The organism is Mycobacterium sp. DL440 (assembly GCF_011745145.1).
Taxonomy (GTDB): domain Bacteria; phylum Actinomycetota; class Actinomycetes; order Mycobacteriales; family Mycobacteriaceae; genus Mycobacterium.
Map to the genome: position 1 here is coordinate 3,008,340 of NZ_CP050191.1, position 57,671 is coordinate 3,066,010.

Here is a 57,671-nt window from a genome sequence, read left to right on the forward strand (position 1 = left end):
TCGATCATGTCGATCGCGAAGCGCCCGATGGTCTCCACCAGCGCCTCGGCGTCGCGCTGCACCTCGTCGGAGACGATGTGCACTGTGTGCCCGTCGAGCAAGGCTGCCAACGGCTGCCAGGCCGCATCGAACGTGAACGACCACGCGTGGGCCACCCGCAAGGGACGGCCGAGTCGGTTGGCCGCCGGCTGCAGTACCTGGTGGGCGTGATCGGCGCAGTAGGCCAGCAGCGCCTGATGGGTTCCGATGACGCCCTTGGGCTTTCCGGTCGTGCCTGAGGTGAACACGATGTAGGCGCCCTGCCCGGGGTACACCGGCGCGGGCCGGTAGTCGACGTCCGGTTCGGAATCGACAGCTGCCAGCAGGGCCTCGTCGACGACGAGCGAGTGCAGGCCTGCGCCGATCTGGCGCAGAATCTCGGCCACCCGTTCGTCGGGCATGGCCGGGTCCAGCGGCACGATCATCGCGCCCGCCTTGAGCACTGCGAGCATCGCCACCACGTAGTCGGGCCCACGGCGCAATCGGATCGGCACCGGAGTCTCGGCGGAAACACCGCGCCGGATCAGCTCGGCGGCCAGGAGATCGGCGGCGTCGTCGAGTTCGCGATAGCTGAGCTCTCCCCCTTCCCAACTCACGGCAACCGAACCGAGCCGCTCCTCGGCGGTCTCGCCGAACGTGGTGTGAAAGCCGGCGTGGAATCCGTCGTACGCCTGAGCAATCTGCGGCGCACCGACGGGTTGTGACTCGTCGTCGAGGGTGACCGCGACCTCGCGCAGCGGACGCTCCCAGCAGTGCAACAGCCGCTGCACCACGCTCAGCACCCGAAGTCCCAGCATCTGCGGATCGAGCTGTCCCAGTGCCCCGTCAAGGGTTTCGACGAGCACCGTGAGCCGGCCGTGGGTGGGATGTGCGGCGATGGTGACCGGGAAGTGCGACAGGCTCTCCAAGGCGGAGGGCCGCAACACCGCACCGCCGAGAGCGAACTCGTCACTGCCGACCAGCCCGCCGGGTGGGAAGTTCTCGTAGACGAGCAGTGTGTCGTACAGCTCGCCGATCCCGCCGAGCGAACGCAACTCGGTATGGCTGAGGTAGCTGTGCTCGCGCAGCTCTGCGGCTTCGCGCTGTAGCGCCAGGCACTGATTCCCAACGGGCAGCTTGGGATCGACCCTGACCCGCAGCGGCACGGTGTTGATGAACAGGCCCACCATCGACTCGACGCCGGCCAGTTCGTCAGGGCGGCCCGACACGGTGACGCCGTACACCACATCGGTGCGGTCGGTGAAGACCGAAAGAATTGTCGCCCAAGCCATCTGGAACAACGTGTTGACCGTGACGCCGCGTCGCCGGGCGGCCTCGAAGATCTCGGCGGATTGCTGTTCGTCGAGGGTCACCTCGGTGCGTGCGGGCAGACCCGGCTCGGCCGCCTGTCCGGACAACACCGGCGACAACAACGTCGGGGCGTCCATGCCGTACAGATGTGCCTGCCACCGCGCCCGGCTGGCCGCCTGATCGCGCCCGGCCAGCCAGCCGATGTAATCGCGATAGGGACGCACCGCCGAGGGCAGTGCAGCCGCGTCGCCATTGGCCCCGTAGAGCGCGATCAACTCACCGACGAAGACCGGAAGCGACCAGCCGTCGATCGCGATGTGATGAGCAACAATCACCAGACGCCAACGCTGCCCGGGCTTTTCGATGAGCAGAAACCGGATCAGCGGTCCGCGGCCGAGGTCGAAGCGCCGGGAACGCTCCGCGGATTCCAGGGTGAGCGCCTGCTCGTCATCAGCGTGCACATGCCGCCACGGCAATTCGACGGCCGACGGGATCACCGCCACCGGGCGGCTCAGGTTTCCCTGGAAGAAGCTGGCCCGCAGGTTGGGATGGCGCACCAGCATCGCCTCGGCACAGGCCCGCAGCAGCTCGGCGTCCAGCGCCCCGTCGATGTCGGCGGCCATCGCGATGACATAGGGGTCGGCCCCGTCGTCGCCTTCGGTCAGGCCGGTCAGCGAGTACAACCCCTGTTGCAGCGGGCTCAATGCCAGGACGTCCTCGACGCCGGGCGGCGTTCCGGTGGTCGTCACGTCGAGATCCCCTGGTCCTGGCCCCATCCCGCGGTCAGCGCGGCCAGCTCGTCGGGCGAGAGGCCCGATGCGGACATCGGCTCATGGTGGACGTCAGCGACCACAGTGCCGTCAGCGTCGTCACCCGCACTATCGATCGCGGCGGCCAGATCGGCCAGACCGGGATGTTCGAACACCATGCGTGCCGTCATCCCCACACCGGCGTCCCTGGCCCGCGCCGCGAGCTGGACCGCCAAGATGCTGTCGCCGCCGAGGGTGAAGAAGTCGTCGTACCGGCCCACCTGGGTGACACCCAGCAAGGTCACCAGCATCGCTGCCAGCGTCTCCTCGGTCGGCGTGGCCGGCGGCTCCGCGGGTGCCGCCGAGGTGACCCGGGGCCGGGTCAGCCTGGCGGGTTCGATGGCATCGACCACGGCGAGCACAGCACCGGCGAACTCCTCGGGCAGCGCGGCGCGCGCGGCGTCCAGGAAGTCCTGGGTGTCAGCCACTTCCGGCGCGAGCACCAGGTAGCCGGCCAGCGTCGTCGTGTCGCGGCCTTCCCAGTATCGCGTCGCCGCAAGGGCTACCCCTTCGAGCGCTTCCAGGGCGGCCTGCACGCGCGGCTCGCCGGTGGTGATGGGCTCCAGCCGACCATCGGTGGTCCAGCGGGCGCGGTCCCCGGTGCGGTACACCTGCCCGTCGCCGAACGGGTTGGGCACGAAGCGATCTGCGGCGACGCCACGGGCTGCCCGGGCTGCCTCGTCAACCGCACCGCCGGCGTAGTAGACCTCACCGGTGACACCGATGGCCACCGGTTGATGCCATTCATCGAGCACATACACCCGAGTGGCGCCCTCGGTCTGCGGCAGACCGGCTGGCGCTACCGCCTTGCGGCTCCAGTCCCCGACCAGCAGATCGCGCTCTACCGGATCGACTACCGCGATGTCGCGCACCGTCTGGTCGGCGTCGGTGACGAATGCCTCGACGATGAGCTTCAGCCACGTCACGAGACGCTGCGCGGTGGCCGCCTCGTAGAGCTCGGTGCGATAGATGACCGTGCCCCGATATCCGGCGCCGGCTTCGGCGAAGAAGTTGAGCGACAGGTCGGCGTGGGCCACGTCGAAGGTGGGTTCCAGTGCAGTGAAACGGGTTTCGCCGTCGGCACCGGTGTCGATGACCTGACTTGCCGGCAGGTCCTCACGCACGTGCACCACCACGCCGAACAGCGGGTTACGGGCCAGCGAACGCACCGGACTCACCGCGTCCACCACCCGGTCGAACGGCAGGTCCTGATGCTTGTAGGCGGCCAACGCCATGCCCCGCGCCCGGTTCAACACTTCACGCAGTGTCGGGTTCTGCGACAGGTCGTTGCGCAGCACCACGATGTTGATGAAGAACCCGATCAGCGTATCGAGTTCGGGCGCGGTACGCCCGGCCACCGGGGTGCCCAGCGCGATGTCGGTGCCCTGCCCGGCCTTGTTCAGGGCGATCGCGACGGCCGCCTGCAACACCATGAATTCGGTCACCCCGAGTTCACGGCTCAGCTCGACGAGCTTGGTCCGGATGGCCGTATCGATCGTGAAATCGAGCGCCTTGCCCTCTCCGGTCGGCACCGGCGGCCTCGGGAAGTCCGGCTGCAGGCCGTTCTCGACGTCGGGATCCCCCGACAGCCCGGCCAGTTGCCGTTTCCAGTAGGTGCGTTGTTCCTCGACGCGCTCGTCGTCGCCCGAGAGCACCTCTGCCTGCCAGGCCGCGAAGTCGGCGTACTGCACCGGCAGCGGCGCCCATTCAGGTGCCTGTCCGGCCCGGCGGGCGTGGTAGGCGGTCAGCAGGTCGGTGAACAGCACCGTGCCCGACCAGTGGTCGGCGGCGATGTGGTGCACCACGAGCGAGAGCACGTGCGAATCCGGAGTGGACAGCATCGCGGCCCGGACGGGCCACTCGTTCTCCAGGTCGAAGCAGTATCGCCGTTCGGCGTCGAGTTCGCCCTGCACCCAATCCTCGCCGGCGCCGTCGGTGCGACGCACGGTGACCGGAGTGACCGCGTGGACCACCTGATAAGGCACACCGTCGATTTCGCAGTAGGTGGTGCGCAAGATCTCGTGCCGGGCGACCACATCGCTGACCGCCGAGGCCAATGCCTCGACATCGCAGGGTCCGGTCAGCCGTGCGGCGAAGGGCACGTTGTTCACCGGGTTGGGTCCGTCGATGCGGAACTGGAACCACTGCCGGTGCTGGGCAGCCGACATCTGCGACGGGCCTTCGTGTGGGACGGGCACGATGGCCGGCAAGCCGGCACCGAGGCCCGAGGCGCGCAGTTCATCGACCTTGGCGGCCAGGCCCGCCACCGTGGCGTGCTCGAAGACATCGGCCACGCCGAGCTCGACACCGCAGCGAGTCCGAACCGCGGCAACGAGTTTGGTGGCCAGGAGCGAGTGACCGCCCAGATCGAAGAACGAATCGTCGGCGCCGACCCCGTCGCGCTCGAGCAGTTCGCCGAACAACGCGACGATCTCATGTTCGGTTTCGGTGTCCGGCGCACGGAATTCGGTGGCCGAGCGGATCTCCGGCTCGGGCAGTGCCCGGCGATCGATCTTGCCGTGCGCGGTGATCGGGATCTCGGCCAGCTCGACGAACGCGGCAGGGATCATGTACTCGGGCAGCGCAGCCGTCACCCGGGCCCGGATACGGTCGATCTCGACCTGCGCGGCATCGACCGCCGGTGTGATGTAGGCGACCAGGCTCTTGCCGAGCGACGGCAGGTCGCTGACCACCACCACGGCCTGCCCCACCGACGGGTCGACAGAGATCGCCGCCGAGACCTCGCCGAGTTCGATGCGGAAGCCACGGACCTTGACCTGCTCGTCGGCGCGGCCGACGAATTCGATGTCACCGTCGACGTTGCGCCGAGCCAGGTCACCCGACCGGTACATCCGTCCGCCGGGATTGAACGGATCGGCGACGAACCGCTCCGCTGTGAGGCGTGGGCGGTCGTGGTAGCCGTACGCGACATGTGTTCCGCCGATGTAGATCTCACCGATCACCCCGACCGGCACCGGCTGCAACGCATCGTCGAGCAGATGGATCGTGGTGTTGATCTTCGGTGTACCGATCGGCACTATCCGGGCGCCCTGTTTGCCCTCCACCTTGTAACGCGTGCAGTTGAGCACCGTCTCGGTGGGGCCGTAGAAGTTGTGCAGCAGCGAGTCGAACGTGGCGAGGAACTTGTCGGCGATCTCCCCCGGCAGCGCCTCGCCACCGATCGGCACACGCTGCAGCGTGCGCCACTCGTTGACCCCTGGCAGCGACAGGAACAGACCGAGCAGCGACGGGACGAAGTGCATCGAGGTGATGCCCTCGTCGCGCAGCAGATCGGTGAGATAACCGATGTCGCCCAGACCGCCCGGCTTCGGGATCACCAGGCGCGCACCGGCGGCGAGCATGCCGAAGATCTCGCCGATCGACACGTCGAAGCTCTGCGAGGCAACCTGCAGCAGGCGCTCGTCCTCGGTGACCTGGTAATCGCCGCCGAACCAGACGAAGTACTCCGCGATCGGCCGGTGCGGCACCGGCACGCCTTTGGGCAGGCCCGTGGATCCCGACGTGTAGATCAGATATGCGGTGTTGTCCGGGCGTAGCGGCCGGATCCGTTCGGCGTCGGTGGGATCAGTGGCCGGATAGTTCTCCAGGCCGTCGACCGGCTCGCGCAGAATAATCTTCGGGTCGGAGTCGGACAGAATGTAGGTGAGCCGGTCCTCGGGATAGGTCGGGTCGACCGGTAGGTACACGGCGCCGGCCTTGACGATGCCCAGTGCGGTGATGACGAGCTCGGGCGATTTCTCCAGCAGCACGGCGACGCGGTCCTCGGTGCCGATGCCCTGCTCGATCAGCCGGTGCGCCACTCGGTTCGCCGATTCGTTGATCTCACGGTAGCTGTAGTGCCGGCCCTCGTAAACCACCGCGATGGCATCGGGGGTACGGGCGGCCTGCTCGGTGACCAGTGCGGCCAATGTGGTTCCCGGCGTGTCGAACTGCTCGCCGGTGGACACTGCGCGCATCCACTCGGCGTCCTCGGCGGTGAACAGCTCCAGCCGAGACAGCGGGCGGTCGGGCTCGGCGAGCGCGCTGTCGAGGAGCACGGCGAAGTGCCGCAGCATCTGCGCGGCCAGCTCCGCATCCATCACCTCGGTGAGATGTTCGGCCTCCACCACCGCACCCGCGGCGTCCAGTTCGACCATGAAACCCAATGGCAGCTGGGTATGTTGGCCGCGCAGGTCCGCACGTTCACACGTCACACCGTCCGGGCGGAACCCACCACCGTCGGACTCGCGGAACCCGAAGCTCACCCGCGTCATCCGCTCGGCGCCGTGGCGCCGGTCCGGGTTGAGTTCGGCCACCACCCGGTCGAGGTTGACGCGCTGATGCGCGAAGGCGCCGATGGCGGTCTCCCGGGTGGCCGCGACCAGGTCGCGGAACCCGAGTGTGCCCTGGGGCCGAAGCCGCATCGCCACCGTGTTGCCGTAATAGCCGATGGTTTCGTCGGTGTCGCGGTTCAGCACCGGGGTGGCGACCAGGAAATCGTCGGTGTGGGTGTAGCGGTAGACGAGCGCGCCGAACGCCGCGAGCAGCACCATGTACGGGGTGGCGCCGGTCTCGCGGGCCAGGGCCGATACCTGGTGGACGGTCTGGGCGGACAACCGGACTGCGCTGCGCTGGGACCGAAAACCGCTGGGCACCACCGAACCCGCGGGGCCGGGCAACTCCAGCGGCTCCGGCGGATCGGCCAACGCTTCGCGCCAGTACGCCAGATCCGCATCACCGTCCGGAGCCTCGGATACCGTCACCTGCGGTGTCTCGGGGAGCTGCTCCCCCACGTAGGCCCGAGTCAGGTCGGTGAAGAACACCCGCCACGAGCCGTCATCCCAGGCGATGTGATGCGCCACAAACAACATCACATGCTGACCTGGACCGGTCTTGATCAGCGTGATCCGCAACGGTGAGTCACTGCCCAGGTCGAAGGCTGTGCCGAACTCTCGCTGCGCCAACACCTCGAGGCGCAGCTTGCGCGCCCGCTCGGACTTGTCGGACAGGTCGTGCACCGCCCATCCCGGGGCCAGGTCATCGTGCACCGTCGCGGTGGGCTCGCCGTTCTCGTCGGCGTGGTAGGTGGTGCGCAAGCTCGGGTGCCGCCCCGCCACCGCATTGACGGCGTCGTGCAACCGCTCGGCATCGATCACCCCGTCGAGTCGGTAGGACAGGCAGATGTTGAGCAGTACCCCACTCGGATCGAATCCCTGCACGAACCACATCCGGCGCTGCCCGTCCGACAGCACGGTGGGATCGAACGGCGCACCGTCGGTGCCTGTGGCCGATTGTCCGGATTCCCCCGATGCTGACGCCAGGCCCCGCTCGGCAAGCCGGCGCCGCATCAGCTCCAGACGCGCATCGGAGGTGCGGGGGGCTGCCGGATCGGCACTAACCATGTCAGTCACGCGAAAATGCTTCCTTTTCAGGTCTTTCCAAATGCTCGATCAATTCGGCGGCGGTGGCGCCACCGAGGATGGTGGCCAGCGGCACTGCGCGGCCGGTGGCCTTCTTGAGCTTCTTGCGCAGGTCGATCGCCAACAGGGAGTCGACGCCAAGATCCAGCAGCGACGTGTCGAGATCAAGTCCTGTGATGTCGTCGAGCTTCAGCACGGCCCCCAACGCGATCCGCATCGCATCGGTGGCATCGACCGTCTCGGCGGCGTCGTATTGCGGAGCCTCGGCGATGTCGACCACCGGGCCGGCTTGGGCCGCCGCGCCGAGGAAGGTCTGTAGCCGCACCGCGTCGGCCGTGAATACCAACGGATCGGCCGGGTAATCACGCAGCCCGGCCTCCACCGCAAGGTCGGGCGCCATGGCCCGCAGACCGGACCGCTCGACCCGGCTGATCTCACCGGAATCGATGATGCCGTCTCCCGGCCACAGTCCCCACCGCACCGAGGTGCAGTGCCGGCCCTGTGCGCGCAACTGCCCACCGAGGGCATCGAGCAGCCGGTTGGCCGCCGAGTAGGCGGCATGACCATATCCACCCCACAGGCCGGAAACCGAGGAGCACAACATAATTCGGGCATCCGGGCGCATCGGCCAGGCCGCCGTCAAATTGGCCAGCCCGCTCACCTTGGCCGCGAAGGTACCCCGCACCGCCGCACCGGTCAGCTCGTCGCCCGCGGCAATCGTCGCGGACGCGGCCGCGTGGATCACCAACGATGCCGGGCCGACCGCCAGTTCGGCGACGGTCGCGGCGATCTGTGCCGGGTCGGTGAGATCGCACCGGGGAGCGACGATCTCGGTGCCGTGAGTGCTCAGTGCGGCCACCTGCTCGTCGTCGAGTCCGCTGCGGCTCAGCAGCACGATGCGCCGGGCCCCCTGCTCGGCCAGGTGGCGGGCATAGTGCAGGCCCACCGCCCCAGCCCCGCCGGTGATGACCACCTCGTCGAACACGCCCGATTCGGCGCTCCAGGACCGGGCGTCGGAAGTGTCATCGCGCATCCCACGGTGCCACACCGCGAGTCCGGAACCGTTGTCCCGCACGGCGATGCCATCCGCATCGGTCAGCATGGCGGTGATCGCTGTCACCGCGGCGGCGAGGTCGAGGGTTGACGGGGCCAGGTCCAGGTGGCGGAAGGTCTGGTCCGGGTGTTCGTAGCCCAGGCTGCGGTGCACGGCGGCCAGCGCGGCCGCCTCGGGCCGCGGACACTGCGGTTCGCCGCCGATTTGTTCACCACCGGCAGTGACCAGCCACACGTCGCGGGTCTCGGGCGTGATTGCCCGGACATAACCGAGCAGACCCTCGTCCGCGCGGCGGCTCAAATTTTCCGCCGCGGTCACGATGTCGAGCTCATCGGACACCGGCGCCACCACGATCAGCAGGTCCGCGTCGGCGGGGTCGACGGCGGTGGTTGCGGTGATCTCGTCGACCGCGCGGCTCAGTGCGGCCGCCGGTCCCTGTCCAGCGGCCAGGTCGAGCACTGCGACGCGGCGCTGTCCGGGCGGCGTGTCGCAGCGGGCCCGCTCCTCCCAATGCTCAACGGCCACGGTCAGTCCGGCGACCGGTGGCAGTGGTTGCGGTGTCGCCCAGAGGTGTTCGGCTCGCATCGGCGCGAACGGGAAGTCGCGCAACGGGGTCGGTGTGTGGTTGAGGAGGTCGTCCCAGCGGTAGCCGGAGTCGGCCATCGCCACGGAAACGATGTTGGTGCTGAGCCGGTCGGTGATCGATTCGTCGCGCCGGCCCGATCCCACCATCACCGCCGGACCGCCGGTGAGTTCAGCAGCGTCGTCGAGCAGATCACCCATGGCGAACAGCAGCGCCGGATGTGCGGAAAGTTCGACGAAGATTCGGGCTCCCCGCCGCGCCGCCATCTCGATGGCCCGGTCGAAGCGCACGGTGCTGCGCAGGTTGGCGTACCAGTAGTCGGCGAATCCGGTGCCGGCCTCGACGACATCCGCAGTGGCCGATCCGATGAATTGCACTGGCGACTCACTGAATCGCGCTGTGGGAAGAAGCGATTCGAGCTCGCCGCGCGACCCGTCCAGCGCGGTGGTGTGCGCCGGGAACCACATCTCGATTTCCTTGGCGAACGATCCGCGGGCGGTGACGGTGGCCACCGCCGCGGCCACCGCGTCGGTCTCCCCCGACACCGCGACCGATGAGCGGGAGTTCACCACCGACAGTTCCAGCCATCCCGGGGTTTCGGCGATCACGTTCGACGCTTCGTCGGGGGTGATGCCGAGTACCGCGACGCGGTAGGGCCCGGTCAACCGGTCCAACACGGTCGCGCGGGCGATCACCACCGCCACGGCGTCGGACAGGGTGATGGTGCCCGCCACGTACGCCGCCCCGATCTCGCCGAGGCTGTGACCGACGGTGAGATCGGGTAGCACACCACAGGACCTCCAGACCCGGGCCAGCGCCACACCATGGACGAACTGTGCGCCCTGGATCTGCACCTGGGAGAAATCGTTGGTGACTACGCCCGAATCCCGCTCGGCCAGCAGGTAATCCAGCGGGGACGCGGCGCCGGCGGCCTGGAACTCCGCGGCGCATTGGTCGACCTCGGCCCGATAGGCCGGCAGCCGCTCGTAGGCCTGCACACCCATCGACGGCCACTGGCTGCCCTGGCCGGGAAACACGAAGGCGATGCGGGCACCCGAACCGGATGCCTGCGCCCCACCTTGCGCGCGGGTGACCAGCGGATGATCGACACCCTCGGCCAACGCACGCAGGCCGGCGGCAAGTTCATCGCGGTCGGCGGCCCGCACCACGGCGCGGTGGCGGCGCAGGCGCCGGGTGGACCCCAGGGTGGCGGCGACGTCGGCCGCGCTCACCTCGGGACGCGAGTCCAGATAGCGCAGGATGGCCGCGGCGTCGGTGCCGATCAGTTCCTCGGCGTGCGCGCTGAGCAGGACCGGTGTCCGAGCGTCGGGAAGTGCGTTGCCTCCGCGCTCAGGAGGCACGATTCGCTCGCGAACGTCGCTCATGCCGCGGCCCCGGGAACGTCAGGCACCGCGACGATCGCGTGCGCATTGGTGCCGCTCATCCCGAAGGCCGACACCGCACCGATGCGTTGACCGTTGACGGCCGGCCACCGGGAAAGCTTGGTGGCCAGCCGCAAACCCTGGCTGTCCCAGTCGATCTCCCGACTGGCCTCATCGACGTGCAGGGTGGCCGGAATGGAACCATGATCGGCAGCCAGGATGACTTTGGCCAGGCCAAGCCCACCCGCGGCGGCCTGGGAGTGCCCGACGTTGGATTTCACTGAACCCAACAGCGCGCCGGACCCGGGCTCCGTGGCCCCGTATGTCTTGGCCAGCGAACGCAATTCGGTCCGGTCGCCGAGCCGGGTTCCAGTGCCGTGCCCCTCGATCATGCCGACATCCTCCGGGCGCACGGCGGCCTGCTCGATCGCCTTGGCGAACAAGCGCTGCTGCGCGGCACCACTGGGTGCGGTCAGGCCGGTGGTTCGGCCGTCCTGGTTCACCGCGGTCGCGCGGACCTCGGCCAGGATGCGGCGGCCGTCCCGTACGGCCGCTGCTTTGCGCTGCAGGACGAACATCGCCGCCCCTTCAGCCCAGACCGTGCCACTGGCGTGCGCGCTGTAGGGACGGCAGTGTCCGTCGTCGGACAGCGCGTGCTGCTTGGAGAATTCCACGAAGTACCCCGGTGTACCCATCACGCACACACCGCCGGTCAGTGCCATGTCGCAGTCCCCCGCCCGCACCGCGGCCACTGCGGTGTGGAACGCCGTCAACGCCGACGAGCACGAGGTGTCGATGGTCAGTGCCGGGCCGCACAGATCCAGCGTGTAGGCGATCCGGCCGGCGATGACGCCCAGCGAGGTGCCGGTGATCAGATGACCGCTGTGGTGGGAGAACTCGGAGAGGGCCGGCCCGTACTCCAGGCCCGACGCACCGACGTAGCAGCCCACGTCGTGGCCGGCAAGGTCGTCGGGGTTGATGCCGCTGTTCTCCAGCGCGCGCCATGCGATCCGCAGTCCGATGCGCTGCTGCGGATCCATCGCCACCGCCTCGCGCGGGGAGATCCCGAAGAACGCGGGATCGAATGTCGCTGCGCTGGAGAGGAATCCGCCCAGGTCGTGAATACGTTTGAACCCGTCGCGGCGCGAACCGTCGAACAGTTCGCGCACCGACCAACCGCGGTCGGCGGGAAATCGGCCAAGCCCTTCACGCTGCTCGGTCAACAGCGACCAGTAGTCGTCGGCGTTGTCGATCCCGCCGGGAGCCTCCAGCGCCATCCCCACGATCACCACCGGATCAGCGCTGTCAGGGCCGGGAAGCTGGCGGCTAGAGCTCATTCACCAGCTCCGCCACATCCTCGAGCTGGGAGTTGAGATAGAAATGCCCGCCGTCGAACATTGAACATGTGAAGGCCCCGGCGGTGTGAGATTCCCACCGCCTCAACATGTCCTCATTGATGCGGTGGTCGCTTTCTCCGCCCAGTGCGTAGATGTCCGCGGAGATCGCCACCTCGGCGTCACACGAGTACCGGTTGAACGCCGCGTAGTCGGCCCGCACTGCCATCAGCAGCAGTTCGACGAAATCCTCGTCGGCGAGCAGTGCCTCATCGGTGCCGCCGAGATCGACCATCTCGGCGAGGATCTCGGACTCGGCCATTGGCAGCGCGGGGGCGGCCGCCACCGCCGACGGCGCTTCGCTGGCCGACACCCACAGGGCGTCGACCGCCACGCCGCTGCGTTCCGCGATCCGCGCGAATTCGAAGGCCACCACCGCACCCATACAATGTCCGAACAGCCGTAGCGATCCGACGCCGGCCCAGTCAGCCGCATCGAACAGGTCTCTGGCGAGATCGCCCACCGTGGGCGCGGCCGGATGCGACAACCGGTCGCCGCGCTGCGGGTATTGCATGACGTAAGCGTCGGACCCGGCCGCGGCCAGCGCCATCCCGAATCCTCGGTAGGCCAGTGCCGCTCCGCCGGCGTGCGGGAATACCAGTGTGGCTGTTGTACTTTCGGACCCTGAGTAGCGCTTCACCCAGGGTTTGACGTTGATCTGGGTATCCGGCCCGGTCACGATGGCACGGCGGTGTCGAGAGCAGCCACCGCATCCCGATGCCGCACAGCGAGGGCGAAGCCGTTCATCCCCCGCTCGAGGTTGCGCCGCGGCGCATCATCGGCGACCAGAACAACCGCGCCCGCGGTCAGTGCCACCAGCATCATGAGGATCGGAGCCGCAGCGCCCGCAGCCGAGAACGCGCCGATGCGGTCATCGCCGGTGACGCCGAGCCGGGCGCTGAGTTCCACGACCGCGTCGTGAGCGGCGGCGTGAGTCACCACCGCGTATCCGGCCTCGTCGAGCGCCCCCAGGAAGGCGGGATCACGCGGCTCGGAGCGCGCCGGCGAGACGCCGCAGGTGCGCTCTCCGATCCTCAGCGCCTCGGAGACGGTGAGCGCAGGCAGCCAGTTGGGCGGTCCGTCGCCGGTGAACAGCGCCATCCGCACGCCTGTGTGGTCCAGAACCGGCTCAGCCGGATCGGCGGTGTCGACCGGCACACAGACGCCGCCTGCCGCCAGGATCCCCAGCGTGGCGATCACCGTATCCAGACCGGTGGGACCGACGACAGCGACCCGGTCGCCGACGCGCACACCGGCCACTGCAAGCGCACCGGACACCGCCAGCGCCTGCTCACGCAATTGCCCGTAGGTCCAGCGCGTGGTCGGTCCGAACACCGCGATGTCGTTCGGTGCGACCTGCGCATGCGCGAAGAACCCCTGGTGCAGCGGTTGGGTCGCCACTGCATGCATGGTCTGCGTAGTCGTGCGACTCACGGCGTCCACAACGACCTCCTGACGATTAGCAAAGCCTGCCCTAACTGAAGTAACTCTAACCTTAGTTGCCGAACGCGGGTTCTGGGGACGTGCGTGCCAACTCGGAGGCCACATCCGCGCTGTCCATGCCTGTGACCTCCAGATACAGCTCTGACACCAGCTGCAGACGGTCCGAGCCCGCCTCCCGGCCCGCCAACAGCGCGGCCATCTTCGCGACCGTTCGTGCCGCGAAGACGTCGGCGACCATGACGGTCGAGGTGTCCAGCCAGTCCCGGATCCGGGCCACCAGCTGCGTACCCAGTACCGAGTCCCCGCCGAGGGCGAAGAAATCGTCGTCGACCCCGACACCGGACTGCTTGAGAACGTCCCCGACGATCGCGCACAGGGCCGTTTCCAGCGGGCCCGACGGCGCCCGATAGCCCCTGGTCTCCGGAGCACCGAGTGCGGTGAGCATCCGGACCGCCGCGGTGCGGTCGGTCTTGCCGCGGGCGTAGGGAATCTCGTCAGCGACCACGAGAACCTGCGGGATCATGTGCGCGGGCACCCACTCCGCCATGGCGGTCGCGACCGCGCCGGCGTCGAGACCCGCCCGGTCCGCACGGACCACTGCACCGAGCAGATCGTGGCCGCCGTCGACCGGCACCAGCACCGCAACGGCCGCGTCCACTCCCGGAACGCGGCACAACGCGCCCTCGACCTCACCCAGCTCGATGCGGAAGCCGCTCACCTTGATCCGGTGATCGGCCCGCCCGACGAATTCCAGCGTGCCGTCGGGCCAGGTCCGAACCAAGTCCCCGGTGCGGTACCAGCGGCGCCCGTCGTGCTCGACGAACCGTTCGGCGGTCAGGTCGGGCCGGCCCCGGTACCCGCGGGCGATGCCCCGACCGCCGACCCAGAGCTCACCCGGGACCCAATCGGCGCAATCCTCGCCCCGCGTGTCGACCACGCGGCAGCAGTTGTTGGTCAGCGGGACGCCGAATGGCACCGAGGTCCAGTGCGGCGGCAGTGCATCCTCGTCGAATCCGACTTCGAAGATGGTGTTGTGGGTCGCGGTCTCAGTGGCCCCGCCCAGGCCGGCGAAGCGCACGCGCGGCGACGCGGTACGCAACGCGCGCACCAGGTCCGGACGCACCCAATCGCCGCCGGTGGGTACCACCCGCAGCGAGGAAAGCGAACCGCCATCCCTGGCAGTGCTGGATGCGCCGGCTGCGCCACCGGCGGCGACGAGCATCTCCAGCCAGCCGGTCAGGAAGTGCAGGACGCTGACCTGATGCTCGTCGATCAGCTTGACCCAGACGTCCGGATCGCGGCGCTGCTCCTCGTCGACGACCACCATCGACCCACCCGAGCGCAAGGTCCCGTAGACATCGATCACCGACAGATCGCACTCCAGGTGCGACAGCGCCAGGCACCGGTCAGCCGGACCGATCTCGAAATGGTCGTTGATGAACTCGATGGTGTTCATCGCCGCGTCGTGGGTGATCTCGACACCCTTGGGCTCGCCGGTGGAGCCGGACGTGAACAACACGTACGCCAGATCGTCCGGGGTGGCCGCGACCGGCTCGAAATGTACTGGATCACCGATGATCTCGGCGTCAGCAACGGTCAAGTGCGGCAGGTCGGGATGTTCCGACCCCGAACCACAGATCAGGGCGAAGTCCACCCCGCCGGTGTGCAGGATGCGCGCGGCCCGATCGGCGGGCTGATCCACCCCGACCGGCAGGTACGCGGCGCCGACCATCGAGATGGCCAGCAGCGCGATGACCTGCTCGACGCTCTTGGGGCCCAGCACCGCGACCACCTCGCCGCGGCACACGCCGCGGGTTTGCAGGGCAGCCGCCACGGCCAGCACCTTGTCCCGCAGCTCGCCGTAGGTGAGATCGCCGGCGCTACAGAACACGGCGGGCGCCTCCGGGCTGGAGGCTGCGTTGGCCAGGAACCCGGAATGCAGCACGTCGCCACTGGGCGTCGACTTCGACGCGTTCAGCCCAGCCCGCACCCGGCGTTGCCGCTCGGAGGCCGCGGGCGGGTCGGGCGCATCCCAGGCCGCGTCGTCGGTGGCCAGGCGGCGCAGTTCGGCCAGGTGGTAGGCGAACATGGCCTCGGCCACTCCCGGCCGGAACGCCTCGACCCGGACGTCCCAGTTGATCATCAGACCTTCGGCGAGCGGGGTCGCCTGAGCATCGATAAGCACCTGCGGCCCCTGCGAAATGGTCCACACCGGCGCTCCGAAGTGGTCGGTGACGTCACCGGCGAACAGGTCGCCCAGGCCCAGCGCGCTCGTGTAGACGATGGTGGCCAGGGTTTGGCTGCCGCGGTGGCGGCTCACGTCGCGCAGTACGTCAAGTCCCGACACCGAGGAATGGGCGGCAGTCGCGTGCAGCGTCTCCTGCACCACCCTGGCCCGTTTCATGGCCGTATCGGCTCCGGCCAGGTCGATGTCGAGCAACAGCGAGGACGTGAAGTCACCAACCAGCTTGTCCACATCGGGGTGATACGGCTCCCTGCCGAACATCGGCAGGTTGAGCAGGAACCTGGACTGCGTCGACCAGTGCGCCAGCGCGTTGGCGTAGGACGCCCCGACCGCCATGGCAGCAGTGATGCCGCGTCGCTGCGCCGCCGCGAACAACGCGTCGCGGGTCGGCACGTCGAGGGTTTCCCAGAGCCGGATGCTGCGGTGCGGGTTGTGCTGATCGGACAGCGGAACCAGTGGCAGCGCAGGCGCATCCGGCAGATCGGGCACCCGCTCGGCCCACCACTTCACGTCCTCTTGCGACGGCGGCGGCACCGACGCCGTCAGCCGGGCCCGGTATTCGCGGTATGTGTAGCCGAGGTCGGGCAGGTCGGCGCCGCGGTAGAACGCGGCCAGATCAGCCATGAAATTGCGGTAACTCACCGCATCCCCACACTGCATGTCCATATCAACATGGAGACGCGTGCATCCATCAGGCAGCAGAGACAGGCTCAGCTGCAGCACCTCATCGTGCAGCATCTGATGAGACTTGGATTCCCTGGTCAACTCCAACTGCGCTTGTGCCGCAGCCTCATCCAGGTCGCGCAGGTCGTAGACGGTGACCGGTAGCGGCCGGTCGCCGATGCGCTGGGTGCCGTCGGGCAGGATCTCGACCCGCAGCATCGGGTGGCGTGCAGCCAGTTTGTCCGCCGCCGTCTGCAGACGCTGCGGATCGACACCGGCGCCGTCGAATTCGACGTACAGATGGGCACCGACGCCACCCAGCTGCTGGTCCTGGTTGCGGCCCACCCAGAAGGCGTGCTGGATCGGGGCCAGCGGGAAAGTGTCACTTTCCTCACCGGCGATGTCCGGGACGGACGCTTCGGCGGGTGTATCAGGAGCGTGCTCGGCGACCAGATCGATCCAGGCCGCGACGGTGGGATTGGCTGCCAGCGCCGAGAATCCGACGTTGATGCCCTGCTTACGCCAGCGGCCGGACAGCGACATCATGCGGATCGAATCGAGCCCGGAGGCAATCAGGTCGGCGTCCGGATCGACAGCGTCGGGGCTGACCCCCAGGAGTTCGGCGACCTCGTCGCGGACCGTCTGGGAGCTCGTCGCCACCACGCTTCATCCTCCAAACAATTAGTAAAGGCTGCCCTAACTTTGTGGAGGTTACCCTATATTCGATCTGCTGACATACCCACCCGACGGGAGCCGAGAACACCGATGACCACCGGTTTTGACCGCGAACAGGACGAATTGGCAAACGGATTCACCCCGTTCCCCGAGGACCGTGCCGAGGTATACCGCGAGGCCGGGTACTGGCAGGGCAAAACTCTGGACAGCATCCTGCGCGATGGCGCCGAACGCTGGCCGGACAAGCCGGCCGTCGTCGACGCCACCGGCAGTCACACGTTCGCCGAGCTGGACGCACTCGCCGACCGCATCGGCGCCGCGCTGACCGCCCGGGGGATCAACCCGGGCGACCGCTTCCTGGTGCAGCTGCCGAACACCCGCGAGTTCGCGGTCGCCACGTTCGGCCTGCTGCGCGCCGGAGCGGTCCCCGTCCTGTGCCTGCCCGGTCACCGGTCGGCCGAACTGGGCCATTTCGCCGAGGTCAGCGGCGCCGTCGGGCTGGTGATCCCCGACGTCATCGCCGGATTCGACCACCGCGAACTGGCCGCCCAAGTCGCCTCCGAACACCCGCGGCTGAGTCACATCCTCGTCGTCGGCGACCCCGGCAGCTTCCAATCCTGGTCGACCCTCAACGATTTCGACGATCCAGGGCCGCCGAGCATCACCGTCGACACCAGCGACCCGGCCGTACTGCTGGTGTCCGGCGGAACCACCGGGCTGCCGAAGCTCATCCCCCGCACCCATGACGACTACCTCTACAACGCCACCGCCAGCGCTGCCCTGTGCCAGCTGACCGGCGACGACGTGTACCTGGTGACGCTGCCGGCGGCACACAACTTCCCGTTGGCCTGCCCTGGGCTACTCGGGGCACTGAGCGTCGGGGCCACCACCGTGTTCACCGAGGATCCGAGCCCGGAGTCGGCCTTTGCCGCCATCGACAAGCACCAAGTGACTGTCACCGCCCTGGTGCCGGCACTGGCCAAGTTGTGGGCACAAGCCTGCGAGTGGGAGCCGTTGGCGCCCAAAACACTACGGCTGTTGCAGGTGGGTGGCGCCAAGCTGGCCGCCCCCGATGCTGCCCTGGTGCGCGGCGCCCTGGCACCGGGCCTGCAACAGGTATTCGGCATGGCCGAAGGGCTGTTGAACTACACCCGCATCGGCGATCCCGCCGATGTGCTCGACAACACTCAGGGCCGACCGCTGTCCCCCGACGACGAGATCCGCATTGTCGACGAGGACGGTGCTGACGTGCCGCCCGGCGCTGAAGGTGAGCTGCTCGTGCGAGGGCCGTACACCATCAACGGCTATTTCAACGCCGAGGCTGCCAACGAGCGCTCGTTCAGTCCCGACGGCTTCTATCGCAGCGGTGACCGGGTCCGCCGGTTGAGCGACGGTCCACGGGCCGGCTACATCGAGGTGACCGGCCGGATCAAGGACGTCATCGTGCGGGGCGGGGAAAATGTCTCCGCCCTGGACTTGGAGGAGCATCTGCTCACCCACCCGTCAATCTGGTCGGCGGCAGCGGTGGCCCTTCCCGACGAGTTTCTCGGTGAGAAGATTTGCGCCGTAGCGGTTTTCGACGGCCCTCCGGTGAGCCTGGCCGAACTGCACGCCCACCTGGACGAGCGTGGTGTGGCGGCGCACTCCCGGCCTGACATCCTGGTGCCGATGCCGTCGCTGCCGACCACCCCGGTCGGCAAGATCGACAAGAAGGCGATACTGCGTCAGCTCACCGAGTGACTGCGCGGGCTGCCATCGCCGCCGGCACCCGAGAGCCACACTGGTGTGACTCTCGGGCGACGACTTCAGGCCCGCGGCACCAGATGCGGGGCCAGCGTCGTCAGCTTCTCGCAGGTTTCCTCGAACTCCCGGTCCGGGGTGGAGTCGCCGATGATGCCGGCGCCGGCCCGTAGCCAGGTCTTGCCGTCGGCTTCGTAGGCTGCGCGAAGCGTCAGCGCCGCATCCATACCGCCGTCAGCCGAGAAGGTCACCACGGCACCGGAATACAGACCCCGCGGGGCCTGGTCCAGACGCAGGATCGCTTCAACGCTTTCCGCCTTGGGAATGCCCGAGGCGGTCACCGCCGGGAACAGGGTCTCGAGTGCGTCCATGCGGTCCATGGAGCGGTGCAACTGACCGCTGACCGTGGATCCGAGGTGCTGGACGCTGCCCCGCTCACGCACGGTCATGAAGTCGCGCACGACAGCTGTCCCCGGCTCAGCCACCTCGTTGATCTCCTGCATCGAGGTCCGAACCGAAATAGCGTGCTCGACAATTTCTTTCGGATTGGACTCCAAGTCCTCGCGGGCCGCGCGATCATTGTCGGAACCGCGGCCCAGGGCCCGGGTACCGGCCAGGGGTTCGGTGAGCACGGTGCCGTCCGACCGCACCGCGGCCACGAGCTCCGGGCTGTAGCCCAGTGCCCGGATCCCGCTCAGATGCAACAGGAACGACCGGGCCGGGGTGTTGTTGCGGCGGCCGACGCGATAGCTGGCCGGAAAATCGAGCGCGAAGGGGACGTCGAGCCGACGCGACAGGATCACCTTCTGGTAGCGGCCGTCGGCGATCTCCTGAATCGCGGTGGCGACCCGGTCCCGATAGCCCGACGAGTCCTCCCGCACGTTCACGGCTGCAGCCGCCGGTACCTCGGTTACCCCGTCGGCCAGCAGCGCCCGGACCGCGTCAACCTGGCGCGTATCGGCATCGATCAAGCTGATGCTGTCCTCGGTGATGACGAATTGACTACGGGGCCAAAGAATTCGGGCCAACGGAGTGCCCGGAGCCAGGCGCTGCTCCAGGCCGAACCGGTACGTGCCGAACTCGAAGGCCACCCAGCCGAACAACCGGCCGGTCTCCAGCAGGAGTCGGTCGACGGTCTCGCCGAGCGCGACGCCCGGCCGTCCGGTCCACACCTGGCGCTGCACCACACCGTCCTGCACCACGCGAAGCTCGTCGGAGTCCAGTTCGATGACGGCGCGGGTGCCGATCGCCAGGGTCAACTCGCCGTCGCGCTCGTAGACGACGTAGTCCTCACCGTCACGTTCGGGAAGCGCCCTGGCCAACTCGGCCACCAGGTCCACCGGATTCACGTCGGGAGGCAGTACAAACTCGATCGACGTGGCTTTTTCGGAAGTACTCTCGATACCGACCTTCGTCACGAGAACTAAATGTAGCCTAACCTTCGTGCGCCAGGCTGCCTACAAGGCTCCCGTCGGTGTGATCCCGGTTATGCCAGCAAGGTGCGCACCACCCCGTCGGCCAGCAGCCGCCCGCGATCAGTGAGCATCACGCGATCGTCTGCCAACCTGATCAACCCGTCGGCCACCAGCCCGGCCACCCGTGCCCGCTCCGTCGCCGACAGATCCCCCAAGGGCAACCCGCGGCTCAGCCGCAGCCGCAGCATCACTTCCTCCATATGCCGGTCGCGGTCGTCGAGCTTCTCGAAATCCGCTATCGGCAAATGGTTTTCAGCCAATGCCTGTGCATAGGAATTGGGATGCTTGACATTCCACCACCGAGTGTCACCAAGGAAGCCGTGGGCTCCCGGCCCGGCGCCCCACCACTCACCACCGTCCCAGTAGCCGAGGTTGTGCCGGCACTCCCCGCCGTCGGTACTCCAGTTCGACACCTCGTACCAGTGCAGGCCGGCCGCAGACAACCGGCTGTCCAGTAGTTCGTAGCGCCGCGCGAGCACGTCGTCGTCCGGCCGGCTGATCTCGCCGCGGCGCACCCGGCGAGCCAGGGCGGTGCCGTCCTCGACGATCAGCGAGTACGCGGACACGTGGTCGACGCCGGCGCCCAGCGCTACGTCGATCGAGCGGCACAGATCGTCATCGGTCTCCCCCGGCGTGCCGTAGATCAGGTCGATGTTGACGTGCTCGAACCCGGCGGCCCTGGCCTCCAACGCCGCCGCAGGCGCGCGGCCCGGAGAGTGCGTGCGATCCAGCACGGCCAGCACCTGCGGCGCCGCCGACTGCATGCCGAGTGAGATCCGGGTGTAGCCGGCCTCACGCAGCGTCGCGAACATCTCCGGAGAGGTGGATTCCGGATTGGCCTCGGTCGTCACCTCGGCGCCGGCGGCCAGGTCGAAATTGTCCCGAACCGCACCCAGCACCGCAGCCAGGCCCGGGCCGCCGAGCAGAGAAGGCGTGCCGCCACCGACGAACACCGTCTGCACCGGTACAGCCCCGACCGTGGCGGCGGCCAGGGCCAGTTCGATGCGCAGCGCGGCCAGCCAGCCATCTGGGTTGGCACCCCCCAGCTCAGCCGGCGTATACGTGTTGAAGTCGCAATATCCGCACCGGGTCGCACAGAACGGCACGTGGATGTAGATGCCGAAGGCACGCCCGGGCACGCGGGCCAACCGGGGTTGGCTGACGGGTGCGGTGCGGGTGCTCATGGTTTCATTTTCCCAGACTGTCCAGCGACGACTTTTGCTCACCCTGAACGCAAATATGGCCCGGTTAGGGCAGGTGGCGACAATCGTGGCAGAATGTCGGGCGTGACTGCCGCCCACAACAGCACCACCCGCATTGCGCTGGTGGCTCGTCGGCATGTCGATTTCAAGCGCGTATGTAGCTGTTGCTGTCTGCCTTAATCATGCGTTGATTTCGGACCCCGCCCGCCCCATAGTTTCAGCTGGCACCGGATCTGCGCCGCCGGACAGCCACCGGTGATCTGCGCGTTCTAGTGCCAGCTCCTTTGCGAAGGAGCTCAACAGTGACAACCCCCGAGGCCCCAGCCAAGGCCGACCGGCCCGCCAAGAAACCCCGCGACGAGGGTCAATGGGCGCTGGGTAGCCGCGACCCGCTCAACCACAACGAGCAGTTCAAGCAGGAGGACGACGCACTCAACGTGCGGGACCGCATCCTCAACGTCTACTCGCGTGACGGCTTTGCCAGCATCGCCAAGGACGACCTGCGCGGCCGGTTCCGGTGGATGGGCCTCTACACCCAGCGCACCGAAGGTTACGACGGCACCTTCACCGGCGACGACAATGCCGACCTGCTCGAGGCCGAGTACTTCATGATGCGGGTGCGCACCGACGGTAAGGCGATGTCGGCCCAGGCCGTGCGCACCCTCGGACAGATCTCGATCGACTTCGCCCGCGAGAGCGCCGACATCACCGACCGGGAGAACCTGCAGTACCACTGGCTGCGCATCGAGGACATCCCCGAGGTGTGGCGCCGCCTCGACGAGGTCGGGCTGCAGACCATGGAGGCCTGCGGCGACTGCCCGCGCGGCATGCTGGGCTCGCCGCTGGCCGGCGATTCGCTGGTCGAGGTGCTGGACCCCACGCCCGCGCTCAAGGAGATCGAAGAGCGCTACATCGGCAGCCCGGAGTTCTCCAACCTGCCCCGCAAGTTCAAGACCGCCGTCTCCGGCCTGCAGGACGTCGCCCACGAGATCAACGACGTGTCGTTCATCGGGGTCAACCATCCCGAGCACGGCCCCGGCCTGGACCTGTGGGTCGGCGGCGGGTTGTCCACCAACCCGATGCTTGCCCAACGGGTCGGCGTGTGGGTGCCGCTGGAGGAAGTGGCCGAGGTGTGGGCCGGCGTGATCGGGATCTTCCGTGACTACGGCTACCGCCGGCTGCGTTCCAAGGCGCGGCTGAAGTTCCTGGTCAAGGACTGGGGCGTGGAGAAATTTAGGAAAATTCTCGAAGAGGAATACCTCAAGCGCCCCCTCCACGACGGCCCGGCTCCCGAGCAGGTGCCACACACCGTCGACCACGTCGGTGTGCAGAAGATCCGCAACGGCCTCAATGCTGTCGGTGTCTCGGCGATCGCCGGGCGGGTCTCGGGCACCATCCTGACCAAGGTCGCCGACCTGATGGAGGCCGCCGGCTCCGACCGCGCCCGCCTGACCGCGTACCAGAAGCTGATCATCCTCGACGTGCCCGATGAGAATCTGGCCAAGCTCAGGGAGGGCCTGGACGCGCTCGGCCTGCAGTCACAGCCGTCGCACTGGCGTCAGAACCTGATGGCCTGCACCGGCATCGAGTACTGCAAGCTGAGCTTCGCCGACACCCGTGGACGGGCCCAGACGCTGGTGCCCGAGCTGGAGGCACGGCTGGGCGACCTCAACGCCGAGCTCGACGTGCCCGTCACTGTGAACATCAACGGCTGCCCCAACTCGTGCGCCCGCATCCAGGTTGCCGACATCGGCTTCAAGGGCCAGATGGTCGACGACGGCGACGGCCCAGAGGAGGGCTTCCAGGTGCACCTGGGCGGCAGCCTGGGCCTCGACAGCGGCTTCGGCCGCAAGCTGCGTCAGCACAAGGTGCTGGCCACCGAGCTCGGCGACTACATCGAGCGGATCGTCCGCAATTTCGTGAAACAACGCGACGCCGGCGAGCGTTTCGCCCAGTGGGCCATTCGGGCCGACGAGGACGACTTGAGGTGACCACATTGACTGAGACGGAACTGATCGAGCTCGCTGAGCGCGGTGCGGCCGAGCTGGCCGACGCCAGCGCGGAGGAGTTGCTGCGCTGGACCGACAAACACTTCGGTGGAAACTACGTCGTGGCGTCCAACATGCAGGACGCCGTCCTGGTCGAGATGGCGGCCAAGGTGCGCGCCGGCGTCGACGTGCTATTCCTCGACACCGGATACCACTTCGCCGAGACCATCGGCACCCGTGACGCCGTGGAGCAGGTGTACGGCGTGAACGTGGTCAACACCCATCCCGACAACACCGTTGCCCAGCAGGACGAGCTGCACGGCAAGGACCTCTTCGCCCGCGACGCCGCAGCCTGCTGCCGGATGCGCAAGGTCGAGCCGCTGGGCAAGGCGCTGGCCGGCTACACCGCCTGGGTCACCGGCATCCGTCGGGTGGAGGCGCCGACGCGCGCCAACGCACCGCTGATCAGCTGGGACAGCGCCTTCGGCCTGGTCAAGATCAACCCGATCGCAGCCTGGTCCGACGACGAGATGCAGGCCTACATCGAGGCCAACGACATCCTGGTCAATCCCCTTGTCCACGAAGGATATCCGTCCATCGGATGCGCGCCGTGCACCGCCAAACCGGAGGCCGGCGCCGATCCGCGCAGCGGCCGGTGGGCCGGTCAGTCCAAGACGGAGTGCGGGCTGCACGCCTCGTGAGGCATTCATGACGCTCGTTCTCACCGCACACGGCAGCGCAGACCCGCGTTCGTCGGCGAATGCGCAGGCCATCGGCGGGCATCTGCGCCGCCTACTGCCCGACACCGAGGTACGGGTGGCGTTCTGTGAACAGAACGCACCCAACCTCACCGAGGTGCTGCCGGACGTCGCGCCGGGCGCCGTGGTGGTGCCGCTGCTGCTGGGCAGCGCCTATCACGCCCGGATCGACATTCCCGAACTGATCGCCAATTCCGGCGCCGTGGTGACCCAGGCCGACGTGCTCGGCGACGACCCCCGACTGCTGCAGGTGGTGCGGGAGCGGCTGACCGCGGTGGGAGTGTCCCGATTCGACGCCGACCTCGGCGTGATCCTGGCCGGGGTGGGCTCATCGCATCCGGCCGCCAATGCGCGTACGGCCGCCCTGTCCGGCGCGTTGGCCGAAGGCACCCGCTGGGCCGGTACGCAGGTGGCGTTCGCCACAGGGCAGACCCCTTCCCTGCCGGAGGCCGTCGAGCGTTTGCGCCGATGCGGCGCCCGCCGCCTGGTGATCGCCCCCTGGTTCCTGGCACACGGTCGCATCACCGATCGGGTCGCTGAATTCGCCTGTGCCACAGGCATTCCAATGGCCGAACCACTCGGTCCGCACCGCCTGGTGGCGGCCACCGTGCTGGATCGCTACGAAGAGGCGCTGGCAGCGCGCAGCGCCGGCTTCGCCGCCTGACGCCAGAGCAATCGCGCCCCCGGTCACGCACCGGGGGCGCCTTCGTCAGCTTGTCTCCCATACCCTAAGGGGTATATTTGACTGCGTCGGTATACCCCCCTAGGTATACAGGACCGCCCACTGAGGAGTTGAACAATGAAGTTCATCCAGTACTACCTGGACTGTCTGTCCCATGCGTCGTACCTGATCGGTGATGAGTCATCCGGGCGCGCCGTGGTTGTCGACCCGCAGCGCGACGTCTCCGAGTACGTCGCCGATGCGGAGAAGTTCGGCCTGCAGATCACCCACGTGATCGAGACCCACTTCCACGCCGACTTCCTGTCCGGCCACCTCGAACTGGCCGAGGCCACCCGTGCCACGATCGTGTACTCCTCGGTCGCCAAGCCGGAGTTCGATCACATGGGAGTCGAAGACGGCCAACGTATTCCACTCGGTGAGGTGGTACTGGAGTTCCGCCACACCCCCGGCCACACCCCGGAATCGATGAGCATCGTGGTCTACGAACACGCCGATGACGCCGTGCCCTATGGCGTTCTGACCGGCGACACCCTGTTCATCGGCGATGTCGGCCGACCCGACCTGCTGGCCTCGATCGGCTTCACCCGCGAGGAACTGGCCGACAAGCTCTACCACTCGCTGCACGAGATGCTGTTGCCGCTGCCCGATGCTACCCGCGTCTTCCCGGCCCACGGCGCTGGTTCGGCCTGCGGCAAGAACCTGTCCACCGAGCTGTCATCCACCATGGGTGAGCAGAAGCAGACCAACTACGCGCTGCGCGCACCCGACAAGCGGTCCTTCGTCGAATTGGTCACCGCAGGCCAGCCGCCGGCCCCGGGATACTTCGTCTACGACGCGATCCTCAACCGCAAGGACCGCGCTCTGCTGGACGAGGAGGCAACGCCGGAGGCGCTGGACTACCGTCAGGCCACCGAAGCCGTCGCCAACGGAGCCATGTTGATCGACGGCCGCAGTCCCGAGGATTTCGCCCTGGGCCATCTGCGCAACGCGCTCAACATCGGACTGGCCGGGCGTTACGCGGAATTCGCGGGATCGGTGGTCAAACCCGACGCAGACATCGTGCTGGTCACCGCCCCGGGCGAGGAACGGGAAGGCAAGAACCGGTTGGCCCGCATCGGGTTTGACCGGGTGCTGGGTTACGTCGAGGACCCGGAGCGGACGATGTTCGAACATCAAGACGATGTGACGGTCGCCTCACGGTTGACCGCCACCGCGTTCGGTGAGCGGGCCACTTCGGTCGCGGACCTGCAGATCGTCGACGTGCGCAACCCTGGCGAGACCGAGACGGGCGTGATCCCCGGCGCGGTCAACATCCCGGTGGGCCAGCTGCCGGACCGGACCGGCGAATTGGATCCGACCCGCCCGACCGTGGTCTACTGCGCCGGCGGCTACCGGTCATCGGTGGCGGCGAGCCTGCTGCGCCAGCGCGGCTTCGACGATGTCAGCGACATCCTGGGCGGCTACGGCGCCTGGGCGGACAGCACCCACGCCGCCTGAAACTGCGCACACACCGTCTAAAGAGACAGGAAGACACCACAAGCATGTCCACCCCACTCAAGCACGAGGTCCTGATCATCGGCGGCGGCACGGCCGGGGTCACCGTGGCGGCCCGCTTGCTGCGCAAGCACTACACCGACGTCGCGATCATCGAACCGTCCGACAAGCACTACTACCAGCCGTTGTGGACCCTGGTGGGCGGTGGGCAGGCGACGGCCGCCGAAACCGAACGTGCCGAAGCGTCCGTAATGCCGCGCGGCGCGACCTGGATCAAGAGTGCGGTGACGTCGGTCAACCCGGACGCCAACACGGTCACGTGTGCCGATGGCGCGACCTACGGGTACGACGTCCTGGTGGTGGCGCCGGGTATCCAACTCGACTGGGAACGCACCGAAGGCCTGACCGACACGCTCGGCAAGGACGGCGTCTCGTCGAACTACCGCTTCGACCTCGCCCCGCGCACATGGGAATTCATCCGCAACACCCGATCCGGCACCGCGGTGTTCACCATGCCGTCCGGGCCGATCAAGTGCGCCGGTGCACCCCAGAAGATCGCCTACCTGGCCTGCGACCACTGGCGGCGCCAGGGCGTGCTCGACAACATCGACGTCCACCTGGTGGTCCCGACACCGCGGATCTTCGGCATCCCCGCGATCGCCGACAACCTGGACAAGGTCATCGCCGACTACGGCATCACGCTGCACACCGGAAGTGAAGTCCGCTCGGTCGATTCGGCTTCGCGCAAGGTGACGGTGACCCATGGTCACGAGGGTGCGGAAAACACTGAGACGACGCTGCCCTACGATGTGTTGCACGCAGTGCCGCACCAGTCGGCACCGGACTGGATCAAGACCAGCCCGTTGTCTACCAGCCATGTCGGCGGAGATGTCAACGGTTACGTCGACATCGACAAGCACACGATGCAGCACGTGCGTTACCCGAACGTGTTCGCCCTCGGCGACGCGGGGTCGTCCCCGAACTCGAAAACCGGTGCGGCCATTCGCAAGCAGGCACCCGCGGTCGTCGAGAACATCGGTGCAGTGCGCAGCGGTCGCCCGCTTCCCGGGTCCTACGACGGTTATGCGTCCTGCCCGATCGTCACCTCCTCCCGCGAGATGCTGCTGGCCGAGTTCGACTACGACTTCACTCTCAAACCATCCTTCCCCCTACTGGATCCGGTCGCGCCGCACCGGCCCTACTGGTACCTCAAGAAGTACGGGCTGCCTGCCATGTATTGGAACGTGATGTTGAAGGGTCTGGCCTGATGCCCACCTCCTGCGGCGCGTTGGCATGATCGCGCTGGCTGTCACGCTGGCCGTCCTGGTCGGGGTGTCCCTCGGGCTCCTCGGCGGAGGCGGCTCGATCCTGACCGTTCCGCTGCTGGCCTATGTGGCCGGCATGGAGGTCAAGCAGGCGATCGCCACCTCGCTTGTGGTGGTCGGCGTGACCAGCGCGGTCAGCACCCTGTCCCATGCTCGCGCCGGCCGGGTGCAGTGGCGCAGCGGCCTGATGTTCGGAGCCGCCGGCATGGTCGGCGCGTACCTGGGCGGGCTGTTGAGCTATGTCGTCGCCGGATCGGTTCTGCTGATCGCCTTCACGGTCGTGATGGTGGCCACCGGAATCGCGATGATCAAGGGGCGCACCGCGTGCGCGCCGACGACAAGGACGATGCCGATCGCCAAGGTCCTGCTGATGGGACTGGGAGTCGGGGTGGTGACCGGCGCCGTCGGAGCCGGTGGCGGATTCCTCGTGGTGCCCGCGCTGGCCCTGCTGGGCGGCCTACCCATGCCTGTCGCGGTGGGAACCTCTCTGCTCGTGATCGCGATGAACTCGGCCGCGGGTCTGGCCGGCCATCTGAGCACCGTGCCGATCGACTGGACGATCGCCGGCGCGGTCACCGCCGCGGCTGTCCTCGGCAGCCTGCTGGGCACCCGCCTGACCGCGCACGTCGACCCCGACGCGGTACGCCGGGCTTTCGGCTGGTTCGTGTTGCTCATGGCGTGGCTGATCCTCGGCCAGGAAATCCACCCCGCCGTCGGGCTCATCGCGGCCGGTCTGACCGTGCTGGCCGGCCTCGGCCACCTGAGCTGCGCCCAGCTCGGATGGTGCCCGCTGCGCTGGCTTTTCGGCCCACCCGCTGCGACAACGTGACCACACATGCATACCCCCGCGGGTATGATCGAAGTAATCGGACCCAACTGCAATCCCAGTATCCAAGGGGGACAACATGATCTGCGACGAAGAATCGATCGCCGCCATCCTCAACCGCCTCCGGCGCGCACAGGGGCAGCTCTCGGGCGTCATTGCCATGATCGAGCAGGGCCGCGACTGCAAAGATGTCGTGACCCAACTCGCCGCGGTGTCCCGCGCCCTGGACCGCGCCGGATTCAAGATCGTCGCAACCAGTCTGCGCGAATGCATCACCGGCAACAGCGACGAAACCATGGACGTCGCCGAGCTGGAGAAGTTGTTCCTGACCCTGGCCTGACGGGCGGGCCTGGCCGTCTCAGCTGACGGTCACGGCCTCGTCACTGCTCTTCTCAGCACCGCCGCCCGACTCCTTGTCGCGCACCGGAATCTGCACTCCCCCGGCGATCTGCGGAACCCGGGTGGCCCGCACATAGACCGTGTCGCCCTCCTGTAACCCGAGCGCCTCGGCGTCACCGCGGGTGATCTGCGCGGTGAACGGCACATGGGTTGCGGCGCCGGTCAGTTCGACCCGAACCTCGAAGCCCAGCATCACGATCCGGTCGATGGTCGCCCGCAGCACCCCGGTGGCCTCGGCCGTGCCATCGCCGGCAGCGACTGCCAGCTCGGGATTGCGTCCAACCCGAATATCGTGCGGACGCACCAGAATTCCGTTGAGCTCGGAGACCGCGCCGAGGAACGACATCACGAACGCGTTGGCGGGCTCGTCATACACCTCGGTCGGCGAACCCACCTGTTCGATCCGCCCCTTGTTGAGCACCGCGATGCGGTCCGCCACATCCAGCGCCTCGGCTTGGTCGTGCGTCACCAGCACCGTGGTGACGTGCACCTCGTCGTGCAGGCGGCGCAGCCAGGTGCGCAGGTCGTCACGCACCTTGGCATCCAATGCCCCGAACGGTTCGTCGAGCAGAAGCACCTGCGGATCCACCGCCAGTGCCCGTGCCAGTGCCATCCGCTGACGCTGACCGCCGGAGAGCTGATTGGGATAGCGGGTTTGAAAACCGGCCAGCCCCACCACTTCCAGCAGGTTGTCGACCTTCTCCTTGACCTCGGCCTTGGGACGCTTACGGATCTTGAGGCCGAATGCCACGTTGTCGCGGACCGTCAGGTGTTTGAACGCCGCATAGTGCTGGAATACGAATCCGATGTCGCGGCGCTGCGGGGGCACCCCGGTGACGTCGCGTCCGTTGATGGTGATCGTCCCGGTATCAGGCTGATCCAGGCCCGCGATGGCGCGCAACAGGGTGGACTTGCCCGAGCCACTCGGGCCCAGCAGTGCCGTCAACGAACCGGACGGCACTTCGAAGTCGATGTTGTCGAGCGCCGCAAAATCGCCGTAATGCTTGTTGGCGCCCCGAACCACGATCGCATCGGTCATAGCTCTTGTCTCCTTCTCAGGCCTACTGCGCGGCCTTGATTCGGCGTCGGTCGAGGATCACCTGGACAACCAGGACGATCACGGCCACCGCCATGAGCAAAGTCGAGATGGCGTACGCGCCGTACACCGAATCGGCGGTGCCGCGGTTGTAGCGGTCGGCCACCAGCAGCGTCAGGGTCTGGGACGTGCCAGGCAGATTCGACGACACCATGATCACCGCGCCGAACTCGCCGAGCGTGCGGGCGATGGTCAGCACGATGCCGTAGGTCAGGCCCCACCGGATGGACGGCAGCGTGATGCGCCAGAACGTCTGCCACCAGGTCGATCCCAGTGTCGCCGCGGCTTCCTCCTGATCGGTGCCGATCTCGTGCAACACCGGTTCGACCTCACGGATCACGAACGGCACCGTGACGAAGATGCTGGCCAGCACGATGCCCGGGAGCCCGAAGATGATCTTCAGCCCGAGATCGTTCTCGACGAAGCCCAACAACCCCGCCGAACCCCAGAGCAGGATCAACGCGACACCCACCACCACCGGCGACACCGCGAACGGCAGGTCGACGACGGCCTGCAGAGCGCTCTTGCCCCGAAACCGGTTGCGCGCCAGTACCAGCGCCGTGGGAACGCCGAACAACACGTTCAGCGGCACCACGATGGCAACCACCAACAACGACAGATTCAGCGCCGAGATCGCCGCAGGGGTCCCCACCGACGCGAAGAATGCCCCGACGCCGGGACCGAAGGTACGCAGGAGGATCAGCCCGACCGGGACCACCACCAGCACCGCCACATAGGCCAGCGCCAGAAAACGCAACAGGTAGCGCATCCGCGGTGAGAGCGTCATGCCGAAAGCTCCTCACGTTTGGCCGCCCGCGAACCAACCGCCCGCAGCACGAACAGCACCAGGAACGAGATCACCAGCAACACAATGGAGATCGCCGCCGCACCAGTTCTGTCGTCGTTCTCGATCAGGGTCCGGATCCACTGCGAGGACACCTCGGTCTCCCCCGGCACCGCACCACCGATCAGCACTACCGATCCGAACTCGCCGATCGCCCGGGAGAACGCCAGCCCGGCCCCGGACAGCAGCGCGGGCAACAACGCCGGCAGGATCACCTTGACGAAGATGACCCAGTTGCTGGCCCCCAGCGAGGCGGCCGCCTCCTCGGTCTCCTGGTCGAGCTCGAGCAGCACCGGTTGCACCGAGCGCACCACGAACGGCAACGTGACGAACAGCAGTGCGATGCCGACACCCCATTGGGTGTGCTGCAGGTGCAGGCCGACCGGACTGGCCGGACCGTACAGCGCCAGCATCACCAGGCTCGCCACGATCGTCGGCAATGCAAATGGAAGGTCGATCACGGAATCGACCAGCCGCTTGCCCGGGAAGTCGTCGCGAGTCAGCACCCAGGCAACCAGCAGGCCGAAGAAGAGGTTCACCACGGTCACGCCGGCCGAGATGGTCAGCGTCACCCGAAACGATTCCAGCGCCGCATTCGAGGTGACCGCCAACCAGAAGGCGTTCCACCCGCCGCCCGCCGCCTGCCACAGGATCGCCGCCAACGGCAGCAACACGATGACGCTCAGCCAGATCGAGGCCGCACCCACGCGCAGCGAGGTGCTGCCGTAGCGACTGCGCCGCGCGCCGGGGGTGGGATCCCCCGGCGCCGGCGCGGCCGGAGCAGGCTGGACTGCATCGGTCGGTGTAGCTGCCGTCATCCAGTCGCCTGCTTGTAGATCTTGGTGATGGAACCGTTGTCTTTGTCGAACAACGCCGGGTCGACCTCTTTCCATCCGCCGAGATCAGCGATCGTCCACAGCTTCTCCGGCGTCGGGAAGTCCTTCGCGAAGTCTGCCGCCACCGCCGGGTCGACCGGACGGAATCCGGCCTCGGCCCACAGCTTCTGACCCTCCGCGGTGAACAGGAAGTTCAGCAGCGCCTTGGCCTTGTCCGCGTGGGCGCTGGTCTTGACGACCGCCACCGGGTTCTCGATCTTGAAGGTATGCGGCGGGTTCAAGTGCTCGACGTCCTTGCCCTGCCGCTCGACGTTGATCGCCTCGTTCTCGTAGCTGATCAGGACGTCGCCGGTGCCCTGCAAGAACACATCGGTGGCCTCACGGCCCGAACCGGGGCGGGTCTTGACGTGCTCGGTCACCAGCTTGTTGACGAAGTCGAGGCCGGCCGCAGAATCCTTGCCGCCGTTGCTCTTTGCCGCATACGGGGCGAGCAGGTTCCACTTGGCCGAACCCGAACTCAGCGGGCTCGGGGTGACCACCTCGACCCCGGGCTGCAGCAGGTCATCCCAGTCCTTGATGCCCTTGGGGTTACCCTTGCGCACCACCAATGACACCACAGAACCGAACGGGATGCCCTTCGTATTGCCGGCGCTCCAGTCGTCGGCCACCTTGTCGGCCTTGACCAACCGGGCCACATCAGGTTCGACCGAGAAGTTCACGATGTCGGCCGGCTTACCGTCGGCCACGGCCCGGGACTGGTCGCCCGACGCGCCGTACGACGTCCGCACCGCAACGCCCTTGCCTTCCTCGCTGGCGGCGAACGCGGGGATGATCTTGCTCCAGCCCGGTTCGGGCACCGCGTAGGCGACGAGCGTCAGCGTGGTGTCGGCACCCGCAGCGCCCTGATCACCGCCGGCGACATCACTGGCCCCGCCGCCGCAGCCGACGGCCAGCACGCCGGTGGTGGCCAGGACGGTGGCAGTACGCCAGAACTTACTGAGGTTGGGCTTGTTAACGGGCACTGATGACCTTTCTTACGGACAGCGGACATTACGAGTCCCGTCATGCGGAAAGGATAAGGATGAGTATCCGGGCGTAACAGCTAGCGCCACCGACACCAAACCGCGGACGGGTTGGAGTCAGCGACAACAGGCGACGTCAGCAACAGCGCAGGAACCCACGGCAATGAGAGCCAAGACATGGCTCTCAGTCTTGCCGGACGCTGAATGCATGGCGCGAAGAATAACAGAATTCCGGTGTCGCGCCTGCCGAGCGATCGGTGTCCGGAGTCAGCGGGTCAGCAACCACATGACGATGACCAGGACAACCAGCAGAATCAAGATCAATGTGACACGTGAACGCGGCATACCGTTCATTCGGATTCCACCTCGTCCACCGGGGCGTGGCGCAGCCGGCGCAACCCGGTGATTCCCCAGCCCAGCGCGCCGTCGAGCACCACCGCACTGCCATAGGCCAACGCCAGCACCACCGGCATCACCACGGCGGACTGCACGACGAACGGCAGCCCGGTCAGCCACAGCTCGACGCCGTCCCACCAGTTCAGGATTGCCGCCATGGGGCAAGCCTAGGTGATCGCCGACGGCAGCTGTGAGTTCATCCCGTCGCACCCGTAACGTTCGACACGCGTGTCTTGGGTAGACGGCACCTGTATCCGCAGATGATGATGTCCGCATGGTTCTGCAACACACCCAGCCCACGGATGTCGTCGCGGCACTCGACAAGACTCCTGACACTCCGAAGGCACCCCAGACGCCGCTGACGGCGACCGCCCCGGTTCCGTACTCGTCGGGCGCGTCGCTGCGGAACCCGTTCCCGCCGATCGCCGACTACGGCTTCCTGTCCGACTGCGAGAACACCTGCCTGATCTCCTCGGCCGGATCGGTGGAGTGGCTGTGTGTCCCCCGGCCCGACTCCCCGAGCGTGTTCGGCGCGATCCTGGACCGCAACGCGGGCCACTTCCGGCTCGGCCCCTACGGTGTGACCGTTCCGTCGGCGCGGCGCTACCTGCCGGGCAGCCTGATCCTCGAGACCACCTGGCAGACCCACACCGGCTGGCTGATCGTGCGCGACGCACTGGTCATGGGCCCCTGGCACGACCTCGACACCCGATCACGGACCCACCGGCGCACCCCAATGGACTGGGATGCCGAGCACATCCTGCTGCGCACCGTGCGTTGTGTCAGCGGCACCGTGGAACTGGTGATGAACTGTGAGCCGGCGTTCGACTACCACCGGGTCAGCGCCTCGTGGGAGTACTCGGGGCCCGCCTACGGCGAGGCCATCGCGCGCGCCAGCCGCAACCCGGATTCGCACCCCACTCTGCGGCTCACCACCAATCTGCGCATCGGCATCGAGGGCCGCGAGGCCCGCGCGCGCACCCGGCTCACCGAGGGCGACAACGTGTTCGTCGCGCTGAGCTGGTCCAAGCACCCGGCCCCGCAGACCTTCGAAGAGGCCTCGGAGAAGATGTGGAAGACCAGTGAGTCCTGGCGGCAGTGGATCAACATCGGCGACTTCCCCGATCACCCATGGCGGTCCTACCTGCAACGCAGCGCGCTGACGCTGAAGGGGCTGACCTACTCGCCGACCGGCGCACTGCTGGCCGCCCCCACCACGTCACTGCCGGAAACCCCTCAGGGCGAACGGAACTGGGACTACCGCTACTCGTGGATCCGGGATTCCACGTTTGCGCTGTGGGGTTTGTACACACTCGGGCTGGACCGGGAAGCCGACGATTTCTTCTCGTTCATCGCAGACGTGTCGGGCGCCAACAACGGCGAACGCCATCCGCTGCAGGTGATGTACGGCGTCGGCGGTGAACGCAGCCTCGTCGAAGAAGAACTGCACCACCTCTCGGGCTATGACAACGCCAGGCCGGTGCGGATCGGCAACGGTGCCTACAACCAGATGCAGCACGATATCTGGGGCACCATGCTCGATTCGGTGTACCTGCACGCGAAGTCGCGCGAGCAGATTCCCGAGGCGCTGTGGCCGGTGCTGAAGAATCAGGTCGAGGAAGCCATCAAGCACTGGAAGGAACCCGACCGCGGGATCTGGGAGGTGCGCGGCGAACCGCAGCACTTCACCTCCAGCAAGATCATGTGCTGGGTGGCGCTGGATCGTGGTTCGAAGCTGGCTGAGTTGCAGGGCGAGAAGAGCTACGCCCAGCAATGGCGCGCGACCGCCGAGGAGATCAAGGCAGACATCCTGGCCCGCGGCGTCGATTCCCGCGGTGTGCTGACCCAGCGCTACGGCGACGACGCGCTGGACGCATCGCTGCTACTGGCGGTGTTGACGCGGTTCCTGCCCTCGGACGACCCGCGGGTGCGGGCCACCGTGCTGGCAATCGCCGAGGAGTTGACCGAGAACGGCCTGGTGCTGCGCTACCGCGTCGAGGAGACCGACGACGGCCTGTCCGGCGAAGAGGGCACCTTCACCATCTGCTCGTTCTGGCTGGTGTCCGCGCTGGTCGAGATCGGCGAGGTGAGCCGGGCCAAGCATCTCTTGGAGCGGTTGCTGTCGTTCGCCAGCCCGCTGCACCTGTACGCCGAGGAGATCGAGCCGCGCACCGGCCGCCACCTGGGCAACTTCCCGCAGGCCTTCACCCACCTGGCCCAGATCAACGCCGTGGTGCACGTCATCCGCGCCGAGGAGGAGTCCGACAGTTCCGGGGTATTCCAGCCCGCCAACGCGCCGATGTAGACGCTTGGCCGCCGCGCCGACACAATCACCGTGCGCCGATATCTGTGATGGGCGGTGACGGCCGAGCATCATCGGGTCATGAGCTACAACCGCCTCCGCGCAGACGACACTTCACGCATCAAGATCGACGTGGCGATCGGTGTTCTGGTCGCCCTGCGCGGTTACGCGCCGGATCAGGCCTTCGCCGAACTGGTGCGGGTGGTCCAGCGCACCGGTATCGGAATCGGCAGCATCGCAAGGGCATTGGTCGACCTCGCCACCGGCAGTTCCGGGACGTCGGCCGAGTACGCCGAGGCGTTCAACGCCTGGGGTGAGCTGCTCGCACAGGCCCGGCGAGTACCTGTCAACACCGCCCGGTGACCGGTGCCCGCGCCACCAGCCAGGCCTCCCCGTCACCCTCGTACGCGGCCAGGGCCTCAAGACCGGCAAAGGCCGCCTCGAGCTCACCGGGAACGGCCCGGAACCGTCCTGGTCGCGCGCCCACCTCGCTGAGCACACAGACTGCCAACAGGCCGCTCGGCCGCAGCCGGGCGGCCAGCGCCGGATAGAGCTGCGGGTCGCGGAAGCGGTGGCATACCACCACATCAACTGCGGGTCCGGCGGGCAGGCCCTCATCGAGATCTGCCACCTCGAAACGGCAGCGCGCTGCCACACCGTGGTGCGTCGCCGAGTGCCGCGCCCGGCTGATCGCGACGGCGGACACATCGATACCCCACACCTGCAGTCCGCGCTGAGCCAGCCACACCGCACCCAGACCTGACCCGCACGCGATCTCGAGCGCGGAACCGATCACCGGAAACCGGTCGGCGTGGCCGACGAAGGCCCGGGGCGGGGCCGGCACGTCGTCCGACTCCCGGTCGGTATACGCCGCGTCCCACCGGACGCGGTCCGTCTCGCTCACGTCGGCCACCCTAGGGGAGGGAATAGCAGGAAAGCGTTCGGGGTTAGCCCCTTCATGCGAGCCCTCGTCTACGACCCGCACGCTCCTGCAAACCTCCGGTTCGACGACGTGGCCGAACCCTCGGTCGCCGAGTCCCAGGCCCTGATCGATGTGCATGCGATCGCCCTGAACTTCGGCGAGGTGCACTTCATCGATCAGATGCGCCGCCCTGGTGAAGTGCCGGGGTGGGACAGCGCGGGAATCGTGGCCAGGGCCGCGGCGAACGGGACGGGTCCGGCCGTCGGTACGCGCGTGGTGGGCTTCAGCGGAGAAGCCGGCTGGGCTGAACGCCGCGCGGTGTCGACCGACAATCTCGCCGAGCTCCCCGAGTTTGTCGAGTTCGACGAGGCCGCCGCACTTCCGGTAGCAGGCGTGACGGCGCTGCAGGCGCTGCGGGCGCTGGGCCCCGTCGTCGGGCGCCGGGTATTGATCACCGGCGCGTCCGGAGGTGTCGGCCGGTTCGCCGTACAACTGGCCGCCCGGGCCGGTGCCCACGTGGTGGCCGCGGTCGGCAGCGCGCCCCGCGGCGAAGGCCTGGAGGAATTGGGTGCGGCCGACGTCGTCGTGGGGCTCGACGGGGTGACCGAGCCAGTGTTCGGGGTGCTCGACAATGTCGGTGGGACGCTCTTGGCACAGGCCTTCAGCCTGGTGGCCGACGGCGGCTCGGTGCAGTCGATCGGGATGGCGTCCAATGAGCCGACCACCATCGACTTCGAGGCCGAGCGGCGCCGTGGAAACCGGAAACGGTTGGAGCCGTTCACCGTTCGGGCACCATTCCAGGCTGATCTGGATTACCTGCTGACGTTGGTGGCCGACGGCGAACTCGATCCCCAGATCGGTCTGCGCGACACGTGGGGCAACATCGCCGCGGCGGCACAGGCCCTGCTCGACCGCAAGGTCGCGGGCAAGGCGGTACTGCAGGTCGACTGACGACGCGTCAGTTGCCCTGGCCGCCCCGGCCCCGGCTCACCAGATCGGCCACCGGGTCCTTGCCGTTGACGAACCAGTCCCCCAGGATCCGTGCCTTGTAGACCACGGGATTGTGTGACGCCAGGGTGCGGGCATTGCGCCAATGCCGGTCCAGACCAAGCTCTTCGGACACACCGGAGGCCCCCAGCGCGTCGAACACCTTGGTGGTGGACCGCAGCGCCGCACCGATGATCACCAGTTGTGCCTGCGCCACCGCGACCTCGGCATCGATCAACAGTTCGCGGGCATGGTCGTCACTGCCGGCCAGCCGGCCCGCAACGATCCGGTCGAGGGCGCGCGCGCTCAATCCGAGGGCTGCCTCGGCGCTGAACGCCTCGGCCGAGATCTCCCCGATCACCTGCAACAGTTGAGCATCGTCGGCCGGCACCTCGGCAAGACCCTGTGGATAGTTGCGGGTGCGTCGTCGCAACGCGGCCGTCCCGTCCCGGTGCACCGCCCTGGTGATTCCGGTCAGCACGGCCAGCATCGCGATCTGATAGAAGTGGGCCTGATAGGTGAACCGCTCCGCGGCGGGAAACACGTTGCCAGGCTCGGCGCGTGCGGCGTCGTAACGCGCAGAGCCGCTGGCGGTGGTGCGCTGCCCGAACCCCCGCCAGTCGTCCACCAACGTCACACCCGGATCCTCGGCGCGCACCAGTGCCGTCCACAGCTCGCCGTCCTCACCGCGGCCGAGTACATCCAGCCAGTCTGCGTAAAGACTTCCTGTCGCATAGTATTTCGCGCCCGAGACCAACCAGTGGTCGCCCTGCGCGGTGACCGTGGTGGCCAGGTTGGCCAGCGTGACGTTGTTGGCCTCGGTCCAGCCGCCGCCGACGAACTCGCCCGCCAGGAAACGCTTGATCCAGGTGTTGTTGTCCTCGGTCACCGGGGCGTTGAGCCGGTCCTCGACGAAGGCCAGGTGGTTGCGCCAGATGTGGGCGACGTTGGAATCGGCCTCCCCCAGCTCGGCCAGCAACAGGAAGGTCTGCTCGAGGGAGGAGCCGAAACCGCCTTGTTCCGCAGGGATCCGCAGGGTGCCGAATCCGGCGTCGCTCAGCCACCGCACCTGCTCGTGCGGGAACGCCCGATCGCGTTCGCGTGCCACGTTGCCTTCCGCGATCCGCTCGAAGATCGGCCGGAACACCGACTGCAGCTCGGCGTCGTATCCGGACGGCCGCTTCAGATACCCACCTACCCTGCTCATCGGATGCTCCCGTCGTGATCGATGCGGTATGCGTACTGGTCCCGAACCGCCAGGTACCCCAGGCGGCGGTATAGCTCGTGCGCCTTGCTGGCGTTGTCGATATCTGTGCCCAGGGACGCGACCGTGAACCCGCGCCTCAACGCGGCCAGCCAGACCTTGCGCAACAACAGTTCCCCGGTCCCGCGCGCTCTCAGGTCGCGGCGCACACCGATGTAGTCGGTGTGTGCGCTGCGTTCCTCGTCGGCGCCGGTTCCCTCGGTGTAGGTCGATCCCAGTACGTAGCCGACCACCACGCCACCGTCGTCGACTGCGGCAATGCTGAAGTCCGGGTTGAATACCCGGCTGCGCAGGTGATGTTCCCATCGCTTCGGGGTTTTCGACATGTTCCCGAAGTGCTCACTGAACGTGTCGAACTGCAGCTGCCGGACCTGCTCGGTCAAGCCGCCAGAGACCACCTCGGGCCAGGACAGAATCGTCAGGCCGTCGAGATGCGCGGCGGTCAGCGCAGCGGGATCCTCGCCGAGCAAGGGCTTACGGGTCGCGATGAATTGCCGCTCCAGACGGGCGCCACACCGCTTGAGCGCCTCGATCGCCGCCGGCTGGTCGGCCCCGACGTACACCCGTAGATAAGCGTCGGGGCCGGTGACCCGGTGGAACCGTTCGACGGTCTCACCGACGACCGATTCCACCGTTGCACTCGCGACTGATGGGCCGAATACGAAGTCTCCCAAGACCTCAGGCTCGGCACCGTCGGGCCGGTGCAAGGCCGCGTATCCGAGCACGTCTGCCGACTCACCGCGCACGACCACTACCGACCCGGGATAGACGCCGTCGAACTGCTCGGCGACGTCACGTGAATCGGCGGCGAATTTTCGTCCAGCCAGACCCGGTGTGGTGGCCAGGAAATCCGCGATCAGTGGATAGTCGTGCGCGATGGCCGGTTCCACCGCCACGCCGGTGACCGTGCGATGGTCGATCAGCGTCATTTGCAGTCCTCGTCGATCAGGGTCTGGATGCTGCCGATCCGGTTGGCCACCTCAGGGTTGGTCCGCTTCAGATACCAGTACCAGGACAGGCCGGCCAGCAGAATGACTCCGAACACGAAAGGCAGGATGTTGAACGGGAACTCGGGCACCGGGTAGAAGTTGCTGACAATCACGTAGCCCAGGCCGATGGTGGCCGCGATAGAGACCGCGAACCGTGCCGGGGTCAGGGCGCCGATCTTGCGCAGCCAGATCGGCGTCGCGATCACCACCAGCAGATAGCTCACCAGAAAGCCCCAGTTGGCTACGTAACCGCCGTAGACGTCGAACACCAGCCGGCCGGCGGAGCTGAAGGTGGCCACGATCGAAAAAGCCAGGGCCAGGAGCCCGACGAACACCACACCGGCCCACGGCGTCTTGTAGGTCGGGTGCACCTTCGTGAAGACCTGCGGCAACGCGCCCTCGTGGGCGAAGGTGAACAACGATCGAGCAGCCGCGGTGGTGACCGCGGTGACGAACACGATGAAGGCGATCGCGACAGCGCCGCTGACGATCTGGTTCACCCACTCCACCCCGACACTGGTGGCCAGCTGCGGCAGCACCGCCTTGTCACCGTCGATCTCGCCGAAGTGCAGGATCTGCGGATAGGTCGCGAAGATGTAGAGCGCGCCGATCAGGAGCACCACGCGCAGCAGAGATCTCGCGATGTTGCGGTGCGCATCCTTGGCCTCGGCCCCGAGCGAGGCCACGCTCTCGAACCCGGCGTAGGAGCCCACCGCGGTGACCGCGGCGATGAACGTCGCGCTGGATCCGAGGTGCCGTGGATTCCACTGCTCCCAGTCGATGCGGAACCCGTAGCCGATGTAGGAAGCCACGATGATCACCAGGATCGAGGCGATGGCCAGCAGTTCAAATGCCAGTTCGTATTTCGCGGCCAACGCCACCCCGCGATAGGGCAGGTACACCGCCACGCCGACGACCACGATCACCAACAGCAGCCGGAACCACACCGCCTGAGATCCGAGACCGATCGACTCCAGGAACGCATCGAGGTACAACACGCCGCCGAGGGTGCCGGTGGTGGCGAAACCGATGTAACCGAACAGCAGGCTGAACCCCGCGGCGAACGCGAAGCCGGGCCCGAGACCGTTTCCGGTGTAGGTCCCCAGCGATCCGGAGGACACCGTGCGTTTGGCCTGGAAGCTGATCGTGATGGCCACCAGCACAACGATGGACAGCCCGATCACCGCCGCCCACGCCGCGCCTTTGCCTGCGGCCACGAACAAGGAGAACGGCACCACGGCCAGGGCCACGCTGGGTGCCGCGGCCGCCAGGCCCTGGGCGAATACGCCCCATGGGCCGAGCGCCCCCGATTCCAGGCCGGTCGATTCCGCGGCGATCAGCGTGCGGCCCCCGACCCCCGTCGTCGGGTGCGCCTTCGGGTCGTCTGTAGTGGTCACGGCAATGTCCCTTTCTGACCGCGACGCCACCCGTCCGTGAGTCGGCACGAGTGGTGGAGAAGTCGGTGTGTGTGTCATGCGGAATAGCGGGTCGGTCAAGCGAACTGCCGCTGCGGCACGTCGAGTCCCAGATGGGATCGCAGCGTGGCGCCGGCGTAGTCGTGGCGGAACAGTCCACGCTTGCGCAGTACCGGCACCACCTGATCGGCGAAGAGTTCGTGCTGGCCGGGTAACCCGGAGTCGCGCAGGACGAACCCGTCAGCGGCACCGGTGGTGAACCACTGTTCGATCTCGTCGGCGATCCGCTCAGGAGTTCCCACCACCGCAGCACCCCAGCCGTTCACGGTGCGGTACAGGAACTCCCTTACCGTCGGATCTCCCTCACTGGCCAGCAACCGGTAGCCGGCCAACGCGGTCTGATGAGTTTCGGTGTGCGCCGCGAAGGCAGACTCCGGAACCGGACCGTCCAGGTCGGCGCCCGTGACGTCGACGTCGACTTCGAGCAGCCAACCGGCCTGGTACTGCGGGCTGAAGTATTCGTACTCTTCGCGTTCGGCACGCCGGGCCTCGTCCTCGGTCGAGCCGACGACGTACCGCAGGGACGGCGTGATCAGCGGAGGCCTGACCCGGCCCAGCAGCCGGGATTCCTGATGGATCTGGGTGTAGAAGTCCTGTGCGCGCGCCCGGTTGCCGTGGCTGGTGAAGATCACCTCGGCATGGCGGGCTGCGAAACCCCGTCCGGTTTCAGATGATCCGGCCTGGAAGATGACCGGTTGCCCTTGCACGGAGCGGGCCGAGCCCAACGGGCCGGCCACGTCGAAGTAACGCCCGTGGTGATCTGTCGGTTGAATTCTGTTGACGTCGTTGAATACCCCCGCAGCGCGGTCTTCGACGATCGTGTCCTCACCCCAGCCATCCCACAGCTTGCGGACCACCGCAAGCGCTTCCTCGGCGATGCGGTAGCGCTCGTCGTGGGCCACCACGCCTCGGGCACTGAAATTGTCGGCCGCGGCCTGCGCGAAGCTGGTGACCAGGTTCCAGCCGGCCCGGCCACCACTGAGGTGATCAAGCGAAAGCAGCTGGCGAGCAAGGTGATACGGGTGGGCCAGCGTGGCCGACCCGGTGACCACCAGGCCGATCCGTTCGGTGACCGAGGACAGCGCAGCCGTCGCCGTCAGCGGTTCGAAGTCCTCGGTGATCTTGTACGGCCAGGTCGCACGCGGGCCGTAATTCAGGCCGTCGGCGAAAAACAGCGCGTCGAAGGTGCCGGCCTCGGCCGTCTGCGCATAACTGACCAGCCGTTGCCGGACCCCGGCGGGGCTGTTGTCGATGTCGGGATGCCGCCACGGACCGGCGGACCGGGTGTTGCCGAAAGCGAGCAGATGCAGTTCTCTGGGCACTGCGCCGACGCTACGGTTGCGGCCGGCTTGCGCCGAGGGTTGCGCTCAGCGCGAAGCAATCCCGACTACTTCTTGGGCTTGTCCGATGCCGCGTCGGTGGACAGCGCCGCGACGAACGCCTCCTGAGGAACCTCCACTCGACCGATGGTCTTCATGCGCTTCTTGCCCTCTTTCTGCTTCTCCAGAAGTTTGCGCTTACGGGTGATGTCACCGCCGTAGCACTTGGACAGCACGTCCTTGCGGATCGCCCGGATGTTCTCGCGAGCAATGATTTTCGACCCGATCGCGGCCTGGACCGGGACCTCGAACTGCTGGCGCGGGATGAGTTCCTTGAGCTTGGTGGTCATCTTGTTGCCGTACGCCGACGCCGAATCCTTGTGCACGATGGCGCTGAACGCGTCCACGGCCTCGCCCTGCAGCAGGATGTCGACCTTGACCAGATCGGCCTCCTGCTCGCCGGCCTCCTCGTAGTCCAGGCTGGCGTAGCCGCGGGTGCGCGACTTCAGCGAGTCGAAGAAGTCGAAGATGATCTCGCCGAGCGGCATGGTGTAGCGCAGCTCGACCCGCTCGGGCGAGAGGTAGTCCATGCCGCCCAACTCGCCGCGACGCTGCTGACACAGCTCCATGATGGTGCCGATGAACTCACTGGGCGCGATCACCGTGGTCTTCACCACCGGCTCAAAGACGCTGCGCACCTTGCCTTCTGGCCAATCCGACGGGTTGGTGACGACCAACTCGGAGTTGTCGTCCTTGATCACGCGGTACACCACGTTAGGCGAGGTCGAGATCAGGTCCAGATTGAACTCGCGCTCCAGGCGCTCCCGAGTGATCTCCATGTGCAACAGACCCAGGAAGCCGCAGCGGAACCCGAAGCCCAGCGCCACCGACGTCTCGGGCTCATAGGTCAGCGCGGCGTCGTTGAGCTGCAGCTTGTCCAGCGCCTCCCGCAACACCGGATAGTCCGAGCCGTCCACCGGGTACAGGCCCGAATACACCATCGGCCTGGGTTCGCGGTATCCGGTCAGTGCCTCGGTGGCACCGTTGCGGGCCGAGGTCACGGTGTCCCCGACCTTGGACTGCCGGACATCCTTCACGCCGGTGATCAGGTAGCCGACCTCACCAACGCCCAGCCCGTCCGAGGCCTTCGGGTCGGGTGAGACGATGCCGACCTCAAGCAACTCGTGCGTCGCCCCGGTGGACATCATCTTGATCTTCTCGCGCGGGTTGAGCTTGCCGTCCACCACGCGCACGTAGGTGACCACACCGCGGTAGATGTCATAGACCGAGTCGAAGATCATCGCCCGCGCGGGCGCGTCGGCGTCGCCGACCGGCGCCGGAATCAGTCGCACCACCTCGTCGAGCAGTTCGGCCACGCCCTCGCCCGTCTTGCCGGAGACCCGCAGCACATCGCTGGGTTCGCAGCCGATGATGTGGGCGATCTCGCCGGCGTAGCGCTCCGGGTCGGCGGCCGGCAGGTCGATCTTGTTCAGTACCGGGATGATGGTCAGGTCCCGGTCCAGCGCCAGGTACAGGTTGGCCAACGTCTGCGCCTCGATGCCCTGGGCGGCGTCGACCAGCAGTACGGCGCCCTCACAGGCCTCCAGGGCCCGGGACACCTCGTAGGTGAAGTCGACGTGGCCAGGTGTGTCGATCAGGTGGAGGACGAATTCTTCGGCGGACCCGTCATCCTTGGCGACCGACCACGGCAACCGCACGTTCTGCGCCTTGATCGTGATACCGCGCTCGCGCTCGATATCCATCCGGTCCAGGTATTGGGCCCGCATATCGCGGTCGGCGACGACGCCGGTGATCCCCAGCATCCGGTCGGCCAGCGTCGACTTGCCATGATCGATGTGGGCGATGATGCAGAAGTTCCGGATCTGCGCCGGCGCAGTGAACGTCTTGTCGGCGAAGCTGCTGATGGGAATCTCCTGGTGAGCGTGGTTGTCTAGCATGTGCGGTGCTCCTCCAGGGTATCGAGCAAGCACCGTCACGACACAATCGCCAGGGGTTGACTGACCTATGCTCGACACCATGGCGTCGCAATGGAAGGCGTTCCAACAGGTGCTCAAGGGCGTCATGGATGGCGCCGAGCACCTGGTGTTCAACGAGGCACCCAAGTTCGTGCGCCAGCTTCAGACCACGGACAACGTGCCGCGGACCGTGCAGCAAGGCATCCAACAGGGCCTTCAGCAGGGCCTCCGACTGGGCCTGGGCGTGCTCGCGGGTGCGGCCGCCCCGCCGCCCCAGGCGATCACCGCCGGCCGGCCCGTATCGAGGAACAGTGTGCCCACCGCGCACCGGGCCCGCAAAGTCGTCTATGCCCCGGACCTGGACGGGCAGGCCGATCCCGGCGAGGTCGTCTGGACCTGGGTGGTCTACGAGGACGATCCGACCCAGGGCAAGGACCGCCCGGTCCTGGTGGTGGGTCGTGATCAGCGCACCCTGCTCGGGTTGATGTTGTCCAGCCAGGACTACCACCGCGACGATCCCGACTGGATCGGCATCGGCACCGGCACCTGGGACTACGACGGTCGGCCCAGCTGGGTCCGACTGGACCGGGTGCTCGACGTTCCAGAGGAAGGCATCCGCCGCGAGGGCGCGATCCTGGACCGCGGCCGGTTCGAAACCGTGGCGGTCCGACTCCGCGCTCAGTACTCCTGGAGCTGACCGGCCGCGCCACGGCTCGGGAGGCCATGTGCGAACCGGACATAGGGTCCCGCGTCGTCGACGCTTATCCGGCACCGCACCCCGTACACGTCGGCCACCAGATCTTCGGTCAGCACCTCCGCCGGGCTGCCGGTGGATACCACGGTGCCCGCCGACAGCATCACCACGTGATCGCAGAACATCGCCGCGAGGTTGAGGTCGTGCAGAGCCACCACGCTGGTGACGTCGAGGGTGCGGATCAGTGCCAGGATCTCCAGCTGGTGGGCGATATCGAGGTGATTGGTCGGCTCGTCGAGCAGTAGCTCACTGGGTTTCTGGGCCAGAGCCCTGGCGATCTGCACTCGTTGACGCTCTCCGCCCGAGAGGGTGTGCCACAGACGGTCAGCCATGCCGTCGAGACCGGTGGCTGCCAATGCGGCGGCCACCGCGGCCGTGTCGTCGCCACCGCCGCCGCCGAATACCGAACTGTGCGGGATCCGCCCCAGCCGAACCACGTCGCGCACCGCGATGTCCAGATCGGTGTCGGCGTGCTGCCCGACCATCGCCACCCGGCGCGCCACCGCCCGCCGCGACATCGTGTGCAGCTCACGACCGTCGAGCTGGACAGATCCAGAATCGGGCCGGTCGATCCCGGCCAACAGCCGCAGCAGTGATGACTTGCCGGATCCGTTGGGGCCCAATAATCCGACGGTGCTGCCCGGAACCGGGTCGACCGTGGCACCGTCGAGCACGAGCCGCCCCGAACGAGTCCAGCACACCTCGACCGCTTGCAGGCTCATCGACGTATCCCCCTGCGCCGCAATAAAATCAACGCGAACGCCGGGACGCCGAGCAGCGCGGTGACCACCCCGGTGGGCAATTCCTGCGGGGCGAAGACCGTCCGGGCCAGGGTGTCCACCCACACCATGAAGACGGCGCCCAGAATCGCCGCGGTCGGCAACAGCCGCCGATGACCGGGCCCGACCACAAAGCGCGCGGCGTGCGGAAGCACCAGCCCGACGAATCCGATCGCCCCGGCCGCACTGACCAGGGCCGCAGTCACCAACGCGGTCATGACCAACAGCACGACGCGTGCCCGGGTCACCGCGACTCCCAGTGTCGCGGCCGCATCCTGGCCGAACGCGAAGGCGTCGAGGGTGCGCGCATAGGCCAGGCACACCGCCAGCCCGATGCCGACGACGGCGGCGCAGGTGAGGACGTCCGACCAGGAGACCCCGGCGAGCGACCCCAACAGCCAGAACAGCACTCCCCTGGTCTGCTCGGCGTCGGCCGAGGACAGCACGATGAAGGACGTCAGCGCCGAGAACAGCTGGGTGCCTGCCACGCCGGCCAGGACCACCCGGTCGGTACCGCCGCCGGCCGCATAGGCGAGAAGCAGCACCACCGCGAACGACAGCACCGCACCGGCGAAGGCGCCGCCGGACAAGGTCAGCGTGCCCGCGCCGACGCCGAGCACCGCGACCAGGACCGCGCCCGTAGAGGCACCCGACGAGACGCCCAGCACGAACGGGTCGGCCAGCGGATTGCGCAGCAGCGACTGCAGTATCGCCCCGCACAGCGCCAACCCGGCTCCACAGATGGCCGCCAGGGCGACTCTCGGCAGCCGCAGTTGCCAGACGATGCTCTCCTGCAGTCGGGTCGCCCCTGAGGGCCCCGCGCCGAGACGGTCGCCGACGATGCGGTACACGTCGCCCACCGACAATGCGGCGGGGCCGATGGTGATGGCCACCGCGGCAGAGAGCACCAACAGGACGAACCCGGCGGCCCACAAGCCGCCGAGCCATCCCGTGCGTAAACTCACCGCGGTGAGCCGAACCCGAGTTCGGCCAGGCCCTTCGCCACCTTCTCGACGCCGTCCACGGTGCGGATCGACGGGTTGAGATCGGCCCCGTTCACCACGATGTAGCGGTGGTCCTGAACGGCGGTCAGTCCCCGGGTGAGCGTATTCGATTCCAGGAACTCGGTTTTGGTCACCAGTGCGTCGCCGTCGATCGTGCGGCGGCTCAAGTCGCCCAGCACCAAAACGTCCGGGTTGCGGTCGGCCACACTCTCCCAACTCACCTGCGGCCATTCATCGGTGGTGTCGGCGAACACGTTGCGCGCCCCGACGGTCCCGGCGATCACCCCGGGGGATCCGCAGCAGCCGGCGAAGTAGGGGGCACGAACATCGGAGAACCAGAACGCCATGCTGACGCCGGACGGGGCCGCGGCGACCGCGTCCATCCGCCGGCGCAGCTGCGCGATGAGCCGATCGCCGCGTTCAGTGACATCGAATATTGTTGCCAGGTCCCGGATTTCGGTGTAGACGGCATCCATGCTGAACGGGGCGCTGCGGGCGCCGTCACCGTTGACCGAGGTCTTGCCTTCGCAGTCGCTCGGTGCCAGATAGGCCGGCACGCCCAGCTGTGCGAACTGGTCGTGGTCGGCGACACCGCCGGGTCCCAAGGTGCCGCCGAAAGACGCCGACACAAAATCGGGTTCCGTGTCGAGCACCGTCTCCAGCGACGGCTTGTTCACCGCCAGCCGTGGCACCCGGGCATTCTCGGCCTCGAGGCCGGGGCGGACCGGGTCTGTCCAGGTTGCGGTGCCGACCATGCGGTCCGCCAAGCCGAGCGAGAGCAGGATCTCGGTAGAGCCCTGGTTCAACGACACCGCCCGCTGCGGCGGTGCATCGATCACCACCTGCCTGCCGCAATTCTGCACGGTCAGTGGATATCCCGGCGCGGCGGCGGTGCCCGCGGCCGGAACGGCCGTCTGGGCACACCCCACCGGCAGCAACACACCGACCACAGCCACGATCAACCGGACCGCAACCTTCATTGGGCCAGCCCGAATGCCTTGAAACCAGCGGCGAGTTTCTCCAGCGCATCGATCTCACGGATTCCGGGGTCGAGTTCGGACCCGGACAGTACGACATAGCGCTTGTGGCGCACGGCGGTCATGTTCCTGGTCACTGGATTCGATTCCAGGAACTTCACTTTCGCGTCCAGAGCATCCCCGTCGACGCGCCTTCGATTGAGGTCGGCCAGCACCAGCACGTCGGGGTCGCGGTCGGCAAGTACCTCCCAGCTGACCTCCGGCCAGTCCTCGCGGGTATCGGCGAAGACATTGGCGACGCCGAGTTCGGTGGCGTACAGCCCGGGTGCCGAGCAGCAACCGGCCAGATACGGCGTCCGTAGGCCCGAGAACCAGAACGCGACACTGGTATCGGGCTCGGTGATCGACGGGGTGTGGTCCAGCCGCCGGGTGAGCCGGGCAATCAGGTCCTGGCCACGCTGTTGCACATCGAAGATCTGCGCCAGCTCGCCGATCTCCCGGAACAGAGTGTCGAGGGCCAGCGGTTCGGTGCGGGTGACGGTCTCACCGTCGACTGTCGCCCCGACGCAGACCGACGGCGACTGATACGTCGGGATTCCCAGCTGGGTGAACCGACTGCGAGCGGCGACCACCGCGGGCGTGAAGGTGTGCGCGCTGGCCGAGGTCACCAGGTCCGGCTCGGCATCGAGCACCGTCTCCAATCCCGGGTCGTTGTCCGCCAGCCGGGGCACGGTGGCATTATCGGCGGCGAGTTCGGGCAGCACCGGATCAAACCAGGTCGAACTACCGACCATCCGATCGGCGAGACCCAGTGCCAGCATGATTTCGGTCGAGGCCTGGTACAGCGATACCGCTCGCTGGGGCGGCCCGTCGAACGTGACGTTCACTCCGCAGTTCTCGATGGTGAGCGGATAGCTGGTGCGGCCGGCCCCGGCGTCCTCCCGGCTTGTCTCCCCGGGTGCCGGCGGCTCTCGGTGCCCACAGGCCACCGTGAGCGACAAGGTGACAGCCAACAGGGACACCAATACGGCGGGTACACGCACGCCCAAGACTTCCTTCGATACAGGGCTCGGTCGCGGAGCCGTCGACAGTCGTTCCCGCCCACAGGTAATCGGACTCGAGGCAGCGCCTCATACCGTTGCGCGTCAGTTCCGGCTTTTCACCGGATTCCCCTGTTGGTCGGTCTCCGCACTGTAACAGCCGCGATGCTGCGTGATTGCCCGCGCGCGACCCGGCCAAGACACCCGATCTGGAACCCGGCGGCGGCGTCGCTCCAGGCGCCACCCCACCGGACTCGGCGCAAACCTCGGGGCTGGGCGAACCCGCGCCGAGGCCCAGGCACAGGCACAGCCCCACATCGGTGGCCGCGATCATCGGGCTTGTGCTGCTAATCGCGGTATTCGTCGCGGTCGGCGTAGTGCTGATCATGAAGATGTCCGGCGTGTTCGATCAGCTTGACTGCCGGTCGATTTGCCTTACCGTGGCCGACGCCACATCGCAGTCATGACCGGCCCGCCGTCTGGCAACGGGATCTCGCCGGTGATCTCGAATCCGAACCGCAGGTAGTACGGCACGTTGTCGGGGTTGCTCGATTCCAGATACGCCGGAGCGTGTTCGGCGTCGACCCGGTCCAGTCGGGACTGCATGAGGGCGTGCCCGAAACCGCCACCGCGCACGGTCGGATCGCTACCGATCACCGCCAGGTACCAGTGCGGTTCCTCTGGATGGTGCTGCTTCATGAGCTCGACAACCTGCTGGCCTCGTCGCATATCGCGGCCGAATGCCAGCACCATCGTGGGCAGCATGCGCAGCTCTTCGCCGGGGGTCTGTTTCCAACGGCCCGGACCGTCCCACAAAGCTGCCGCGCCGATCGCGCCGTCGCGGACGGCCACTTCGGCACCGCCGCCTGCGAGGAAATGGTGGCGCGTGATCGCGGCGAACAGCCGAGGCAGCCCTTTGGAGCGGCGAGTGTCGTCGGCGAGGATCCACGACATCACCGGGTCGTGCTGGAAGGCCCGGCCCAGGACTGCGGCAACGTGCTTGACGTCAGACTTGTTCGGGGGACGGACATCGACGGCGGCCACCAGCCCACCATCGCACACGCCTCAACCCGATTTCGCGTCCGAAGCCCGTCGCGCGGCGCGATCAACGACCCTGGGTGATGTAGGCCTGCAGTTGTTCCTGCTCAGCCTCGAGTTCTTCCATCCGGGTCTTGACGATGTCCCCGATGCTGACGATGCCGGCCAGCCTGCCACGGTCGAGCACCGGAATGTGGCGCACCCGGTTCTCGGTCATCAATGCGCTGAGGTGATCGACGGTGTCACGGGGCGTGCATGTCGCCACCACCGTGGTCATGATCTCCGATACGGGCTGCGCCAACAAGCTGCTGCCACGTTCGTGCAGTTTGCGCACCACATCGCGCTCCGAGACGATGCCGGCCAAACCTCCGGGCCCCATCACGACCATGGCACCGATGTTCAGCTCGGTCAGCCCGGCCAACAGTTCGGTCACCGTGGTCTCCGGGGAAATCGTCACCACCGCCGTGCCCTTGTTTTTCAGCACGTCCGCGATTCGCATCGGCAGCCTCCGATCGTGATCCACCTCACACCAGGCTAAAGCGGTGTTCGTCAGTTAGGAAGAAGCCACGCCCGTTTAGGGCCGGAAGGGAGCCAGAACGGAGTAGGAATGGGGCCATGATCGAGGTCACGCTGCTCGGCACCGGTAGCCCAATCCCCGATCCGGAGCGGGCGGGGCCGTCAACCCTGGTGCGCGCCGGGGGCCAGAGTTTTCTGATCGACTGCGGGCGTGGCGTGCTGCAGCGCCTTGCCGCCGCGGGGTCAGGCGCCAACCAGCTCAGCGCGCTGCTGCTCACCCATCTGCACAGCGATCACATCGCCGACCTCGGCGATGTGATCATCACCCGCTGGGTGAGTACGTTCACCCCGGACGCTCCGCCCCTGCCGGTCATCGGCCCACCGGGCACCGCCGAGGTGGTCGACGCGACGCTGCGGGCGTTCGGGCACGACATCGGTTACCGCACCGCCCACCACGCTGACCTCACCGGCCCACCGCGGGTGGAAGTCCACGAGTACACCGACGCGGTGGTGTGGGACCACGGCGATGTGCAGATCCGCGTCGCCCCCACCGACCACCGGCCCGTGACGCCGACCATCGCTTTCCGGATCGAACACGGCGGGGCCTCGGTGGTGGCCGCGGGCGACACCGTGCCATGCCCCAGCCTCGATGCGCTGGCTGCCGGAGCAGGAGCACTGGTGCACACGGTGATCCGCAAAGACCTCGTCGAACAGCTTCCGATGCAACGGATCCGCGACATCTGTGACTACCACTCCTCGGTGGAGGAGGCGGCGGCCACCGCCACCCGCGCAGGAGTGGGCATCCTGATCCTGACTCATTACGTACCAGCGATCGCTCCGGGCACCGAGGACCAGTGGCGGGCACTGGCGGCCAGTGAATTCGACCGACAGATCGAGCTGGGCGACGATCTGCACCGCGTCCAGGTTCATCCCGGGGTGTGCACCAAGGCGCGCAGCTGATCTGCCGCGCCCGCAACACAATCGAGGTCGGCGTCAGTCAGCGGCCGCCCGCGGGCGATCACGACAACGTGCTGGATCCCCAAGTCGGCCAGCGCGTGGCAACGCTCGACGAGTGCGTCGGACCGATCGCCGTCGTGAAGAGCCGTGGTCACCGTACGCTCGATCTCGTCGGGTCGCCGTCCGACGTCCGCGCAGTGCCGATCGAGAACCTCGAGCTGTCTCCGGATCGTGGCGCCGCCGTCTGGGACGTCGAACAGGTTGCAAGCATCGCCGTACTGAGCGACCAGCCGCAGTGTGCGTCGCTCGCCGGTGCCGCCGATCAGCACGGGAGGATGCGGCGCGGTCACGGGTAGCGGGCTGCCAATCGGCTGCTGCGCGGTCAGATACGCACCGCGGTAACTCGTTTGGTCGCCGCGCCACATTTGCCAGGCCAACTGCAACAGCTCGGTCATCCGCTCGAACCGTTCCGCGGTGTCCGGCAGGAACAATCCCATCGCGGTAGCCTCGGCCGCGTTGTATCCGGCGCCGAGACCGAGCCACGCGCGGCCGTGCGAGAGCACGTCGAGCGTCGTCACCGCCTTGATCAACAGAGCGGGTGCCCGGAAGGTCGCCGCTGTAACCATCGTGCCCAGCCGGATGCGTCGCGTCGCCGCAGCGAGGTAACCGAGCACGGTATACGCCTCGAGCATCGGCTCGTCCATCCGGCAGGAGGGGTCAGCCTGCATGAGATGGTCGGCCGCCCACAGGGTATCGACGGCGGTGCCATCGAGGAACGTCGCCAGATCGGCGAGCCGCTCGTGAATCGCTTCCGGCCATGAGTAGTTTGTGACACTCACGCTGAGCTTCATGCGCGCCGCACCTCGGCCCGCCGCTTCGGCAGAAGCGCACCGGCGACGATGAGCCAGATGAGACCCGTGAACCGGGCGACCGGCAGGATCACCGCCGCTTCTGGCCAGATGAGCACCAGTGTCGCCACCTCGGCCAGCACCGCGATGGCCAGGCCGGCCCAGGCCAACGCCCGCGGCAACAGTCCGAGGACGAGGCTGGGCACCGCGACCCCGGCGATCAGCAGACCGAGTGCCACGATGTGCCCGACCCCGCCCGTGAGGAACACCAGGTAGTACAGCGCCCGGATCAGGCCGTCGTCGACGACCACCTCGGGCCGCGACATCGTCCAGCAGATCAGCCCTGCCAGCGCGAGGGCGCCGGAGGCGAGAATCCCGCCCGCCAGTGCGATCGTCGCACCGGGCGCGGTCACGCCGAGTTGCCGCAGACGTGTGCTCGCGGTGGCGGCGTAGATCGCCAGCGGTACCGACGCCGCGAACGCGCCCACCGCACTGGCCTGCACCGCCGGGTGGTGGTCATGGACATATCGAAGGACGTCTGCGCCCGTGCCGTACGGCAGCGGCATCACCCCACCGAGTGCGACGCCGACGGCAAGCCCGGCCAGCACCAACGCGAGCGAGGCCGCTGCCACCGGGGCCAGAGGCGGTCCGCCTTGTCGGCCTGCCGGTCGTGTGGACCGAATTCGATCTGCGATTGAATCGTTCATGTTTTGAACGATATGCCCGCATTCGCCCGACGGCAACAGGCTGAATGTTTCCAGTCGTGAACCATTTGATACTGATACGGTTTCGGCATGGAACCTGGCCCGTCGGACACCGTGGCATTCCTGCTGGCACAACTCGGCCACCGGGCGGCAACACTGTTCGCCGAGCAGATGGCAACGCTGGAGCTCACCCCGCCGCACGCCGGCATTCTGCGCGCCATCGGCGGCCAGCCGGGACTCAGCCAGCAATCCCTGAGCACCCAGCTGGGCCTGCTACCGAGCCGGGTGGTGAGCTACGTCGACGATCTCGAGGACCGCGGCTACGTCGAACGACGCCGCAATCCCGACGACCGCCGGCTGCACGCGCTGTTTCTCAGCACCGCAGGAAAAAAGACCCTGCGCCGCATCGGAGAGCTGGCGCGCCGGCACGACGAGCGCATGACCGCCGGTCTCGATGCGGCACAACGAGACAACCTCCACGAGCTGTTGCAGACTCTGGCGGTTCAACATGAGCTGGCCCCGCACGTGCACCCCGGCTTCCGCAACCTGGGCCGCCCGGGTGCGGGCCCGATCAAGCCAGCCGGGTGACCTCCACGACCACGTCGAGATCCGTCGACCCCTCACCCGAATAGATTCCCTTGAGCGGGGCCACATCCGAGTAGTCCCGACCCACGCCCACACTGACGTACTGCTCATTGATCTCGGAGTCGTTGGTCGGGTCGTAGTGCCACCAGCCTCCGGTCCACGCCTGGATCCAGGCGTGGCTCTGACCGTCGATGGTGTCCCCCACCTCCGCGTCCCCGATCGGATGCAGATAGCCCGACACGTACCGCGCCGGAATCCCCATGGACCGCAACGTGATCAACGACAGATGGGCGAAGTCCTGACACACGCCTTTGCCCTCGCGCAACGCGTCCAGGCCCGAGGAGTGCACCCCGGTGGTACCAGGCACATAGTCGAGTTCACTGCGCACCCACTGCGCCACCGCCCCGACCGCCTCGAACGGGTTGTGGTCCTTGGCGATCCGCTGTCCCACGCGCGTGATCCGCTTGCTGTGCGGTGTGTAATGGGTCGGGCTGAGCACCTCGTCGAACCGGTCGATCACGGCCTCGGTGCCCAGATCATCCCACCCGGCGAGCTCCTCGGGTTTCTCCGCGACCTCCGTCTCGACCACCGAGGATCCCGAGACCTCCAACTCGGTGTGGGGAGCGTGCAGATCGAAGGCCGTCACCGCCGTACCCCAATAGTCGACATACCGATAGGACCTGGTCGCCGGGATGGTCTCGACCCGGTTCAGGATCACGTTCTGACGCGAATCCGACCGCGGGGTCAAGCGGGCCTCGTTATAGGACGCCGTCACCGCCGACCGGTACGCATACCCGGTCGAATGCACCACGCGCAACCGCCACATCTAGACCTCGCCCTCCTCGATCACAACCACATCGCCAAGCCCGGCGTCGGTCCAGGCCACCCACGGGGCGGAGTGGAAGTACTGCAGTGCCAACGCTTCTCCGACATCGCGGCAGGTCTTCTGCAACCCGGCCAGCCGGGCATCCAGGGATTCCAGCAGCGCGCCCGGCTGCAGGAACTCGAGCTCACTGCGCGCCCGGCCCAACAGCCGCTGCGCCTCGGCGGTCGCCCCCAACCGGCTGTGCGGCCGATTGAGCAACTCGTCGAGACTGTGTTCGGCCAACCGCAGCGAATAGAAGATCGACCGGGGGAACAGCCGGTCCAACAGCATGAACTCGACCACGCGACCGGCGTCGAGCACACCACGGTAGGTACGCAGATACGTGTCATGGGCGCCGGCCGACCGCAGCAACGTGACCCAGGCCGGTGACGACCCGCTGTCCCCGACCCGCGACAACAGCAACCGGACGGTCATGTCGACGCGCTCGATCGCGCGGCCCAACAACATGAACCGGTAGCCATCGTCGCGGCTCAACGTCGAATCGGCCAGCCCCGCGAACATCGCCGCGCGGCCCTCGACATAGGACAGGAACTCGTGCGGGCCCAGTCGTTTGGCCGCGCGCTCCCGCTCGGCGAGCGCGTTGTAGGTGGTGTTGAGACACTCCCAGATCTCGGTCGAGGTGACTTCGCGGGCCCCGCGGGCGTTCTCGCGCGCGGCCGAGATCGAATCGACGATCGAGTTACCGCCGCTGTCGCGGCTGAACGCCACGACGTCGGTCAACGACCACACGTCCAGACGCCGCGCCGGCGGCTCGATACCGAGCACCCGCAGCAGCGTGCGTGAGGCGACGTCCGGGTCGACACTGGAGTCCTCCAGCAGCTGATGCACCGTGACATCGAGGATGCGTGCGGTGTCGTCGGCCCGTTCCACATAGCGCCCGATCCAATACAACGACTCGGCATTGCGCGCCAGCATCTACTCCCACCCCCTGCTACTACTGCTGTTGTTGGGATGACGAACCATCAGGCGCGCCATCACTTTTGGGCCCCTGGTCGGATTCGGGCAGCGACCGCACCACCTCGGCCGCGGCGAGCTCGCGATCTGCCGCCGATGTCCGCGACGCCAGCACCCAGGTGTCCTTCGACCCACCGCCCTGACTGGAATTGACCACCAGAGACCCTTCCGGCAGCGCCACCCGGGTGAGCCCGCCGGGCAGCACCCAGACGTCATTGCCGTCATTGACCGCGAACGGGCGCAGGTCCACGTGCCGGGGCGCCAGCTTGTCGCCGATCTGGGTGGGCACGGTGGACAGCTGCATCACCGGCTGGGCGATCCAGCCGCGCGGGTCGTTGCGGATCTTCCTGGCAACCGCGGTCAACTCCTTGGCCGAGGCGTCCGGGCCGAACACGATGCCGTACCCACCCGAGCCTTCCACCGGCTTGATGACGAGTTCGTCGATCCGGTCGAGCACCTCCTCCCGTTCGGCGTCCAACCAACAGCGGTAGGTGTCGACGTTGGCGAGTACCGGCTTCTCCCCGAGGTAGTACTCGATGATCGTCGGGACATAGGTGTAGACGAGCTTGTCGTCACCGACCCCGTTGCCCACCGCACTGGAGATCACGACGTTGCCGGCCCGGGCCGCGTTGAGCAGGCCGGCCACCCCGAGCACCGAGTCGGGCCGGAACTGCATCGGGTCCAGGAACGCATCGTCGATGCGGCGGTAGATGACGTCGACCTGACGCTCGCCCTCGGTGGTGCGCATGTAGACGGCGTTGTCGCGGCAGAACAGATCGCGGCCCTCGACCAACTCGACCCCCATCTGCCGGGCCAGCAGCGAGTGCTCGAAGTAGGCCGAGTTGTAGACGCCGGGCGTGAGCACCACGACGGTCGGGTCGGCGACGTTGGTGGGTGCCGCGTTGCGCAGCGCCCGCAGCAGGTGCGAGGAGTAGTCACCGACCGCGCGCACCCGGTGGGTGGCGAACAGATTCGGGAAGACGCGCGCCATGGTGCGCCGGTTCTCCATCACATAGGACACCCCCGACGGCGACCGCAGATTGTCCTCCAACACTCGGAAGACACCCAAGGCGTCACGGATCAGGTCGATACCCGCAACGTGGATACGCACCCCGTTGGGTGGGACGATGCCCGCGGCTTCACGGTGGAAGTGCTCGCACGAGGTGACCAGCCGACGCGGGATCACGCCGTCACGCAGAATCTCCTGCTCCCCGTAGACGTCGTCGAGATACATCTCCAGCGCCTTGACCCGCTGGATGATGCCGCGTTCCAGCCGGGACCATTCGACCGCCGAGATCACCCGCGGCACCAGGTCGAGCGGGAACGGCCGCTCCTGGCCCGACAACGAGAACGTGATCCCCTGATCGATGAACGCCCGGCCCAGTGCGTCCGACCGCGACCGCAACTCCGAGGCGTCCGACGGAGCAAGCTCGGCGAAGATGCTCCTGTACGGTCCGCGGACGTTGCCGGCGCTGTCGAACATCTCGTCGAAGGCCTCGGAGTAGCGGCCCAGTCGGTTGTAGCCGTCGAAGACGCCCTGATGTTTGGCCCGGCGCGTCGAAGCCGCGCGCCGCCCCGCCGCGGCCGACCCGTTCGTCTCGGCTGCCTGCGCGCGGGCTGTTCTCGGGCTCACCCTCATCATGCTGCCCCACCTGCCGGCATTTCGCCGGGCCAACGGGGCAGCCCGTTTCGGCAGGCCAAAGGGTGGTTGAGATGGTATTAGGGCCGTAAATTGGGGCGTCGGCGGCCGGCGTTTCGGCTGCACCGCTTTGGGAGTTCGGACGCCTCGCTGGTACCCTGAACAGTCGCTGCCCGCAGTGCGGGTGTGCGCACCCAGACTTCGGTAACCCCAGCTAGAGAATTACGAAGGAATTTTTACGTGGCCAACATCAAGTCGCAGGAAAAGCGCATCCTCACCAACGAGCGTCGTCGGCTGCGTAACCAGTCGGTGAAGTCGTCGCTGCGTACGGCTGTGCGCGGCTTCCGCGAGGCTGTCGAGGCGGGCGAGAAGGACAAGGCTGCCGAGTTGCTGGTGTCGACCAGCCGCCAGCTCGACAAGGCCGCCAGCAAGGGTGTCATCCACGCCAACCAGGCTGCCAACAAGAAGTCGGCCCTGGCCGTGGCGCTCAACAAGCTCTGATCTTTCCGGGACTTACCCGAGCAATATCGCCGGTTCACCGGGTGGCGAGTTCCGCCACCCGGCGTACCGCTGTCTCAAGGGCGTAGTCGGCATCTGCCGCTGCGCCCTTTACGTCTGCATTGAGCGTGGCGACCACCCGCATCGCCTCGGCCACCGAGTCGCGTGACCATCTGCG

50 protein-coding genes and 1 riboswitch (2 of these 51 cut by a window edge) are annotated in these 57,671 nt (G+C 67.4%); of the genes, 17 read left to right on the forward strand and 33 right to left on the reverse strand.

The window, feature by feature from the left end; translation table 11 throughout:
• From HBE63_RS14585 to HBE63_RS14615, 7 genes are all read right to left on the reverse strand, one after another.
• Nucleotides 1–2,078 carry the beginning of a non-ribosomal peptide synthetase gene (locus HBE63_RS14585; RefSeq protein ID WP_166905373.1) on the reverse strand. 2,347 nt of this gene lie to the left of the window's left edge, so 2,078 of the gene's 4,425 nt are visible here — the first part of the coding sequence; it begins with the start codon at nt 2,076–2,078; the stop codon falls past the left edge of the window.
• Nucleotides 2,075–7,540 (reverse strand): non-ribosomal peptide synthetase, encoded by a 5,466-nt coding sequence (locus tag HBE63_RS14590; protein WP_243858727.1) that lies wholly within the window; start codon nt 7,538–7,540, stop codon nt 2,075–2,077. Before HBE63_RS14590 ends, HBE63_RS14585 begins: the two co-directional genes overlap by 4 nt.
• A gap of 1 nt (nt 7,541) precedes the next feature.
• Complete coding sequence (mbtD, locus tag HBE63_RS14595) at nt 7,542–10,580, reverse strand: mycobactin polyketide synthase MbtD (RefSeq protein WP_166905375.1); 3,039 nt, start codon at nt 10,578–10,580, stop codon at nt 7,542–7,544.
• Nucleotides 10,577–11,914: a polyketide synthase gene (locus tag HBE63_RS14600; protein WP_166905376.1), complete on the reverse strand. Its 1,338-nt coding sequence runs from the start codon at nt 11,912–11,914 to the stop codon at nt 10,577–10,579. Before HBE63_RS14600 ends, mbtD begins: the two co-directional genes overlap by 4 nt.
• Nucleotides 11,904–12,650 (reverse strand): thioesterase II family protein, encoded by a 747-nt coding sequence (locus tag HBE63_RS14605; protein WP_166905377.1) that lies wholly within the window; start codon nt 12,648–12,650, stop codon nt 11,904–11,906. Before HBE63_RS14605 ends, HBE63_RS14600 begins: the two co-directional genes overlap by 11 nt.
• On the reverse strand, nt 12,647–13,372 hold the full coding sequence (locus HBE63_RS14610; RefSeq protein ID WP_166905378.1) for an AMP-binding protein: 726 nt from the start codon (nt 13,370–13,372) through the stop codon (nt 12,647–12,649). Before HBE63_RS14610 ends, HBE63_RS14605 begins: the two co-directional genes overlap by 4 nt.
• Nucleotides 13,373–13,466: 94 nt before the next feature.
• Entirely contained in the window at nt 13,467–16,985 is a 3,519-nt protein-coding gene (locus tag HBE63_RS14615; protein ID WP_166905379.1) for a non-ribosomal peptide synthetase, read from the reverse strand.
• Between the two features lie 102 nt (nt 16,986–17,087).
• Between HBE63_RS14615 and HBE63_RS14620 the strand changes: the two genes are divergently transcribed.
• A complete protein-coding gene (locus tag HBE63_RS14620) occupies nt 17,088–18,737 on the forward strand; it encodes a (2,3-dihydroxybenzoyl)adenylate synthase (RefSeq protein WP_166905380.1) in 1,650 nt (549 codons plus the stop codon).
• 65 nt (nt 18,738–18,802) lie between these two features.
• Here HBE63_RS14620 and HBE63_RS14625 read toward each other — a convergent pair whose 3' ends face one another.
• Nucleotides 18,803–20,155, reverse strand: a complete 1,353-nt coding sequence (locus HBE63_RS14625; protein ID WP_166905381.1) for a salicylate synthase — start codon at nt 20,153–20,155, stop codon at nt 18,803–18,805.
• A 68-nt stretch (nt 20,156–20,223) separates the two neighbouring features.
• Nucleotides 20,224–21,396, reverse strand: a complete 1,173-nt coding sequence (gene hemW, locus HBE63_RS14630; protein WP_166905382.1) for a radical SAM family heme chaperone HemW — start codon at nt 21,394–21,396, stop codon at nt 20,224–20,226.
• A gap of 93 nt (nt 21,397–21,489) precedes the next feature.
• On the opposite strand from hemW, the gene HBE63_RS31935 reads away from it, so the two are divergent.
• The 8 genes from HBE63_RS31935 (at nt 21,490) to HBE63_RS14665 (ending at nt 28,827) form a co-directional block, all read left to right on the forward strand.
• Nucleotides 21,490–21,594 carry an Ms4527A family Cys-rich leader peptide gene (locus tag HBE63_RS31935; protein ID WP_350222970.1) on the forward strand — a complete coding sequence of 35 codons (105 nt, stop codon included), beginning with the start codon at nt 21,490–21,492 and terminating at the stop codon, nt 21,592–21,594.
• Nucleotides 21,595–21,716: 122 nt separating this feature from the next.
• The gene (locus HBE63_RS14635) at nt 21,717–23,405 is read left to right on the forward strand and encodes a nitrite/sulfite reductase (RefSeq protein WP_166905383.1); all 1,689 of its coding nucleotides are present in this window, start codon (nt 21,717–21,719) and stop codon (nt 23,403–23,405) included.
• Nucleotides 23,402–24,103, forward strand: a complete 702-nt coding sequence (locus HBE63_RS14640) for a phosphoadenylyl-sulfate reductase (protein WP_166905384.1) — start codon at nt 23,402–23,404, stop codon at nt 24,101–24,103. Before HBE63_RS14635 ends, HBE63_RS14640 begins: the two co-directional genes overlap by 4 nt.
• A gap of 7 nt (nt 24,104–24,110) precedes the next feature.
• The gene (locus HBE63_RS14645) at nt 24,111–24,824 is read left to right on the forward strand and encodes a sirohydrochlorin chelatase (protein ID WP_166905385.1); all 714 of its coding nucleotides are present in this window, start codon (nt 24,111–24,113) and stop codon (nt 24,822–24,824) included.
• 135 nt (nt 24,825–24,959) lie between these two features.
• Nucleotides 24,960–26,339 carry a rhodanese-like domain-containing protein gene (locus tag HBE63_RS14650; protein ID WP_166905386.1) on the forward strand — a complete coding sequence of 460 codons (1,380 nt, stop codon included), beginning with the start codon at nt 24,960–24,962 and terminating at the stop codon, nt 26,337–26,339.
• 44 nt (nt 26,340–26,383) lie between these two features.
• Nucleotides 26,384–27,604 carry an FAD/NAD(P)-binding oxidoreductase gene (locus HBE63_RS14655; RefSeq protein WP_166905387.1) on the forward strand — a complete coding sequence of 407 codons (1,221 nt, stop codon included), beginning with the start codon at nt 26,384–26,386 and terminating at the stop codon, nt 27,602–27,604.
• A 25-nt stretch (nt 27,605–27,629) separates the two neighbouring features.
• Entirely contained in the window at nt 27,630–28,490 is an 861-nt protein-coding gene (locus tag HBE63_RS14660; RefSeq protein WP_166905388.1) for a sulfite exporter TauE/SafE family protein, read from the forward strand.
• A 76-nt stretch (nt 28,491–28,566) separates the two neighbouring features.
• Entirely contained in the window at nt 28,567–28,827 is a 261-nt protein-coding gene (locus tag HBE63_RS14665) for a metal-sensitive transcriptional regulator (RefSeq protein ID WP_039322112.1), read from the forward strand.
• A gap of 18 nt (nt 28,828–28,845) precedes the next feature.
• Here HBE63_RS14665 and HBE63_RS14670 read toward each other — a convergent pair whose 3' ends face one another.
• The 6 genes from HBE63_RS14670 to HBE63_RS14690 all read right to left on the reverse strand — a co-directional run bounded on the left by HBE63_RS14670 (nt 28,846) and on the right by HBE63_RS14690 (nt 33,238).
• On the reverse strand, nt 28,846–29,925 hold the full coding sequence (locus HBE63_RS14670; RefSeq protein WP_243858658.1) for a sulfate/molybdate ABC transporter ATP-binding protein: 1,080 nt from the start codon (nt 29,923–29,925) through the stop codon (nt 28,846–28,848).
• A gap of 22 nt (nt 29,926–29,947) precedes the next feature.
• Complete coding sequence (gene cysW / locus HBE63_RS14675; protein WP_166905389.1) at nt 29,948–30,769, reverse strand: sulfate ABC transporter permease subunit CysW; 822 nt, start codon at nt 30,767–30,769, stop codon at nt 29,948–29,950.
• Entirely contained in the window at nt 30,766–31,644 is an 879-nt protein-coding gene (cysT, locus tag HBE63_RS14680; protein ID WP_166905390.1) for a sulfate ABC transporter permease subunit CysT, read from the reverse strand. The genes cysW and cysT overlap by 4 nt, the downstream gene beginning before the upstream one ends.
• Nucleotides 31,641–32,684 (reverse strand): sulfate ABC transporter substrate-binding protein, encoded by a 1,044-nt coding sequence (locus HBE63_RS14685; RefSeq protein WP_166905391.1) that lies wholly within the window; start codon nt 32,682–32,684, stop codon nt 31,641–31,643. Before HBE63_RS14685 ends, cysT begins: the two co-directional genes overlap by 4 nt.
• A gap of 117 nt (nt 32,685–32,801) precedes the next feature.
• Nucleotides 32,802–32,894 carry an Ms4533A family Cys-rich leader peptide gene (locus HBE63_RS31940; RefSeq protein WP_350222992.1) on the reverse strand — a complete coding sequence of 31 codons (93 nt, stop codon included), beginning with the start codon at nt 32,892–32,894 and terminating at the stop codon, nt 32,802–32,804.
• A 140-nt stretch (nt 32,895–33,034) separates the two neighbouring features.
• Nucleotides 33,035–33,238, reverse strand: a complete 204-nt coding sequence (locus tag HBE63_RS14690) for a hypothetical protein (RefSeq protein WP_166905392.1) — start codon at nt 33,236–33,238, stop codon at nt 33,035–33,037.
• Nucleotides 33,239–33,354: 116 nt separating this feature from the next.
• Here HBE63_RS14690 and HBE63_RS14695 point away from each other — a divergent pair, with 116 nt between their 5' ends.
• Complete coding sequence (locus HBE63_RS14695; RefSeq protein WP_208301374.1) at nt 33,355–35,385, forward strand: glycoside hydrolase family 15 protein; 2,031 nt, start codon at nt 33,355–33,357, stop codon at nt 35,383–35,385.
• 78 nt (nt 35,386–35,463) lie between these two features.
• Nucleotides 35,464–35,745, forward strand: a complete 282-nt coding sequence (locus tag HBE63_RS14700; RefSeq protein ID WP_166905393.1) for an ANTAR domain-containing protein — start codon at nt 35,464–35,466, stop codon at nt 35,743–35,745.
• On the opposite strand, the gene HBE63_RS14705 is transcribed toward HBE63_RS14700, so the two are convergent.
• Nucleotides 35,729–36,286: a bifunctional 2-polyprenyl-6-hydroxyphenol methylase/3-demethylubiquinol 3-O-methyltransferase UbiG gene (locus HBE63_RS14705; protein ID WP_166905394.1), complete on the reverse strand. Its 558-nt coding sequence runs from the start codon at nt 36,284–36,286 to the stop codon at nt 35,729–35,731. The genes HBE63_RS14700 and HBE63_RS14705 overlap by 17 nt on opposite strands.
• A gap of 54 nt (nt 36,287–36,340) precedes the next feature.
• Here HBE63_RS14705 and HBE63_RS14710 point away from each other — a divergent pair, with 54 nt between their 5' ends.
• Nucleotides 36,341–37,255 carry a zinc-binding dehydrogenase gene (locus tag HBE63_RS14710; protein WP_166905395.1) on the forward strand — a complete coding sequence of 305 codons (915 nt, stop codon included), beginning with the start codon at nt 36,341–36,343 and terminating at the stop codon, nt 37,253–37,255.
• Nucleotides 37,256–37,262: 7 nt separating this feature from the next.
• On the opposite strand, the gene HBE63_RS14715 is transcribed toward HBE63_RS14710, so the two are convergent.
• The 5 genes from HBE63_RS14715 to lepA form a co-directional block, all read right to left on the reverse strand.
• Nucleotides 37,263–38,498 (reverse strand): acyl-CoA dehydrogenase family protein, encoded by a 1,236-nt coding sequence (locus HBE63_RS14715; RefSeq protein WP_166905396.1) that lies wholly within the window; start codon nt 38,496–38,498, stop codon nt 37,263–37,265.
• The gene (locus HBE63_RS14720; RefSeq protein ID WP_166905397.1) at nt 38,495–39,484 is read right to left on the reverse strand and encodes an N-acetyltransferase; all 990 of its coding nucleotides are present in this window, start codon (nt 39,482–39,484) and stop codon (nt 38,495–38,497) included. The genes HBE63_RS14715 and HBE63_RS14720 overlap by 4 nt, the downstream gene beginning before the upstream one ends.
• Entirely contained in the window at nt 39,481–40,941 is a 1,461-nt protein-coding gene (locus tag HBE63_RS14725; protein ID WP_166905398.1) for an APC family permease, read from the reverse strand. The genes HBE63_RS14720 and HBE63_RS14725 overlap by 4 nt, the downstream gene beginning before the upstream one ends.
• A 95-nt stretch (nt 40,942–41,036) precedes the next feature.
• Nucleotides 41,037–42,341, reverse strand: a complete 1,305-nt coding sequence (locus HBE63_RS14730) for an NtaA/DmoA family FMN-dependent monooxygenase (RefSeq protein ID WP_166905399.1) — start codon at nt 42,339–42,341, stop codon at nt 41,037–41,039.
• Nucleotides 42,342–42,406: 65 nt separating this feature from the next.
• A complete protein-coding gene (gene lepA, locus HBE63_RS14735; protein WP_166905400.1) occupies nt 42,407–44,296 on the reverse strand; it encodes a translation elongation factor 4 in 1,890 nt (629 codons plus the stop codon).
• A gap of 79 nt (nt 44,297–44,375) precedes the next feature.
• On the opposite strand from lepA, the gene HBE63_RS14740 reads away from it, so the two are divergent.
• The gene (locus HBE63_RS14740; protein WP_208301376.1) at nt 44,376–45,011 is read left to right on the forward strand and encodes a type II toxin-antitoxin system PemK/MazF family toxin; all 636 of its coding nucleotides are present in this window, start codon (nt 44,376–44,378) and stop codon (nt 45,009–45,011) included.
• On the opposite strand, the gene HBE63_RS14745 is transcribed toward HBE63_RS14740, so the two are convergent.
• From HBE63_RS14745 to HBE63_RS14760, 4 genes are read right to left on the reverse strand one after another with little or no spacing between them, the layout of a single operon-like run.
• The gene (locus tag HBE63_RS14745; RefSeq protein ID WP_166905402.1) at nt 44,993–45,790 is read right to left on the reverse strand and encodes an ABC transporter ATP-binding protein; all 798 of its coding nucleotides are present in this window, start codon (nt 45,788–45,790) and stop codon (nt 44,993–44,995) included. The genes HBE63_RS14740 and HBE63_RS14745 overlap by 19 nt on opposite strands.
• A complete protein-coding gene (locus tag HBE63_RS14750; RefSeq protein WP_166905403.1) occupies nt 45,787–46,812 on the reverse strand; it encodes an iron ABC transporter permease in 1,026 nt (341 codons plus the stop codon). The genes HBE63_RS14745 and HBE63_RS14750 overlap by 4 nt, the downstream gene beginning before the upstream one ends.
• A complete protein-coding gene (locus tag HBE63_RS14755; protein ID WP_166905404.1) occupies nt 46,809–47,831 on the reverse strand; it encodes an ABC transporter substrate-binding protein in 1,023 nt (340 codons plus the stop codon). Before HBE63_RS14755 ends, HBE63_RS14750 begins: the two co-directional genes overlap by 4 nt.
• The gene (locus tag HBE63_RS14760) at nt 47,828–48,877 is read right to left on the reverse strand and encodes an ABC transporter substrate-binding protein (RefSeq protein ID WP_371814997.1); all 1,050 of its coding nucleotides are present in this window, start codon (nt 48,875–48,877) and stop codon (nt 47,828–47,830) included. Before HBE63_RS14760 ends, HBE63_RS14755 begins: the two co-directional genes overlap by 4 nt.
• A gap of 35 nt (nt 48,878–48,912) precedes the next feature.
• Nucleotides 48,913–49,045: riboswitch (cobalamin riboswitch) on the reverse strand.
• Here HBE63_RS14760 and HBE63_RS31445 point away from each other — a divergent pair.
• Nucleotides 49,045–49,335 carry a DUF6480 family protein gene (locus tag HBE63_RS31445; protein WP_243858662.1) on the forward strand — a complete coding sequence of 97 codons (291 nt, stop codon included), beginning with the start codon at nt 49,045–49,047 and terminating at the stop codon, nt 49,333–49,335. (Overlaps the previous riboswitch by 1 nt.)
• Here the strand turns inward: HBE63_RS31445 and HBE63_RS14765 are convergent.
• Nucleotides 49,304–49,912 carry a GNAT family N-acetyltransferase gene (locus tag HBE63_RS14765; protein ID WP_166905405.1) on the reverse strand — a complete coding sequence of 203 codons (609 nt, stop codon included), beginning with the start codon at nt 49,910–49,912 and terminating at the stop codon, nt 49,304–49,306. The two genes, HBE63_RS31445 and HBE63_RS14765, sit on opposite strands and share 32 nt — an antisense overlap.
• A gap of 61 nt (nt 49,913–49,973) precedes the next feature.
• Nucleotides 49,974–50,405 carry a CBS domain-containing protein gene (locus HBE63_RS14770; RefSeq protein ID WP_166905406.1) on the reverse strand — a complete coding sequence of 144 codons (432 nt, stop codon included), beginning with the start codon at nt 50,403–50,405 and terminating at the stop codon, nt 49,974–49,976.
• 116 nt (nt 50,406–50,521) lie between these two features.
• On the opposite strand from HBE63_RS14770, the gene HBE63_RS14775 reads away from it, so the two are divergent.
• A complete protein-coding gene (locus tag HBE63_RS14775) occupies nt 50,522–51,382 on the forward strand; it encodes a ribonuclease Z (protein ID WP_166905407.1) in 861 nt (286 codons plus the stop codon).
• On the opposite strand, the gene HBE63_RS14780 is transcribed toward HBE63_RS14775, so the two are convergent.
• Together HBE63_RS14780 and HBE63_RS14785 are read right to left on the reverse strand one after the other, a co-directional pair.
• Nucleotides 51,349–52,218: a TIGR03560 family F420-dependent LLM class oxidoreductase gene (locus HBE63_RS14780; RefSeq protein WP_243858664.1), complete on the reverse strand. Its 870-nt coding sequence runs from the start codon at nt 52,216–52,218 to the stop codon at nt 51,349–51,351. The genes HBE63_RS14775 and HBE63_RS14780 overlap by 34 nt on opposite strands.
• A gap of 8 nt (nt 52,219–52,226) precedes the next feature.
• On the reverse strand, nt 52,227–52,934 hold the full coding sequence (locus HBE63_RS14785) for a hypothetical protein (protein WP_208301377.1): 708 nt from the start codon (nt 52,932–52,934) through the stop codon (nt 52,227–52,229).
• 87 nt (nt 52,935–53,021) lie between these two features.
• On the opposite strand from HBE63_RS14785, the gene HBE63_RS14790 reads away from it, so the two are divergent.
• The gene (locus HBE63_RS14790; protein WP_166905409.1) at nt 53,022–53,519 is read left to right on the forward strand and encodes a MarR family winged helix-turn-helix transcriptional regulator; all 498 of its coding nucleotides are present in this window, start codon (nt 53,022–53,024) and stop codon (nt 53,517–53,519) included.
• On the opposite strand, the gene HBE63_RS14795 is transcribed toward HBE63_RS14790, so the two are convergent.
• Genes HBE63_RS14795 through HBE63_RS14805 form a run of 3 tightly spaced genes read right to left on the reverse strand, consistent with a single transcriptional unit; the run spans nt 53,503 to nt 56,998 of the window.
• Nucleotides 53,503–54,342 carry a transglutaminase family protein gene (locus HBE63_RS14795; protein WP_166905410.1) on the reverse strand — a complete coding sequence of 280 codons (840 nt, stop codon included), beginning with the start codon at nt 54,340–54,342 and terminating at the stop codon, nt 53,503–53,505. The genes HBE63_RS14790 and HBE63_RS14795 overlap by 17 nt on opposite strands.
• Entirely contained in the window at nt 54,343–55,317 is a 975-nt protein-coding gene (locus HBE63_RS14800) for an alpha-E domain-containing protein (protein ID WP_166905411.1), read from the reverse strand. It abuts the gene before it with no gap.
• 19 nt (nt 55,318–55,336) lie between these two features.
• A complete protein-coding gene (locus HBE63_RS14805) occupies nt 55,337–56,998 on the reverse strand; it encodes a circularly permuted type 2 ATP-grasp protein (protein WP_371814999.1) in 1,662 nt (553 codons plus the stop codon).
• 237 nt (nt 56,999–57,235) lie between these two features.
• On the opposite strand from HBE63_RS14805, the gene rpsT reads away from it, so the two are divergent.
• Entirely contained in the window at nt 57,236–57,496 is a 261-nt protein-coding gene (rpsT, locus tag HBE63_RS14810; protein ID WP_163660090.1) for a 30S ribosomal protein S20, read from the forward strand.
• A 34-nt stretch (nt 57,497–57,530) separates the two neighbouring features.
• Here the strand turns inward: rpsT and holA are convergent, their stop codons facing one another.
• A protein-coding gene (gene holA / locus HBE63_RS14815) for a DNA polymerase III subunit delta (protein WP_243858728.1) crosses the window boundary here: on the reverse strand, nt 57,531–57,671 show its 3' end. 801 nt of this gene lie beyond the right edge of the window; 141 of the gene's 942 nt are visible here — the last part of the coding sequence; its start codon lies off the right edge, out of view; it ends in the stop codon at nt 57,531–57,533.

What these genes read in the sequence shown, in the direction of transcription:
- HBE63_RS14590 (WP_243858727.1), bottom strand. Translation starts at nt 7,540, where the DNA reads ATGGTTAGTGCCGATCCGGCAGCCCCCCGCACCTCCGATGCGCGTCTG.
- mbtD (WP_166905375.1), bottom strand. Translation starts at nt 10,580, where the DNA reads ATGAGCGACGTTCGCGAGCGAATCGTGCCTCCTGAGCGCGGAGGCAAC.
- HBE63_RS14600 (WP_166905376.1), bottom strand. Translation starts at nt 11,914, where the DNA reads ATGAGCTCTAGCCGCCAGCTTCCCGGCCCTGACAGCGCTGATCCGGTG.
- HBE63_RS14620 (WP_166905380.1), top strand. Translation starts at nt 17,088, where the DNA reads ATGACCACCGGTTTTGACCGCGAACAGGACGAATTGGCAAACGGATTC.
- hemW (WP_166905382.1), bottom strand. Translation starts at nt 21,396, where the DNA reads ATGAGCACCCGCACCGCACCCGTCAGCCAACCCCGGTTGGCCCGCGTG.
- HBE63_RS31935 (WP_350222970.1), top strand. Translation starts at nt 21,490, where the DNA reads ATGTCGGGCGTGACTGCCGCCCACAACAGCACCACCCGCATTGCGCTG.
- HBE63_RS14645 (WP_166905385.1), top strand. Translation starts at nt 24,111, where the DNA reads ATGACGCTCGTTCTCACCGCACACGGCAGCGCAGACCCGCGTTCGTCG.
- HBE63_RS14650 (WP_166905386.1), top strand. Translation starts at nt 24,960, where the DNA reads ATGAAGTTCATCCAGTACTACCTGGACTGTCTGTCCCATGCGTCGTAC.
- HBE63_RS14655 (WP_166905387.1), top strand. Translation starts at nt 26,384, where the DNA reads ATGTCCACCCCACTCAAGCACGAGGTCCTGATCATCGGCGGCGGCACG.
- HBE63_RS14660 (WP_166905388.1), top strand. Translation starts at nt 27,630, where the DNA reads ATGATCGCGCTGGCTGTCACGCTGGCCGTCCTGGTCGGGGTGTCCCTC.
- HBE63_RS14665 (WP_039322112.1), top strand. Translation starts at nt 28,567, where the DNA reads ATGATCTGCGACGAAGAATCGATCGCCGCCATCCTCAACCGCCTCCGG.
- HBE63_RS14670 (WP_243858658.1), bottom strand. Translation starts at nt 29,925, where the DNA reads ATGACCGATGCGATCGTGGTTCGGGGCGCCAACAAGCATTACGGCGAT.
- cysW (WP_166905389.1), bottom strand. Translation starts at nt 30,769, where the DNA reads ATGACGCTCTCACCGCGGATGCGCTACCTGTTGCGTTTTCTGGCGCTG.
- cysT (WP_166905390.1), bottom strand. Translation starts at nt 31,644, where the DNA reads ATGACGGCAGCTACACCGACCGATGCAGTCCAGCCTGCTCCGGCCGCG.
- HBE63_RS31940 (WP_350222992.1), bottom strand. Translation starts at nt 32,894, where the DNA reads ATGCATTCAGCGTCCGGCAAGACTGAGAGCCATGTCTTGGCTCTCATT.
- HBE63_RS14690 (WP_166905392.1), bottom strand. Translation starts at nt 33,238, where the DNA reads ATGGCGGCAATCCTGAACTGGTGGGACGGCGTCGAGCTGTGGCTGACC.
- HBE63_RS14695 (WP_208301374.1), top strand. Translation starts at nt 33,355, where the DNA reads ATGGTTCTGCAACACACCCAGCCCACGGATGTCGTCGCGGCACTCGAC.
- HBE63_RS14700 (WP_166905393.1), top strand. Translation starts at nt 35,464, where the DNA reads ATGAGCTACAACCGCCTCCGCGCAGACGACACTTCACGCATCAAGATC.
- HBE63_RS14710 (WP_166905395.1), top strand. Translation starts at nt 36,341, where the DNA reads ATGCGAGCCCTCGTCTACGACCCGCACGCTCCTGCAAACCTCCGGTTC.
- HBE63_RS14715 (WP_166905396.1), bottom strand. Translation starts at nt 38,498, where the DNA reads ATGAGCAGGGTAGGTGGGTATCTGAAGCGGCCGTCCGGATACGACGCC.
- HBE63_RS14720 (WP_166905397.1), bottom strand. Translation starts at nt 39,484, where the DNA reads ATGACGCTGATCGACCATCGCACGGTCACCGGCGTGGCGGTGGAACCG.
- lepA (WP_166905400.1), bottom strand. Translation starts at nt 44,296, where the DNA reads ATGCTAGACAACCACGCTCACCAGGAGATTCCCATCAGCAGCTTCGCC.
- HBE63_RS14740 (WP_208301376.1), top strand. Translation starts at nt 44,376, where the DNA reads ATGGCGTCGCAATGGAAGGCGTTCCAACAGGTGCTCAAGGGCGTCATG.
- HBE63_RS14745 (WP_166905402.1), bottom strand. Translation starts at nt 45,790, where the DNA reads ATGAGCCTGCAAGCGGTCGAGGTGTGCTGGACTCGTTCGGGGCGGCTC.
- HBE63_RS14755 (WP_166905404.1), bottom strand. Translation starts at nt 47,831, where the DNA reads ATGAAGGTTGCGGTCCGGTTGATCGTGGCTGTGGTCGGTGTGTTGCTG.
- HBE63_RS14770 (WP_166905406.1), bottom strand. Translation starts at nt 50,405, where the DNA reads ATGCGAATCGCGGACGTGCTGAAAAACAAGGGCACGGCGGTGGTGACG.
- HBE63_RS14775 (WP_166905407.1), top strand. Translation starts at nt 50,522, where the DNA reads ATGATCGAGGTCACGCTGCTCGGCACCGGTAGCCCAATCCCCGATCCG.
- HBE63_RS14785 (WP_208301377.1), bottom strand. Translation starts at nt 52,934, where the DNA reads ATGAACGATTCAATCGCAGATCGAATTCGGTCCACACGACCGGCAGGC.
- HBE63_RS14790 (WP_166905409.1), top strand. Translation starts at nt 53,022, where the DNA reads ATGGAACCTGGCCCGTCGGACACCGTGGCATTCCTGCTGGCACAACTC.
- HBE63_RS14795 (WP_166905410.1), bottom strand. Translation starts at nt 54,342, where the DNA reads ATGTGGCGGTTGCGCGTGGTGCATTCGACCGGGTATGCGTACCGGTCG.
- HBE63_RS14800 (WP_166905411.1), bottom strand. Translation starts at nt 55,317, where the DNA reads ATGCTGGCGCGCAATGCCGAGTCGTTGTATTGGATCGGGCGCTATGTG.
- HBE63_RS14805 (WP_371814999.1), bottom strand. Translation starts at nt 56,998, where the DNA reads ATGATGAGGGTGAGCCCGAGAACAGCCCGCGCGCAGGCAGCCGAGACG.